Here is a 53,816-nt window from a genome sequence, read left to right as displayed (position 1 = left end):
TGCGCGGTCTGGCGCCGCGCATGCCAGCGCCCCTTGCCGGGGCGGCTCGTGCTTCAGGTGATGGTGCCCTCGTCAGTGCGCGTGTCGCCTGCACTGTCGACCCAGGTGACGCTGACCTTGTCGCCCTTGGCGGCACCCTTGAATTTGAAGGCCAGGAATGGATCCTTCGAGACCGAGGGCCCGAAGTTCGCGTCCAGCACAACCTTGTCCTTGACCTTGGCGACGAGTGTCTTGATGTAATGGGCGGGAATCACTTTGCCGGTCGCATCCTTGCGTTGCCCGGTCTCCATGTCATGTCGCATCAAGACCTTCACCTCGACCGTGTCGCCGGCAAGGCTGGCGCGAATACGCATTGGGTCTGCCATGTTCTTTCCTTTCAATAGCTTGATTGATCAGCCGCCGCAGCCGCCGAGCGTGACCTTGATTTCCTTGCTGGCGACCAGCCACTTGCCGTCCGCGCGCACCAGCGCGTGAACGTTCGAGGTCGCTCCCATCTTTACCCGCGTGGTCACGGCCGCCTCCGTGCCTGCCGGGATGTTGAAGCTGGCCGACATGGCGCTCGGATTCTTTTCAACCAGGACCGCCATGAAGTCGGTGTTCGGCACCTTGCTGGCGATCGAAACCGGCACCACGGCGCCGTTTTCGGCGATGTCCGGCCCGGTGATCGACACGTCGGAACTGACCGTGAACTTGTCGCCGCCCAGTTCCTTGACTGCCGCCTCGAGGCTCTTGGCGTCGAAGACCTTCTGGCTCCACTCGGCCGCGAACACGTCTGCCGGTTTCAGCACCCCTGCGGCAAAGGCCGCCCCCAGGATCGCGCTGATGCGCATGACATTGCGTCGCTGTTGATTCATACCATCCTCCAATTGTTGAAAACGCTTTGCCGCCAGAACGGCATGGATGCTTACTTCACCTGCGTCATGTACTTGTCGAGACGGTCCTTGCTCATGACGAAGGACTTCGACAGGGCGTCCGCACCTTTCTTCGCTTCGGCCAAATTGACTGGCTTGCCGACCTGGATCACGCCGGCCATGGCCATCATCTTGTGCGGCTCGCACACGTAGACGTAGACCCCTTCCTGGTCGAGCTGGACCGAGATTTCCTCGTCCGGCTTGCCTTTCCAGGCGGCGGCGCCCGCCGGGGTGACGACCGAAGCACTGTTGTGCGAGGCATCCACCTTGATGAACTTGACCGTATCGCCCTTGGCGACCTTCAGGAACCCCGGCTCGAAGACCATGGTGCCGTCCTTGCCGGTGTTGAGCATCTTGACCTGGTGCTCGGCGGCCATCGCCCCTGCGCAGGCGATCGACAGGATGAGTCCGCTTACGACATGTTTCATATTGCTACGTCTCCGTTAAGTATTGTTAACGGTATGGCTTGCCGCCGTACCGGTTTATTGCGGGGCCAGAATCCAGCCCACCAGGACCTTGAGATCCTCCTCCTTCACATGGGCCTGGGGAGGCATCGGGACTGCCCCCCAGGCGCCGCTGCTGCCCTGCCTGATCCTTTCGGCCAGCCGCACGGACGCGCCGGCATCGTCCTTGTACTTGGCGCGCACCGCGGCGAAGCTCGGGCCCATGACCTTGTTGTCGATGCCATGGCAAGCCAGGCAGGCGTTCGACTGCAGCAGTGCGGTCGGGACAGCGCCGGTCGGGGCCTTCGCCGGTGCTACCGATGTTGCCGGCGCCGCAGCCGTGCTGGCGGCGGCGCGGGTGGACGGCGCGGGACGGGTGGTATCGACGCCGCGGGTGGCGCCGAAACCGCGGGTCTGCAAGGCCAGGTTGCCGTGGGCATTGCGCGCCGCTTCGGGCAGGGTCGAACGGGGCGCCGGATCGACCGGGCAGTCCTTCATACATGCCACGCTGCGCACGTCGGGCTTGCCCTTGACATCCCACATCCCGTGCTTAGTCACCATGCCATTGCGGTTAGGCATGCGCGCCTGGGCCTGCGCCATCGTTTTATCGGAGAGCACGAAGTCCTCGGGAATGATCTCGCCCATGTTCAGCAGATAGGCGGTCACCGCGTAGACTTCGTCGGTGGTGAGCGACTTCGGGGCGGTCCAGGGCATGGCGCGGTTGATGTAGTCCCAGAGCGTCGAGACCGTCGCCACTTTCATCAGGGTGGTCTTCTGTGGCTGGCGGCCGTTGGCGAGCGCGGCCACCCGGCCGGTCTTGACGTCTTCCGCCGTCGTACCGCCGACCAGCGGCGTGAATACCTCGTTCGATTCGCCGAAGGTGCCATGGCAGGAGGCACACTTGCCTTCCCACACGACCTGGCCGGCCGCCACAGTGCCAGAACCTTTCGGCAGGCCCTTGAAGTCGGGCCGCACGTCGATATCCCATGCCGCCACCTCCTTGGGCGTTGCGGGACGCCCGGGCAAGGCCTGGGGACCGGCGAACACGGCGGCAGCCGCGGCAGCCAGCAGCGCACCCGCCGCGAGCTTAATAGACCTGGACATTCGACACCTCCCCCGATTGCGCCACTTGCCAGGACTGGATCGCGTTGTTGTGATAGATCGAGCGCGTGCCGCGCACTGCGCGCAGCTCGTTGATCTTTGGCTGGACGTAGCCGGTATCGTCGATTGCACGCGATTGCAGGATTGCCGGCGCGCCGTTCCATTCCCAGTCGATGTTGAAGCGAGCCAGGCATTTGCTGAGCACCGGCGTCTCCAGCCGTGCCGTGCGCCAGTTGCGTCCGCCGTCGACCGAGACGTCGACCCGCTTGACCTTGCCGCGTCCGGACCAGGCCAGGCCGGTGATGTTGTAGAAGCCAGTGTCCAGCAGGCGCTGGCCGGCCGATGGCGTGGTGATCACTGACTTGCATTCCTGGATCGACGTGTACTGGCGATAGCTGCCGTCGGGCATGGCGTCCATGTAATGGATCGCCTCGTCCTTCGTCGCATACGGCTGGTCGCCGACTTCGATACGGCGCAGCCACTTGACCCAGGAAACACCCTGGATGCCCGGCACGACCAGGCGCAGCGGGTAGCCGTTCTCGGGACGCAGCATTTCGCCATTCATGGCCCAGGCAACAATCACATCGTCGAGCGCCCTGTCGATTGGAATGGTGCGCGTCATCGACGAACCGTCCGCCCCTTCGGCCAGCACGACCTTGGCCTTGCGCTTGTCGTAGCCGCAATCCTCAAGCAGCACCGAAAGCGGCACGCCCGTGAACTCGCTGCAGCTCAGCATGCCGTGCGAATACTGCACCGACGGGACGGCCACGTTGCCCCACTCCATGGCGGTATTCGCTCCACACTCGATGAAGTGCATGCGCGACACCGAAGGCATGCGCATCAGGTCATCCATCGTATAGACCTTCGCTTGTTTGACCAGGCCGTTGATCATGAAGCGATGCTTGCCCGGGTCGATGTCGTGCCATCCCTGGTGGTGGCGTTCGAAGTGCAGGCCGGAGGGCGTGATGATGCCAAACAGGCCCTGCAAGGGAGTAAAGGCCACGGAAGCCGCCGAGACGCGGGTCAGCCCGGGAGATTCCCGGCGCTGCAGATTGGCCTCGAACTGGGACGGCATGCCGTAGGGCGCCGAGGCGACCGGCTTGCCGAGCGTGCGCGCATGCTCGGGCAGCGTCAGGATGTTCGGATCGCCCTCGCCCGCCTGGGCCAGGGCTCCACCACTTGCCATTGCAGCACTGGCTGCGAGAAAGCTGCGGCGCAGGAAGCCACGCCGCTCCTCGTTCAGGCCATGCTCATTGATGTCATTGATCAGAGAGCGCTCGACAAAATTTTCTGGCGCCTTCAGTACACGGCCGAACTTCTGAATCGGGTTACCCATCTACTCCATCCTTGCGATGAACAATAAACATAACCGCATGCGCATATGCCTATATGCGCATATGCGCATAAAATGACTGAACAGCTGCCGATTTGCCTGCCGTACGGCTCCTTAGCTACCCGTCATGAAATTCTCGATCGCTGCCTGGTCTATCTGGCGGCTTTTCTTGACCTTCTCTGCCATGTGATTGCACACGGTGCGACACAAGGCGATGGTGTTCTGGTCTTCGATTCGGTAGTACACCTGCGCGCCATCCCTGCGGCGTCCCAGGATGCGGGCACGGTACAGCATGTTCAGCTGGCGCGACACGTTCGCCTGGTTGGCCCCGAGCTGCGTCACGATCGCACCAACGGACCGCTCGCCATTGCACAGGGCGTGCAGGATCTTCAAACGTGTTGGTTCAGAGAGCAGGCTGAAGTAATTCGACACTTGCTCGAATACTTCTGCCATCTCCTCGTTGTCGAGATCAACATCCATGCCTGTGGTGCGCTTTACTTATGAGCTTATGTATTTATAAGCATATAACCATTAAGATAGATACCGTGCAAGATATTTCGATGCTGCAAAGCGGCAAACAGCGTCACATCCTTGTCTGCACCAATAAGAAAACGAGCAGGATTAGAACTCTCCATTCGCAGCGCGATCAAGCATTTTCAGCATGGTCGCACGCACCCGCGTCACTCTCGCATAGAGTTCGGGTGGCATCGGCCGCCCCAGTTTGATCAGGATGTCCATGTCCATCGCGTAGATCCAGAGCCCATCCTGCTGCTCCACAACGGCAATCCGGCATGGCAGGAAGGCCGCCATCGCCGGACTAAAATCGACGATCGACCGTGCGGTATCGGGATCGCAGTACGAATAGACTTTGAGGAACTTCTGGGCCTGTCCGGTGCGCAGCGCCAGTTCGTTAGAGAGAAACAATTCGCCAACCGGTCGGAGATTGTCTTCTGCAGCGAAGCTTATAAAGGCTTCTTCGATCTCCTGGATCGACACGCCAGGAGCGACCTTCCGTGACCAGGTGGCCGCCGCTGCGGCATCGCCGCCGGCGTCGACCCACTTGCCGAACACCGTGGCAGCTTCACGTCCGGCGCCCGGTTCGGTGCGAGCGAGGACGCCCAGGGTGTTGCAGCCCGTAATCGCAGCTGCAAGCGACATGACGACAATGATATGGCGAATGGAGGGATGCATGAGGTTGTTTCAGCCGGGAATCGTGCCAGCAGCATATTCTTCAGGCAATCCCTGCGCAAGTAAACCTTGCGTGGCTCAATCCCCGAACGCGACCTTGCTGGACATTGACACGGGCATACCAAACCATGGCCCATTATCGCCATTTACTGTGATAGTGGCTGTCGCGCCTCGATCTGTGCCGGCTTGTTCATACCTCCGGGGCACGCCTACCCACGGCAGAACCGCTACCGTTCGTCACAGCTCCCCATACGAGTGCAGCCCCGACAGGAACATATTCACGCCAATGAATGCGAAGGTGGTCACCAGAAGACCCACCACCGCCCACCATGCCGCCAAGCGGCCGCGTAGTCCGTTCATCAGGCGCAGGTGCAACCAGGCTGCGTAGTTGAGCCAGACGATCAGGGCCCAGGTTTCCTTCGGGTCCCAGGACCAGTAGCCGCCCCAGGCTTCGGCCGCCCACAGCGCACCCAGGATGGTGGCGACGGTGAAGAAGGCGAACCCGACCGAGATCGATTTATGCATCACGTCGTCCAGCACCTCCAGCGAAGGCAGGCGGTCGGCCAGGATGCCGTGCGATTTCAGCAGGTAAGCGCATCCGACCATTGCGGCCAGCGCGAAGGTGCCGTAGCCGATGAAGTTTGCAGGCACGTGGATCTTCATCCACCAGCTCTGCAGGGCCGGCACCAGCGGCTGGATCTGGGCGGCATCGCGTGACACCGTATACCAGAGGAGGAAGACGACCGCGGCGGCGATGATCAGCAGGACGAAGGCGCCCAACTGGAGCGTGGCGTAGCGCTCTTCGTAATACAGGTGGAACAGCGCGGTGATCAGCGCGAACAGGATGAAGACCTCGTACAGGTTCGACACCGGAATATGGCCGATATCCGCCCCCATCAGGTAGGACTCGAACCAGCGCACCGCCATGCCGGTGAAACCCAGCACCACGGCGGCCCAGCACAAACGCGAGCCGAGCGCACTGCTGGCATGCGAGCGCGCCAGCATCCCGATCCAGTAGAAGACGGTCGAGAACACGAACAGCACGCTCATCCAGAGGATGGCCGACTGGCTCGACAGCATGTATTTGAGAAAGAAATTCTGTTCCGCCGCTGCCAGTGAACCGTCGTAGAGCGACACGGCCCACAAGGACAGGAGCGCAGACAGCGGGAACAGCCAGCGCACCGGCTTCCAGTGCCAGCCGAGCGCGGCCAGCGTCGGCGCGGTCAGCAACAAGATCGCGCGCTCGTAGCCATCCATGAAAGCGGCATAACGGTTCAGCGCGAACAGCGCGGCGGCCAACAGGCCGGCGCCGAACATCCAGTCAACGCCCGTTAGACGCCGAAAATAGCCGGGCGCCTCCTTGTAGACGGCGCCCGGATTCGGTTGGGATGCTTCCATGCTTGTCTCCATCAATTGTTTTTATAAAAGTGCGCTTTGGGCGCAGGCCGGCAGGCTGCCCCACGTCGCGACTACAGGGCTTTTCTGCCCACCAGGCCGATGAGTGCCGAACGCCCCGCGTGTTGCGTTCCCTCGGCCAGGTTTGCCTCGTAATTCAGGAGCTCGACGATGTCCAGTGAGCCGAGTTCCGCGCGTAGTATTTCCTCGGTATAAAGGTTCTCCAGCACTCCAGGACCGCCCGTCTTGTATTCGAGTTGCCTGGGCGTATATCCCTGCAAAATCAGGATCCCGCCCGGCTTCAACGTGGCGATGATGTTTGCGAACAGTCGGGCCCGCATGCGTGGGTCGGCAAACTGAACGAAGATCGCCGCGACCACATCGTAAGATGCCGGCTCCCAGCTCCAGGCATCGCAATCGGCAATGTGAAAGTCAACCACTACCTGTGCATCGCTGGCGAGCTGCCTGGCCTTCCCGACGGCCACCGGCGAGAGATCGAACGCGTCTACGCTCAGGCCGAGGCGTGCGAGCCAGACGCTGTTCCGGCCCTCGCCGTCCGCGACCGCCAGTGCCCGCATCCCCGGCCGGAGCAGGTGCCCCTGACTGACCAGGTAGTCGTTGGGCGCCGTCCCGAAGAGAAATTCGGGTGTGCCATATCGCTGGTCCCACAGGCTTGCCGCCTTTGCCACTGTATCGTCCGCCATCGCAATCCTTGTCCTTGCGTCAGGCGCTGTGCGGCAAACCCAGGTTCTGGTTCGCCGGCACGGCGACGTCGATCCGCTTCGGCTTGGGCAGGTCAAGCTCGGCCATCAACTGGACAAACTCCTCGCGGCTGCGCTTGGCCAGCCGCGCGTTATGCTGCTTCTCCCAACCGATCGTCGATACCACCTGGCCCTTGTAGTCGTGCCCCGGCCACATCAACATGTCGTCTGGAAGCGAAAACAGCTTCTTCGTCACGCTGTCGAACAAGGCATCGGCGCTGCCGCTCTGGAAATCGGTACGGCCGCAACCGTTGATCAGGAGCGTGTCGCCGGTGAACACGTTATTGCGCCACACATAGCTCATGCTCCCTGCGGTATGGCCAGGCGTATGCAATACGAGGATCTCTTCGCCGCCGAAGCGGATCACATCGCCGTCATTCAACTGGACGTCGGCGGGCGGGATGCCGCAACCGCTCGGGACCGCGGCCTTTGCGCCGGTCAGCTCGCGCAGTTTGCCGGCGGACGTGACGTGGTCCGCATGGGCATGCGTCTCGAGGACGTAAGCCAGCTTCAGGTCGAGGCGCCGCAAGTGCTCCAGGTCGCGTTCCCAATGTTCGTCGACAGGATCGATCAGCACGGCCTCGCCGCCCGCCTGGGTTGCAAGAATGTAGGTAAAAGTCGAAGACTCGGTGTCAAACAACTGAATCGGTTTGAGATTCATGGAGGTTCTCCTTGGAATAGGATGAGCGCCGCATGGCGGCTCGGGTTATCGGTACAGTACCTTGACGATCATGCCCACTGCGACGAGCGCCGACACGGCAGCGAAGCCAATCTGCAGCTGGGGCCCGGCCAAGCGGTCCGATACGATACGGCCGCCCAGCATGCCGGCCAGTGCCCCCGCGGCGAACGGCAGTGCCACCGGCCAGCTCATCGAGCCGGCGATTGCGCTCGAGGCAACTCCGGTCACCGACACCAGTGCGATCACTGCAAGCGAGGTCGCCACGGTCGACTGCATGTCCAAGTTGGTATAACGCTGCAGCGCCGGCACCATCACGAAACCGCCACCGACACCAAGCAGGCCGGAGAGCAAGCCCGCAACCGTGCCGGAAAGCGCGAGCGAACGCGCGCAGCGCGCCGTCCAGACAAAGCGGCCCGTACTGCCGTCACGCATGCACGGCTGCTCGAGGTCGACAGGGTCCTGACGGACAGCCTGCTTAGCCGTAGCGCGCCGAAATGTTTTGAAAGCCACAAACAAGAGGACGAGTGCAAACAGTACGCTGAGCCAGCGATTGTCGATACGGTTCGCAAGCCATAAGCCGACCGGCGACAACAGCATCCCTGTCACCGAGATCAGGACCGCGGCCCGATAACGTACGATTCCGGCCTTCAAGCCGAGGATGGCACCAAGGGCCGCCGCCATGCCGACCGCCATCAGGCCGATCGGACCGGCTTGGGCAACTCCCATCTGCATGCCGAAGACGAGGAGCGGCACCGCAAGGATGCCGCCGCCGGCACCGGTCAACGCGAGGACCACGCCGACTACCAGGCCCAGTCCCAGGCTGATCAGCATGACGTCGCCCCCGCCTTGGCGCTGCGATTACGCATGCTGCTTCCCAGTGGCAGTGGGCAGGCGCTCCAGCAGTTCGAAGATCGCCATTCCGACCAGTAGTGCGCCAGTGAAAATGAGCGGTTTCTCGCCACCGCCGACCAGCGACACCAGCGCAGGCCCCGGGCAGTAGCCCGCCAGGCCCCAGCCTACCCCGAAGGTCAAACCGCCGAACACCAGCCGCCGGTCGATCTGCGTGGCGGTCGGCAAGCGCATCGCATCGCCGAGCAGCGATTTTTTGCGCCCGGCGGCAAAGTGGAATGCGATCACGCCAACTGCGATCGCGCCACCCATGACGAATGCCAGGGAAGGATCCCAGCTACCCGCCAGGTCGAGAAAATTCAAGACTTTCGCCGGGTCGGCCATGCCCGACACGAGCAGCCCGATACCAAAGATAAGCCCGACGATCAATGCCATTACGATCTGCATGAGAATTCCCTCCTTAAGCCATCAGGTGGCGTACGACATACACGGTGACGAAGCCGGCCAGCATGAAGCTCGCCGTGGCGACTAGGGAACGCGACGAACGTCGCGACAGTCCGCATACGCCGTGGCCGCTGGTGCAGCCGGCCCCATAACGCGTGCCCAGCCCGACCAGCAATCCGGCGACAACCAGGGTCCCGGTGCCGGCTTCGATGCGGGCCTCAGGCAAGGTAGCAAACATCCCGTACACCAAAGGCGCACCGATCAGTCCTGCCAGAAATGCGATACGCCAGCCGATGTCGCCGCGCAGCGGACGCAGTAAACCACCAAGCACGCCGCTGATGCCGGCAATCCGGCCGTTGAACAGTACGAACAGCGCGGCCGACAGGCCGATCAGCAAACCGCCGAACAGTGACGCCCAGGGCGTGAACTCGCTCCAGTTAATGGTCATGATTTACTCTCCTTCGTTGGTTTGCAGTACAGCCCGTACAAAACTTCCATTACAGCCATCGCTTCCCTGCTCGCTATGCTGTAATAGATCTGCTTGCCCTCGCGGCGCGTATGGACCAGCTGCTCGTCGCGCAGCACGCCAAGCTGTTGCGAGAGCGTAGGCTGGCGAATGCCGGTCAAGACTTCCAGCTCGCTGACACAAAACTCCCCTTGTGTCATCTGGCAAAGCAGCAGCAGGCGGTCAATGTTGCCCAGCGCCTTCAACAGGCCGCTAGCCTGCTCTGCAGCACGGCGCATCGACTCGATATCGATGCCATCGGCAGGACTCAGCCCCGCTTCTTCATCTTTCTTTGACATCCTGTCCACCCCTCAAAATACATTTTCATAGTATATCGCATCTCAAACTATTTTCAAGTATATTGTTACCTTTGTCGGTGACCCGCGACATCGTGCGTGCCGGGTTGGTAGTCAGACATATGCTTTGACATAGCACCTGAATCGCTGCAAGTGAATTGCTCACTTGGCATCTAATCAGGTTCCCTCATCCGCATCGCCGGGCAGCGGCGTTCCTTCTGTCGGCCTTGAGCTCGTATACGCTTTGGTCAGACGACAAACTCAACCATTTGGAGATCCCATGAAATTTAAACAGCTCAGCCCGGACCTCGCGGTCTCGCAACAAGTTCAACTCGAGGACATCCCCGCCTTGGCACAGGACGGTTTTCGTTCGATCATCTGCAACCGACCGGACGGCGAAGGACCGGACCAGCCCGCTTTCAGCGAGATCGAACAGGAAGCTGCCCGCTTCGGAATGGAAGCACGGTATCTGCCGGCGGCGCCGGATAATGTCACCGATGCCCATTCGGCCGCGTTCAAGCAATTGATGGCCGAGTTGCCAAAGCCAGTACTCGGCTATTGCCGCACCGGACGGCGCTCGACGTCGATGTGGGCCCTTTCCCGCGCGGGCGAGGAATCCCCTTCCGCGCTGCTGGAAGCTGCGTCGCAGGCAGGGTACGATCTCAGCGCGCTTGCACCGCGCCTGGAGAAGGAATAGACGGGAGCGCATGCTCAACGGGCGCGAATGGATGGTACCGCTGCGGACGTTACCAACCTGAGGCTGGGGATGGCGTGCGCTTCATCTCGGTGGACGCTCGCTTCTCAAGGAAAACTGGATACGACATGAATCGAAACCGTTTCGGCAACCGTGGCGAAGCCTGGGTAGTGATCCAGGTCTTGCTATTTGCACTCTTCCTGCTGATGCCCCAGGTTGGGCCGGCCTGGCCAACGCCGACGCTATTCGGCGTCTTGGGAGCGGTCGTCGTACTGGGCGGAATCGCTGTTCTCGGCAGTAGTGTCGTCTCGCTCGGGAAATCGCTTACGCCTTTCCCCCGGCCCCGGCCTACGGCTCAGCTCGTCACGAGCGGCGCTTACCGCCTGGTTCGGCACCCGATCTACTTCGGCCTGCTTCTAGCCGCGCTCGGGATTTCGCTGTTGACATTGAGCCCCTTGCGTATTGTATTGACCTTGCTGCTTGGGGTGTTCTTCGACTGTAAGGCGACACGCGAAGAAACGTGGCTGCTGGAGCGTTATCCCGACTACTCCGTGTATCAGAAAAAGGTCAAGAAACTGCTGCCTTACCTCTACTGAGGCCCGAATGCGGACGCATCGTATGCGTAGCACGCCGCTCAAGCTGTGGCAGCCCATATCGACCGCTGAGATGCTATGTACTGAAACATCGTTTATAGAATATCGACAGAAAGGAGTTCGAAATGAAATTGAGCGCATGTATGGCCACAGCAATCTATGTTGTCGGGCTTGGGAGTGGATGTGTAGCGACGGCGCAGTCCGAGTCGTCACCCAAGACCGCACCGGCAGGCGAGGCAAAATATGGCGATACCAGAATGCTCGAGGCAGGCGCAAAGATCTTGCAGCGCAACTCTCCTCTCAAAGGATTTGATGTGTATCTGAATGGATTCCATCCAATGAAGGACAACCCTGAAATGCAGATGGAGGCGCACCATTACTGCCACCAGGTCAACGAGGACTTTGCGCAGTGTGTGCTCTTCGATGGCAATACAAGAACCGCCAACATGAATGGGGTGGAATATATAATTTCAGAGAAGCTGTTCAATACCCTGCCCCAAGAAGAGCGAAAATACTGGCATCCGCATAACGGTGAGATCCTGTCCGGCCAGCTTGTTGCGCCAGGGCTGCCAGCCGCTGCCGAGCATGCCTTGATGAAGAAGAAGATGAACAGCTACGGCAAGACCTGGCATGTGTGGCATACCGGTCATCAGGGCAAGCCGGGCAATAAAATACCGTTGGGTGAAGCCATGCTTGCCTGGTCATTCAACCGGGATGGTGAAATCATGCCTGGCCTCGGTGAGGCGCGTGACAAGCAGTTGAAAGTCGACACGGCCAAAAAGCGTGAGCAGCGCTCTGATCTGCGCGCGCTTGCCAAGCCTCAATCTGGGGTAGACGATTTGAAAGGTAAATTCCCCCGCCCAACGAAAGATATCCCGGGTGTCGTTGACCGGAACGCTGCCGAGCAGAAGCCGGGTAGTTGACGATCATGGGTGCATGCGCACCCTCAAGAGACACGGCTGCTGGCGCATGTTGGCTTGCATTGCATACCAGGAATACAAGCTGGGGACTGCGCGGCGACGCTAGGCTCGGACCGCGCGGACGATCGCGTCCGGATCCTTCGAGCGATCGACTTCGTCAAAGTCGCCTCGCAGCGATTTCAGCGCATAGCGCTCTTCGGCGATTTCTCGCGCGGTGCGAACGCCTAGCCGGCGCAGCACGGGAAGCGGCGGACACCAGCCTTGCAGCGCGTGCTGCACCATGAAGAGGGGCACGCCGGCAGCCAGTACCAGCCAGCGTTTGTCGCTCTTGAGCGTAAGTGCGAGGCCGACAAGCGACAAGGTGGCGAAATTTGTCTGCAGGGTACGCTCGACATCCCACTCGTGTTCGAGCTCATTGAGGCGACGAGTGATCAAGGCGTTCCGGTCGTTGCGTTCGTATTCCCTGATCCGTTCCTGCGTCTCGTGCCGAATCTGATCGTTCAGTTGCGGCGAGGTATGGCCTGATACTTGGGTCGCGGTGGCAGCGAACATCATCGTCTCCTTAGTGAATTGAATGTGCCAGCGTGGTTTCTTCACCCAGCAATGCCTTCAACGCCATGCGTTCCTGTTCGATCTCTTCGGCGGTCCTCAGCCCTGCAGCGCGAAAAACCGGCAGTAGTGGATACCAGCCCTGGAGGTTGTGCAGAATGACCATGCTCGCCGCCATCGCCGACACGGCAAACCATTTACGATTGCTCAGGGTGCCCAGGGCAAGGCCTACGAGAATCATGGTCGGCGCTTCGAGCTCGATCGCCCTCTCCACATTCCACTCACGATCAAGTTCGCTCAAGCGCTGCTCTATTGCATGCTTGTCGGCCCCTTTGAGCCGGGCGATGTTTTCTCGAAACTGCTGGTCGAACCGCTGCATGGCGGCCGGTGACGTATTGCGTTCGGCTTTTTCAGTTGTTGCAGGAAACATCGGAGCCTCCATGTCAAGAATGAATACTCAACGGGTTTGTCGGCAGTTTTGCTAATTCGCCCAATATTAGTAGAACGGGACTTGATAAGGCCTGCGCGACTAATCTTAGGCCAATTTATGAAAACGGCATGTACTGTTCGCCAGTGCAAAAGTAGGAGTGATCCGCGTTAAGTTGTGTATGCCAACCAGGCCTTGGTTACCGATGAGTGCTTTCGGCAACTGTAAAACTCCGCGTCGAGCAAGCAGACGACGTCTGTCGTAGAACTCACCTTTTGTCAGCTCTCCTCTGCTCGGCTGTGAGCCCAAGGGCGAAGTGAGCAGACGCGCTCACCAATTTGCATCTCACAACCCCATATATCACCTTGAGCTCAGTTTTCGACGAGTATGCACAGGGATAGGTGGACAGCAGAACGGCAGCGTTACCTCATCCGTGTAATTCTGGACAATGATCGGGTTCCCCTGGGGAAGATCAGTGCGCCCTCCTTCCATTGCAGCGAACCGCAAATCCGTTCCAATGGCTTCGCGCGACCACGCTGTAGCGCAAACCTTCGCTGATCGAAGGGTGGATATTCGCACGAAGCTCTAGAGTGATAACACCAATTATCACCGAGAGGCTGGCACAAAAAGGGCTTGCGCCTGTTGCTTTGATTTTGCTTTTGATGCCCACTCGCCTCAGCGATTCGGGCAGCTCAGCAAGCGCATCCAGCGCTATTGAACCACCTATCAGAAATGATAGGCTGGGGCGTTCACTGAAGCGACGATCGTCAAGACAGGCTATCGATATAGTCCGCCCAAGCTTGCATCATCACCCTTCGCTCATCAATGAATTCGGCGCGATCATAGGCACGGGTCACTTTATTTTTCTCGACGTGCGCAAGCTGTCGATCGACAACCTCGTGCCGATACCCTAGCTTCTCCTTGATGGTACTCATCGCCAGCGCTCTGAATCCATGACCCGACATATCGCCCTTGTAACCCATCCGCTCTAACGCCTTTAGGAAAGCGTTATTGCTCATGGGGCGATTACGATCACGAAGATTTGGGAACAGAAATCGCCCTCCGCCCGTTAGCTTCCGCAGATCCCCCAAGAGCTGAAGAGATTGACGTGATAGTGGGACGAAATGATCTTTTTTAATTGGGTTAAGCCTACGCTTTCCCAGCTTCATACGGTACCAAGGAATGATCCATTCAGACTTTCCCTCTTCAATCTCGGTCCATGGAGTCTCTATGAGCTCGCTCGTGCGAACGAATACGAGCATGAGAAGGCGCAATCCAATACGCGTCAGCGGCTGCATACAGGCCTCATTGCTACGCAGCGCTTGAAGAAACCTTGGTAGCTCATCGCTAGAGATTGCGGGAAAATTACCGGACGGGACTGGCTGAAGCACGTCCTTCATATCGACGACAAGGTTCCGTTGGGCTACCCCAGTTTGGATGGCATAGCTGAAAATTTGGGAGCAGACTGCCTTGTTGCGTTTTGCAATCTCGTGGGCGCCCCTGGCTTCGATTTTGCGAAAGACATCGATTAGATCCCGATGCGTCACCTCGTCGATAGGCAGTCTGCCTAAGTCCGGAAAAATATCCAGTTCCAGCCTGTGAAGCACATTGTGTGCATAAGCCGGCGACCAAGCCTTCTCTTTCAGTTGATGCCACTCTGTAGCAACCTTTCGGAATGTATATTCAGTCGCCCGTACACTTTCACGCCGCATCTGCTCTCGCTGCTGTAGAGGATCGCCTCCCTCGAGCAGCACGCGCCGTGCTGCGGTTCGCTTGTTCCTCGCCTCGACCAAGCTGACCTCCGGGTAGGGACCGAAGCCAATCGTGGTTTCCTTCCCGTCCGCCTTCCGGTACCTGAAGCGCCAGAACTTCCCGCCGGAAGGGTGGATCTCAAGATAAAGCCCGTGTCCATCAAACAGCTTCACCAGCTTGGTTTGAGCCTTCGCGCGCTTGATCTGAGAGTCGCTGAGGGGTTGCGCTAGTCGTGGCATGTGACCTCCTGTCTCCTGGTTAGACATCGGGGGCACAGTCAGGTGCGGCCGGTTTAAGGGTAAAACTTGCAGGGGACTGATCGTATACCCTGACGCCTACCCCCAAAATCCTGGACGTGGCTGGACACATGAGGACGTCACAAGACAAAAAACCCCCGGGCCTCAGTATGAGTTCCGGGGGTTTTAGGCGTTTGCTAAAGCTCAGCAAACATCAATCTGGCGGAGACGGTGGGATTCGAACCCACGATACGGGTATAAGCCGTATGCTTCCTTAGCAGGGAAGTGCCTTCGGCCACTCGGCCACGTCTCCAATCAGAACCAACTTTGTCGGTCAGCGCTGAGTGCAGGCATCTTAAGGGTTGGTGCCTGTTGCGTCAAGGACGCACGCCCAAAATTTTGAAAATTGTTAAGCTTGCTCGAGGTTAAATGCCTTGTGCAGGGCGCGCACGGCCAGCTCCATGTATTTCTCGTCGATCAGCACCGAGATCTTGATCTCCGAGGTCGAGATCATCAGGATGTTGATGCCCTCTTCCGACAGGGTGCGGAACATCTGCGAGGCCACGCCCACGTGGCTGCGCATGCCCACGCCGACCGCCGACACCTTCGACACCTTGGCGTCGCCCAGGATCTTGGCCGCGCCCAGCGCCTCGCGCTGAGCTTCCAGCACGCCCATCGCCTTGACGTAGTCGTTGCGCGAGACGGTGAAGGTGAAATCGGTCTTGCCGTCCACCGACTGGTTCTGGATGATCATGTCCACTTCAACATTGGCCTCGGCGATGGGGCCGAGGATGTGGAAGGCGACGCCCGGCTTGTCCGGCACGCCCAGGACGGTGATCTTGGCTTCATCGCGATTGAAGGCGATACCGGAGATGACGGCTTGTTCCATATTGCTTTCTTCCTCAAACGAAATCAGGGTGCCGGACTTCGCTTCTTCGTCCAGCGGCATCAGGGGATCGGTCAGCGACGACAGCACGCGCGTCGGGACCTGGTAGTTGCCTGCGAATTCGACCGAACGGGTCTGCAGGACCTTGGAGCCCAGCGACGCCAGTTCGAGCATTTCCTCGAAGGTGATCTTGTTCAGGCGGCGCGCCTCGTGCACCACGCGCGGGTCGGTCGTGTAGACGCCGTCCACGTCGGTGTAGATCAGGCACTCGTCGGCCTTGAGCGCGGCGGCGATCGCCACGGCCGAGGTGTCCGAACCGCCACGCCCCAGGGTCGAGATGTTGCCATCTTCGTCCATGCCCTGGAAACCCGTGATGATCACGATCTTGCCGGCTTCGAGGTCGCCGCGCACGCGGGTGTCGTCGATCGACTGGATGCGCGCCTTGGTGAACGAGGAGTCGGTGCGGATGCCCGCCTGCCAGCCGGTGTAGGAAACCGCATCCTTGCCGATGGCCAGCAGGGCCATCGCCAGCAGGCCGACCGAGACCTGCTCGCCGGTCGAGGCAATCATGTCCAGTTCGCGCGGGTCCGGCTGCGGCATGATTTCCTTGGCCAGTCCGATCAGGCGGTTGGTTTCGCCGGACATTGCGGAAGGCACCACCACGATCTGGTGGCCGGCATCATGCCACTTGGCCACACGGGCCGCGACATTCTTGATACGGTCCGTCGAGCCCATCGACGTCCCGCCATATTTGTGGACAATTAAAGCCATATCAGGAGGGTTCCAGCTTGTTGAGAGATCAAAAGGAGATCTTTACTCTAGCATGCTGCAGCGCAGTATCACAAGACTGGCGGGGCAAAAAGCTATACGAAAAGAAAATAAAGTAATACCTTTTTCGTATAGAAACTCTTTACCCGTGCTGGGCAGGATCGGCGACCCAGCGCAGCGCGATACGGCCGCCCTGCCCTGCTCCCTCACTCAGGTAGCGGCAATCCATCCCGATGCCGGCGGCAAACAGCAGTTCCCGGTCGGACCAGACCAGCGGCGCGCGTTCGCGCTCCCAGGCCGGCACGCCGAGCGCCTGGTAGTGCTGCTTGAGGCTGCGGCTGGGGCGGTTGGCGGCCGGCTTGAGGCGCTCGCCCCCCTGGCGGAAGTCGATCGTCAGGGGCCGGCTGCGCAGCCAGGCCGGATCGAAGCCCTGCGCTGCCGGCTCGAAATGCAGCACGCCGCCGTAGGCCGGGAAGGCCAGCGCGGCCTCGCCGCGCCAACGGAAGCCTTCGCCCTCTTTCACAAGAACGCCTTCGTCGTCGGGGTCGCGCATGCCGGCCAGGTCCGGCAGCTTCGGGGTGATGAAGAGTTTGCCGCGGTGACGGCGGATGTGGCAGGCCGGATGGGTCACCTTCAGCTGCGCGTCCTCGCGCGCCGAGAACAGCTGCGACACCATTTCGCCCAGCCAGGCGCTCGAGGGCATGGCCAGGCCGCGGCTGGAAAACAGGTGGCGCAGCATGTTGTCGATGCGGTCGCGGCTGAGCTGCTGCACGCGTGCCAGGTCGATCGCGTCGCCGTCGAGGCTGGCGGCCAGGTCCTGCTGCGCCACCTCGTCGAGGATGCGCTGGGCCGACTGCACGTGGGCGGCCCCGCGCGCCAGGCGCTGCTGGTAGCCCGGGAAGCTGGCCGCCAGCGCCGGCATGACGCCGTGCCGCAGCGCGTTGCGCGCATGACGCGCGTCGCTGTTCGATTCGTCCTCGACCCAGTCGAGGCCTTCGGCACGCGCGTAGTCGTCGAGCTGGGCGCGCGCCAGCGCCAGCAGCGGGCGCGCCATCACCAGCGCCTCGTCGCCCAGCAGGCCGGGGGCGCGATTGGCCGCATCCATGCCCGACAGCCCGGCCGGGCCGGCACCGCGCAGCAGCTGCAGCAGCACGGTCTCGGCCTGGTCGTCCAGGTGGTGGGCGGTGAGCAGCAGCGGCACGCCATGCTGCACGCACATCTCGCCCAGGGCGCGATAGCGCAGTTTGCGGGCCGCGGCCTCGAGGCCGTCCTTGCCTTTCACGACCTCGACGCGGCGATGGTCGAAGGCGATGCCCAGCGCGGCGCAGGCCTGCGCGCAATGCGCCAGCCAGGCGTCGGCGTTCGGGCTCAGGCCGTGGTGGACGTGAAAGGCGTGCAGGGGAATGCCGGATTCGGCGGCCCAGGCGTGCGCGAGCCGCAGCAGGGCCATCGAATCGAGGCCGCCGCTGCAGGCAAGGGCAATCGAGCTGGGGGAATACGTTTGACGCAGGCCATGCATGGCCTGCGCAAAGACTGCCGGGACCTGCCCGGCCTTGGTGGAACTCACTCTTCGCGCGGCAGCGTTTCCTTGAACTTGCCGTAGCTCATCAGCTTCGCGTGACGGGCTTCGAGCAGGTCCTTGGTCTTCATGCCCTGGAACTGGCGCAGGGTGTCGGCCAGCGCGCGCTTGAGCAGCTGGGCCATCTGCTTCGGATCGCGGTGCGCGCCGCCCAGCGGCTCGTTGACGATCTTGTCGATCAGGCCCATGGCTTTCAGGCGGTGCGCGGTCAGGCCCAGCGCATCGGCAGCGTCGCTGGCGCGCTCGGAGGTCTTCCAGAGGATCGAGGCGCAGCCTTCCGGCGAGATCACCGAATAGGTCGAGTACTGCAGCATCAGCACGGCGTCGCCGACGGCAATGGCCAGCGCGCCGCCCGAACCGCCTTCGCCGATGATGGTGGCGATCAGCGGCACTTTCAGCTCGGCCATGACGTACAGGTTGTGGCCGATGGCTTCGGACTGGCCGCGCTCTTCGGCGTCGATGCCCGGGAAGGCGCCCGGGGTGTCCACGAAAGTGAAGATCGGCAGGCCGAATTTTTCGGCCAGCTTCATCAGGCGCATGGCCTTGCGGTAGCCTTCCGGACGCGGCATGCCGAAGTTGCGCATGGCGCGCTCCTTGGTGTCGCGGCCCTTCTGGTGGCCGATGACCATGCAGGCCTGGCCGTTGAAGCGCGCCAGGCCGCCGATGATCGACTGGTCGTCGGCGAAGCTGCGGTCGCCGTGCAGTTCGTGGAAGTCGGTGAAGATCGCGTTCACGTAGTCCATGGTATACGGACGCTGCGGGTGACGGGCGATCTGCGACACCTGCCACGGGGTCAGCTTGGCGTAGATGTCCTTGGTCAGTTGCTGGCTCTTCTTGGCCAGGCGGTCGATCTCTTCGGAGATGTCGACGGCGGAGTCGTCCTGCACGAACCGCAGCTCTTCAATCTTGGAATCCAGCTCGGCGATTGGCTGCTCAAAATTGAGGAAAGTTGTTTTAGTCATTGTACCTCCGGATTATTTCGTGGCCGCAGCGTTTCCGTTCGCGCAGCATGCACCGGGTCTCGTGGACCCCTGTTTTGGGCGTTATTTTACCGTACCCGAACCGTGTAGCGGTCAAGGCAGCGGATCGAGGCTACGCCATAAGTACCAGGTTGCCACCGTTCTCCAGGGCTCCCAGTTCGCCGCCACCTCGCGCGCATCGCTGCGAGAAACAGGTTCGCCAGAGAAATAATTCTGGCTGATTCCCTGGATCAGGCCGGGATCGTCGAGCGGCAACACGTTTGGACGGAGCAGATTAAATATCAAAAACATCTCCGCTGTCCAGCGGCTGATGCCGCGGATCTGGACCAGTTCGGCGATGACGGCCTCGTCGTCCATCTGCGACCACAGGTCGGCATGGACGCGCTTGGCCTTGAAACTGTCGGCCAGGTCGAGGATGTATTCGGTCTTGCGCTTGGACAATCCGCAGCCCGAGAGCGCGACGGCGCCGGCCTTCAGCACCTGCGAGGGCGACAGCTTCGGACAGGTCGCCAGCAGCTTGCCCCAGGCCGCGTCGGCCGCCTTGGGCGTCACCTGCTGGCCCACGATCGAGCGCGCCAGCGTGGTGAACGGGTCGGGTTGGCCGCGCAGGTGCAGGTCGCCGAACTGCGGGATGAGCTTGGCCATGATGCGGTCGCGTCCCATGAGCTCGGCCTTGGCTTCGGCCCAGTAGGCGGGAACTGTCAGCTCACCCTGCGGCTCTTCCGGCGCCGCGGACTTGTCCTTGTCGGCCGCCATTATGCGCGGCGCCAGGTCGTCGTTCCGTCCGGCTTGTCTTCCAGGATGATCCCGGCGGCAGTCAGTTCGGCGCGGATGGCGTCCGCTTCGGCAAAATTGCGGGCCTTCTTGGCCGCGGCGCGGCGCGCGATGGCATCGACGATGCCCGCATCCCCGCCCTGCTCGCCGCCTTGCAGGTAGGCTTGCGGCGCGCGCTCGAGCAGGCCCAGCACGCCGGCCAGCGCCTTCAGCTGGCGCGCGGCGTCGAGGGACTTGCTGCGATTGACCTCGCCGGCCAGGTCGAACAGCTCGGCTACGGCGAGCGGGGTGTTGAAATCGTCGTCCATGGCTTCGCGGAAGCGCAGCGCATGGGCTTCTTCCCAGTCGACCGCCGGGGCGTCGAGCCCGATGTCGACAGTGGAAAGCGCGGTGTACAGGCGGGTCAGCGCGCCCTTGGCGTCGTCGATGTGGGCATCCGAATAGTTCAGCGGGCTGCGGTAGTGGGCGCGCAGCATGAAGAAGCGGATGACTTCGGCGTCGTACTGCTTGAGCACGTCGCGGATGGTGAAGAAATTGCCCAGCGACTTGGACATCTTCTCGTTGTCCACGCGTACGAAGCCGTTGTGGATCCAGTAGTTGACCATGTTGCCGCCGAAAGCGCCTTCGGACTGCGCGATCTCGTTCTCGTGATGCGGGAACTGCAGGTCGGCGCCGCCGCCGTGGATGTCGAAGTGCTGGCCCAGGGTGGCGCAGGACATGGCCGAGCACTCGATGTGCCAGCCCGGACGGCCCTTGCCCCATTTGGAATCCCACTTGGCTTCAAGCGGCTCGCTTTCCTTGGCGGCCTTCCACAACACGAAGTCGAGCGGATCGCGCTTGCCGCTTGCGACGTCGACGCGCTCGCCGGCGCGCAGATCGTCGAGCGACTTGCCGGACAGCTTGCCGTAGCCCGCGAAGCCGCGCACCGCGTAGTTGACGTCGCCGTCCTCGCTCTTGTAGGCCAGGCCCTTGGACTCCAGCTGCTCGATGATCGACAGCATCTGCGGCACGTATTCGGTGGCGCGCGGCACCACGGTCGGCGGCAGCATGTTGAGCGCCGCGATGTCTTCGTCCATGTACCTGACGTTGCGCTCGACCAGCTGGCCGATGGTCTCGCCGTTCTCGACCGCGCGCTTGATGATCTTGTCGTCGATGTCGGTGATGTTGCGGACGTACTTGACCTCGTAGCCCGAGGCCATGAGCCAGCGATAGATGACGTCGAAGGCCATCATCATCCGCGCGTGCCCGACGTGGCAGTAGTCGTACACGGTCATGCCGCACACATACATGCCGACCTTGCCGGCTTCCATCGGGACAAATACCTGCTTGTCACGCGCGAGCGTGTTGTAAATCTTCAGTTGGCTCATGGGTGTGTTCTGGCGAGGGAGAGGATCGGGGGCAAGTACGGCGCTGCGCAAGCTAGTGCGGGCACGGCGGGAAATGCGTCGAGATCGTCTGGACCCTCTGGTGTTGTTCTTCTTTGATAGAATGGGACGTTCTGCGCAAAGTATAGCATTGTTAAAATCCCGTCTGGCCGCATATGGCTCAGCTTTATTTTTCGGGAAAAGACTTGACACCGTCTTGCGCGGCGTCCACCAGAGGAGAGCCTAGACAATGACCACTTCGTTCCGCCGCTCGCTGCTCAAGGGCATCGCCCTGGGCGCCGGCGCCCTGCTGCTGTCCGGCGCCGCCCTGGCTGCGCCGCAGGAAACGCCGACCGACGCCCCTGCCGAGGCGCCCGCCGCGCCCGTCGTGAAGGGTCCGCAGGTGGCGATCAAGACCTCGATGGGCGAGATCGTCGTCCAGCTCGACGAGGAACGGGCGCCGAAGACCGTCGCCAACTTCATGCAATACGTCAAGCAAGGCTTCTACAAGGGCACGATCTTCCACCGGGTGATCGACGGCTTCATGATCCAGGCCGGCGGCATGAACGAGAAATTCGAGGGCCGCAAGACCAACAAACCGGTCAAGAACGAATCGAACAACGGCCTGTCGAACCAGCCGTACACGATCTCGATGGCGCGCGAAGACCACCCGGATTCGGCCACCTCGCAGTTCTTCATCAACGTGGCCGACAATTCGGGCATCGACTACCCGCTCTACAAGGGCTCCGGCTATACCGTCTTCGGCAAGGTCGTGAAGGGCCAGGAAGTGGTGGACAAGATCAAGGGCGTGGTGGTCGACGACGTGCGCGGCATGCAGAACGTGCCGGTGACGCCGATCTTCATTAAGTCCGTGACCGTCCTCAAGGGCGACAAGCTAGTAAAATAGCGGATGTGCAATTCGCATTGTTAACACGCATCATTCACAATACCAAGGAAGAGGACACCAGATGACCAGCGTTCGCATGACCACCAACATGGGCAACATCACCGTCGAACTGGATGCCGACAAGGCTCCGAAGACCGTCGCCAACTTTATCGACTACGTCAACAAGGGTCATTTCAGCAACACCATCTTCCACCGCGTGATCAAGGACTTCATGATCCAGGGCGGCGGCTTCGAACCGGGCATGAAGCAGAAAGCCACCGACACGACCGTCGAGAACGAAGCCAAGAACGGCCTGAAGAACGACAAGTACACCATCGCCATGGCCCGCACCTCGGCGCCGCACTCGGCATCGGCCCAGTTCTTCATCAACACCAAGGACAACGCCTTCCTGAACTACCCGGGCCAGGACGGCTGGGGCTATGCCGTGTTCGGCAGGGTCACCGAAGGCCAGGACATCGTCGACCAGATCAACGGCGTGAAGACCACCCGCAGCGGCATGCACTCGGACGTGCCCGTCGATCCGGTCATCATCGAGAAGGTCGAAGTCATCTGATGCAGCACGTGCGCGCGGGTCGGCAGTACCCCTCGGTTTCATGACCACGCCCAAGCGCACGTTTGCGCTGTTCATCTCGGACCTGCACCTGCAGGCCGCCCATCCGCGCACGGCCGAAGCCTTCTTCGCTTTCCTGGCCGAGCGCGCGGTGCATGCCGAGCGGCTCTACCTGCTCGGCGACATTTTCGAATACTGGGCCGGCGACGACGATCTCGCCGAGCCTTTCCACCAGCAGGTCATCCAGGCGATCCGCGCCGTGAGCGCTGCCGGCACGGCCGTGTACTGGCTGGCCGGCAACCGCGATTTCCTGGTCGGGCCGGGCTTCGCCGAAGCGGCCGGCCTCAGCCTGCTGGAGGAACCCCACATCGTCACGGCCGGCGGCCGGCGCATCGCCCTGGTGCATGGCGACGCCCAGTGCACCGCCGACCTCAAGTACATGGCCTTCCGCGCCCAGGTGCGCGACCGCGCATGGCAGCAGCAGTTCCTGCAACTGCCGCTGGCGCAGCGCAAGGCCGTCATCGCCGGGCTGCGCGAAGGCAGCCGCGAGGCGCAGGCCGGCAAGTCCTACGAGATCATGGATGTGGCGCCGGCGGCCGTGCAGGCGCTGTTCGAGGCGGCCGATGCGGGCGTGATCATCCATGGGCATACGCACCGGCCGGCCGTGCATGAGACGGATGGCAAGCTGCGCTATGTGCTGCCGGACTGGGAACTGGACGTCGAGCCGCGGCGCGGCGGGTGGATCGCGCTTGGCCACGACGGGACGCTCTCGCGCCACGATTTTTCGTAGGGTGGGCGGGCGCAAGTCCGTTATGAGCAGACGCGACGGCTGATCTTGCGCCAGTTGAACGCGCGGCCGGCACACCCGACCACCCTACCGGACGGCATCGAGTAATTCCGGGTGCTTGCCCAGCAGGCGCAGCAGTTTTACCAGCGCCACCGGCGCTGACGCCTCGCCCGACTCGTAGCGCGCAAAGTCCCCCTCCCCGTCTCCGAACAACGCGTCGGCCTTCTGCCGGGTCAAGCCCAGCGCCTTGCGCATGGCCCGGATCGCCTTCAGTTCCTGCGCATCGACCTGCTTGCGGAAGGCCGCCACCAGTTCGCCGTAGTGATCGTGCTCGCCCTGGGCGAACATGACTTCCTTGCAGCCGGCGCAATGCTCGACCACGACGTCGGGGATCGTCGTGCTCTGTCCCTTGTAGGTGTACTGCATTTCCCTGATCGCGTGCGCCAGCGGCGAGATCCCGCAGTTCGGGCACTTCAGCATCGCTTCCTCCTCTGTATCTTGCCATCCGTTCGCCATCCTACCAAAGCAGGCCGCAGGGCCGCGCCCGACTATTTGTTCAATATGTATGTTTACATTTAACAAACCACTGTTATACTTCACTACAACACCACCTCAACGCAACACCAAGGAGACAAACGTGCACAACGCAGCGCCAAGACAAGGGAGGACTGGACATGACAGTCGGCTGGAATGACAACGCACCCATTTACCGCCAGCTCAAGGAGCGGGTGGTGGGCATGATGCTCGACGGTATTCTGAAAGCCGGCGACGCCCTGCCCTCGGTCCGCCAGATCGCGGCCGAATATCAACTCAACCCGATCACCGTATCGAAGGCTTACCAGGAACTGGTCGACGAGAACTTAGTGGAAAAGCGAAGGGGAATTGGCATGTACGTTACCGAAGGAGCAAGCGAGAAACTCTTGGCCACCGAACGCGAGCGTTTCATCCGCGAGGAATGGCCTGCCATGGTCGAGCGCATCCGACGCCTCGGCCTGAACGTCGAGCAGCTGCTGCAGGCCTCCGGCAAGCACGCGCCGGGAGGTTCGGCATGAACGCCGTGCTCTCCGCGCGCGGCCTGAGCAAGCGTTACGGCAAGCGCACCGCCGTCGACGGCATCGACTTCGAGGTGCCGGCCGGCCGCATCGTCGGCCTGATCGGCCCGAACGGCTCGGGCAAGACCACCACGCTCAAGGCCGCCCTCGGCCTGATTCCCTTCGACGGCCAGCTCTCGGTGCTGGGCTTCAATCCGCGCACCCAGCGCGACGACCTGATGAAGGAAACCTGCTTCATCGCCGACGTCGCCATCCTGCCGCGCTGGCTGCGGGTGAAGGATGCGGTCGACTTCGTCGAAGGCGTGCATCCGCGCTTCAACCGCGCCAAGGCCGAGCGCTACATCGCGAACACCAAGCTCAGGCCGAGCATGAAGGTCAAGGAAATGTCGAAGGGCATGATCGTCCAGCTGCACCTGGCGCTGGTGATGGCGATCGACGCCAAGCTGCTGGTGCTCGACGAGCCGACCCTCGGACTGGACATCCTTTACCGCAAGCAGTTCTACCAGAACCTGCTGGAAGACTATTTTGACGAGCAGAAGACCATCGTCATCACCACCCACCAGGTGGAAGAAGTCGAGCACATCCTGACCGACCTGATGTTCATCCGCGAAGGCAAGATCGTGCTGGCCGCCTCGATGGAAGAGATCGGCGAACGCTACACCGAAGTGATGGTCCCGGCCGACAAGGTCGGCGCCGCGAGCGCGCTGGCCCCGATCGACCAGCGCACCGTGTTCGGCAAGGCCGTGATGCTGTTCGACGGCGTGTCGCGCACCCAGCTCGCCCAGCTCGGCGAGACCCGCAATCCCAGCGTTGCCGACCTGTTCGTCGCAACCATGAAAGGAAGCTACGCATGAAAACGATGAAATGGCTGCTCCGGCGCGAATTCTGGGAGCACAAGGGGGCCTTCTTCTGGGCGCCGGTCGCGGTGGCGGCGGCGATGATCCTGCTGGTGGGCGGCGGCTTCATGTACGCGATGGCCTTCGGCGGCCACGAGACCATCCAGATCGACGGCCACAAGGTGGTCTCGATCCAGGGCATTCCGCCGGCGCTGCGCTACAAGATCGCGCACGTCGCGGCCTCCGGCTACATGGGCCTGGCCATGCCGCTGTTCCTGGTGCTGACCGTGGTGGTGTTCTTCTACTGCCTGTCGGCGCTGTACGACGACCGCCGCGACCGCAGCATCCTGTTCTGGAAGTCGCTGCCACTGTCGGACCGCGACACCGTGCTGTCGAAGGTGCTCACCGCACTGGTCGTGGCGCCCCTGGTCACGATCGCGATCGGCACCGCCACCTCGCTCATCCTGCTGGTGCTCGGCATGATCAGCGCCACCGGCAAGGGCTTCAACCTGTTCGCCCCGGTGCTGATGGAACCGAACCTGTACCTGAGCCCGCTGTACCTGGTGGCCTTCCTGCCCCTGTACATCATCTGGGCGCTGCCGACCGTCGGCTGGCTGCTGATGGTGTCGAGCTGGGCCCGTTCGAAGGTCTTCCTGTGGGCGGTCGGCACGCCGCTGATCGCGGTGCTGGTCCTGAAGTGGTTCAACTTCATCGTCGGCCACGTCTCGGATACCATCTTCGACATCGACTGGTTCGTGTCGGAAGTGGTGGCGCGCGGCCTGGGCGGCCTGGTGCCGGGGATCTGGCTGTCGCACGGCGACATCGTGGTGATCAACAAGGAGGTCGGCCTCGACCCGACCCAGCTGCTCGGCCTGTCGTATGCGACGCTGGCCAGCCCGGGCGTCTGGGTTGCCGCAGCGGTGGGCGCCGGCATGATCTACGCGGCGATGCGCCTGCGCCGCTGGCGCGATGAAGGCTGAACCGGTGCGCGCCCTCGCTGCGATCGGGCTCGGCACCCTGCTTCTCTGCGGCGGCGCCACCGCCGCCGAGGACAAGCCGGTGCGCGAACTGGAGCCGGTGCATGTCAACGCCATGCGCAATCCGGAAGTGCGCAAGTACAAGGTCATCCTGGCCGGCCTGGACGCCTTCGACAGGCACCGCCAGCTGGCGCCGGCGGCCGAACGGCTGCAGTTCCGGCTGCGGGCGCAGGCAAAGGACGAGGCGGCGCAGCCGCTGGCGATCCGGCTGGTGGGCGACGCGGGTTTCAACATGCCGCTCCCCATCGACGCCGAAGGCCGCTTCGTGGTGCCGCGCAGCGAGGCGGCCGAGGATGCGGAGAGCGAACTGGAGCTCAACCGCAAGCGCCACGCCTACCGCACCGACCCCGACATCCGCACGCCGGGCCTGCCCGCCAACCAGCGCCGCCTGGGCGACCTGCGGCTGGAGTGCAAGGTGACGGTGGCGATGGCCAAGGAAGAGATCCCGACCTTCGTGGTGTTGGCCATCAATACCATCATCCTGCGGACCGACTGGTGCAACTTCTTCGGCGACCCGGATGATTTCCGTTGGGAAGGCGTGAGCAAGAAGGCGCACTTCCCCTTCCGCAGCGAGCGGCCGCTCGCCGGCGCGGTGCTGGTCGACGGGAACCGCTCGGCAAAACTGGAAGCCAAGGGCAAGACCTTCCAGGTGCCGATCGGGAACCCGAACTGGAGCGACGACGCCGTGGTCGAACTGAGCTATGCCGACGCGCCGGACGCGCCTACTGGAACTGCTGGCGAAACGCCTCGAACTGCGCCTTGAGGTCCTCGAGCTCGCCGCGCAAGGCGGCGACTTCCTGCTCCAGCTGGCCGACGCGGCTGGCGCCGCCACCGCCCAGGCCAGCGCCGGCGGCGGGCGGCTCGTAGGCGGCCAGTTCGCCGCCCAGCAGGTGGCCGTAGCGCGCTTCCTTGGTACCCGGCGCGCGGTCCAGCCTGGCAACCAGCGGCGGGTATTTGTCGATCAGGAACTGCAGCACGGTTTCGACTTCGGGCACGCCCTTGAATTCGAACAGGCGGCCGCTGCGGGTGCGGATCTCGCCGGCGGTCTGCAGGCCGCGCAGCATCAGGATGGCAAGCACCGCCACCTTGTCCTGCTCCAGGGTCCACTTGATGCGCATGCGGTGTTCGTACTTGACCACGCGCGCGCCGGCCTGCGAAATGGCGCTGACCAGCTTCTTCTCGATCAGGCGCTGCAGGGTATCCTGCACCACCTCGTCGGTCAGCTGCATGATCGGGTCGCGGCTCGACAATTGGTTGCAGCCGTTGACGATCGCATTCACCGACATCGGGTAGTTATCGGGCGTCAGCGCCTCTTTCTCGGCCAGTACCGCGAGCACGCGGATTTCCATCGGGTCCAGCAGCGCGGCATTCGCAGGCGCCTCGGGCGCCTCGGGCGCGCCCGTCACGTCATTCGTCATTCGGTTCCTCAATCGACCAGTCGGTTCAGTTGTTCCGAATCGAGTTTATCACCCTCGGCCACCTTCGGACAGCACAGGCCTGCCTCGCGCATGGTATTGGTAAGGCGCTCGATCTGCTCGTCCTGGCGCGCCACGTGGTCGATCAGGCCGCGCAAGGCCTTCGACAGCGGGTCGTCGCCGTTGGGCGTGACGCCATAGGCGGCGAACAGCTGGGCGCTGCGCGACTGGTCTTCCTTGCGGATGATGTGGGCCGGGTTGCCGACCGCGGTGGCGCCGCCAGGCACCGGCTTGATGACCACGGCGTTCGAGCCGACCTTGGCGTATTCGCCCACGGTGAAGGCGCCCAGCACCTGGGCGCCGGCGCCGACGATCACGCCGCGCTCGAGCGTCGGGTGGCGCTTGGTGCCGGCCACCAGGGTGGTGCCGCCCAGGGTGACGCCCTGGTAGATGGTGCAGTCGTCGCCGACCACGGCGGTCTCGCCGATGACCACGCCGAAGCCGTGGTCGATGAAGACCCGGCGCCCGATGGTGGCGCCGGGGTGGATCTCGATGCCGGTGATGACGCGGGCGAGGTAGGAAATGAAGCGCCCGACCCACTTCAGCCCGAGCTGCCAGCAGGCGTGCGCCCAGCGGTGCATGATGACCGCGTGCAGGCCGGGATAGCAGGTCAGGACTTCCCAGCCGTTACGGGCGGCGGGGTCGCGCTGGATGATGCTCCGGATATCGTCGCGTAGATGAGAAAACATAATAAGGATGATCGCAAACCAGGGGGTGATGGTAGCGTATGTGCGGACGGTTTGCTTGGGGTGGTGCAGGAACGCTTGCGACAATGGCTGCGCAAACGGATCGGGGGCAATGCCACGGGCATTGCCCCCGATCTGGACGGGCTAAATCAGCCTTCGCGGGCGATCCGCTGGCGCCGCGCCTCGTACAGGCACACGCCCGACGCGACCGACACGTTCAGGCTCTCGACCGAGCCGAACATCGGGATGTTGACCAGCAGGTCGCAGGTCTCGCGGGTCAGGCGGCGCATGCCCTCGCCTTCCGAGCCCATCACCAGCGCAGTCGGGCCGGTGAAATCGGCTTCGTACAGGCCCTTGTCGGCGTCGTCCGAGGTGCCGATCAGCCAGATGCCGCGGTCCTTCAGCTCGCGCATGGTGCGCGCCAGGTTGGTCACCGTGATGTAGGGGACGGTCTCGGCCGCGCCGCTCGCCACCTTCGCCGCGGTGGCGTTCAGGCCCACCGCGCGGTCTTTCGGGACGATGACCGCGTGCGCGCCGACGCCGTCGGCCACGCGCAGGCAGGCGCCCAGGTTGTGCGGATCGGTGATGCCGTCCAGGATGAGCAGCAGCGGAGGACCTTCGATCGCATCGAGCAGCTCGTCCAGGTTGCGCGCCAGCGCCAGCTGGCTGGCGAAGGCGATCACGCCCTGGTGGCGGCGGGTGCCGGTGATCTTGTCGAGACGCGCGGCGTCGACCGGCATCACGCGCACGCCGGCCTCTTTCGCGCTGGCGATCAGGGCCTTCATGCGGGCATCATTGCGCTCGGCATCGACGAAGATCTCTTCCACCGACTGGGCCTCGTGGCGCAGCCGCGAGGTCACCGCGTGGAACCCGAATAACATTTTATTTTTCATGTATTACTGTTTCTTCCTGCTGGTTTTGGACGCAGGGGTCTTGGCCCCTGCTTTGCTTGCCGGTGCGCTCTTGGTCGCACGCGTGGTTGGGGTCTTGCCGGCGGTCTTGGCGGCGGCCTTCGGCGCGCCCTTTGCCGTGCCTGCGGCCGCGGCCTTGCCGGCGGTCTTGGCATCGGACTTGCGGGCACTGCGCGGCACGCGCGGCGGCGGCACGAAGACCACGTCCTGGTCGTCGCTTTCGTCTTCTTCGGTGCTGGTGTAGCGCGACGGCGCCAGCGGGGCCGGCTCGGCGGAGGCAGCAGCGCCCTTGGCCTTGCGCTTCTTGGGCGGCTTCGGTTCGCGCGCTTCGAGCGCGGCCTGGCGCGCGCGCTCGAGCGGCGCCGGGACGGCTTCCTGCGTCTCTGCCAGCACCAGGTCGATCTTGCGCGCTTCCAGGTCGACCTTGGCCACTTTGACATTGACCTTGCTGGTCAGCTTGTAGGTCTGGCCGCTGCGCTCGCCGCGCAGTTCGTGGCGCGCTTCGTCGTACTGGAAGTAGTCGGTGCCCAGGCCGCTGATGTGCACCAGGCCCTCGACGTAGAGCTGGTCGAGCGTGACGAAGATGCCGAACGGGGTCACGCCGGACACGGTGCCGGTGAAGTCCTCGCCCAGCTTGTCCTGCATGAAGTAGCACTTCAGCCAGTTCTCGACGTCGCGCGAGGCTTCGTCGGCGCGGCGCTCGTTGGCCGAGCAGTGCACGCCCAGCGCGTCCCAGATGGTCAGGTCCTTCTCGTTCTTCTGGGTGCCGGCGGCCTTGTCCTTGGCGGCCTGCTTGCGCGCCGAGTTCGAGATGGTGGTGTTCAGCTTGCCCAGCTCGATGCCCTTCGGCTCGTACTTCTTCCCTTGCAGGATGGCCTTGATGGCGCGGTGGGTCAGCAGGTCGGGGTAGCGGCGGATCGGGCTGGTGAAGTGGGCATAGGCCTCGTAGGCCAGGCCGAAGTGGCCGACGTTGTCCGGGCTGTAGACGGCCTGCTGCATCGAGCGCAGCAGCATGGTCTGCAGCAGTCCGGCGTCCGGGCGCTCCTTGATCTTCTGCATCACCTCGGCATAGTCGCGCGCGCTCGGCTTGTCGCCGCCGCCCAGGTTCAGGCCGACCAGTTTCAGGAAGGTGCGCAGTTGCAGCAGCTTTTCCTCGGTCGGGGTCGCGTGGATGCGGAAGGTGCCGGGGTGCTTGTGGCGGATCAGGAGGTCGGCCGCGCACACGTTGGCGGCCAGCATGCACTCTTCGATCAGGCGGTGCGCGTCGTTGCGGGTGCGCGGGATGATCTTCTCGATCTTGCCCACGGCATTGCAGACGATGTAGGTCTCGGTGGTCTCGAAGTCGATCGCGCCGCGTTCCTGGCGCGCCTTCAACAGGGCGCGGAACACTTCGTTCAGGTGCAGCAGGTGCGGCACGATGCCCGGGCGGCGCTGCGCTTCCGGACCGCCGGTGTTGCCGAGGATGTCGGCCACTTCGTTGTAGGTCAGGCGCGCGGCCGAGTGCATCACGGCCGGATAGAACTGGTAGGCCGTCACTTCGCCGTCCTGGGTCACGACCATGTCGCACACCAGGGTGCAGCGGTCGACCGCCGGGTTCAGCGAACACAGGCCGTTGGACAGCTTCTCGGGCAGCATCGGGATCACGCGGCGCGGGAAGTACACCGAGGTGCTGCGCTCGATCGCGTCCTGGTCGAGGGCGTCGTTCGGCTTGACGTAGTGGCTGACGTCGGCGATGGCGACCAGCAGGCGGTAGCCCCTGGTGCGGCCGATCTTGACCGGTTCGCAATAGACCGCGTCGTCGAAGTCGCGCGCGTCTTCGCCGTCGATCGTCACCAGCGGCATGTCGCGCAGGTCGACGCGGTTTGCCAGGTCGGCATCGACCACTTCGTTCGGCAGGCGGTTGGCCTGCTTCAGTGCGGCGGCGGAGAACACGTGCGGCACGCCGAACTTGCGCACCGCGATCTCGATTTCCATGCCCGGGTCGTCCAGCTCGCCGAGCACCTCGACGATCCGGCCGGTAGGCTGCTGGAAGCGCGAAGGCTGCTCGATCAGTTCGACGCTGACCACCTGCCCCGCCTTGGCCTTGCCCGGCCCGCCCGCCACCAGCACGTCCTGGCTGATGCGGATGTCTTCCGGCGAGACGATCCAGACGCCGCCTTCGTTCATCAGGCGGCCGATCAGGTGGGTGTTGGCGCGTTCGACCACTTCGACGATGGTCCCTTCCGGACGGCCGCGGCGATCGGTGCCGGTGACGCGTGCGCGCACGCGGTCGCCGTTGAGCACCTTGTTCATTTCCTTATCGTTCAGGAACAGGTCGTCGCCGCCCTCATCCGGAATGACGAAGCCGTAGCCGTCGCGGTGCGCGCTGACGCGGCCGGTGATGAAACCGGACTGGTCGGCCAACAGATAGGTGCCGGCGACGTCGGCGCGGATCTGGCCGTCGCGCTCCATGGCGTTGAGCCTGCGGCCGAGCACTTCCTGCGCGGCGGGCTTGACCTTCAGGGCGCGCGCCAGGTCGGCCGCGCCGAGCGGACCCTTGGCACTGCGAAAGATGGCGAGGATTTCCTCGCGGCTAGGAATGGTATGAGTAGGTTGCTTCAAATCGTTTTCTTATTTCTCTTAAGTAGGGAGCCGCCAACGCAGCGCCTGGATGATGATTGATTGACACCTTGACAGGCGTAGTGTAACGGAGAGCTGCAGGATTCGCCTAACGTATGCGGCGAAGTGTGCTCGCAGGCTCCCATGACAAATCCCCATTGCGGGGCTTTTGACTTTTGCAATCCTTCCGCTATAATCTCGGTCTCTTCAGCAACGCAGCTCGCTGCAGCAGGAGAAAAGCAGTAGCGGTCAGTGTATTCGACGCTGCGGTCAACGAAAGTTGATCTGGCGAAAAATGACAAAGCCTGCTATTGTAGCAGAGTTGGTTCAGTGCCCACGTGGCGGAATTGGTAGACGCGCATGGTTCAGGTCCATGTGCCGCGAGGTGTGGGGGTTCGAGTCCCTCCGTGGGCACCACTCTACCGGAGTAGTTTTCCGCAAGCAGTATCGTTGTAAAGTCTGTTGTAGCAGTATCAGTGCCCACGTGGCGGAATTGGTAGACGCGCATGGTTCAGGTCCATGTGCCGCGAGGTGTGGGGGTTCGAGTCCCTCCGTGGGCACCATAGAATTCCGTAGAAGTATGCAGTATCGTAGGCCCGGCGGGGTAAGTTTGGACAATGTCCGAAATTACAGACGCTGGAGCGGAAAGCAGCACAGTAGCAGCAGTAAGCGAAGTAAATATGCCCACGTGGCGGAATTGGTAGACGCGCATGGTTCAGGTCCATGTGCCGCGAGGTGTGGGGGTTCGAGTCCCTCCGTGGGCACCATCTACCGGATGTATATCCGCAAGTAGTTAGCAGTCATTGTTTTGAAGTCGTAGCAACATCAGTGCCCACGTGGCGGAATTGGTAGACGCGCATGGTTCAGGTCCATGTGCCGCGAGGTGTGGGGGTTCGAGTCCCTCCGTGGGCACCAAACTCTACTTGGACGACAGTCCCGCAAAACGCCGTAAGCTTTGAAAAAGGCTTACGGCGTTTTGCGTTTTATGCCCGCCACTTGGACAGGCGCGTCGAATCTGCCTAGACTGCGGCCATGACGCTCCTCGATTTCTTCCGCCGTCCTCCCGCGCCCCGGCGCTACGCCCGGCTCCTCATGAGGATGCTGGCACGCCACCATGCCGAGGAGCCGGTCCGCTTCGACGCCCAGGGCTTTCGCCTGCTGGTCGGCGCCGACGGCGGCCACGTGATCAACCTGCACAATCTGTACGCCGAATACTGCGCGGCCGGCCGCCAGGAACGCGTGCGCCAGCTCGCGCGCGTGCTGGCCCTGGTGCAGCGCGCCGAACTCCCCGCCGGCTTCGCCGAGGTGCGCGCCCGCCTGATGCCGGTATTGCGTGGACGCGGCATGGCCGAATACCTGCGCCTGACCGAACTGGACAAGGCTAGGCAGCCCGCGTCGGGCTTCCTGCTCCTGCCGTTCAGCAGCGACACGATCCTGACGCTGATGGTCGACGGCGAACAGTCGATGCAGTCGTTTCGCTCGGAGCAGCTGGCGCAATGGGGCGTCAGCGTGGACGAGGCGCTGGCCGCCGCCATGGACAATTTGCGCGACGCCACCGTCGACCGCGTGGTCCAGGTCGAGCGCGGGGTATTCGCAGGCGACTGGAACGACGTCTACGATTCCTCGCGCCTGCTGCTGCCCGACCTGGCGCACCGCATCGCCGGCGCCAATCCGCTGGCGATGGCGCCCGCGCGCGGCACCCTGCTGCTCGCCTCCGGCAACGACACCGACGCGGTGCGCGCGATGGTGGCGCTGGCGCAGCGCATCGCCGATACCGAGTCCCGCCCGGTGTCGGCGCTGCTGTACCGCTACCAGGACGGCCGTCCGGTCGCGCATGTGCCGGACGACGCACCCGCGCGCAGCGCCCTCGACAGCCTGGGGCGGCAGTACCTGTACGGCGACTACGCCGCGCAGAAGGAAACGCTGGACGAGCTGCACGAACGCGAGGGCAGCGACCTGTTCGTGGCCAGCTACAAGGTGATGCGCGATACGGCGAGCGGAATCGCGTACAGCATGTGCAGCTGGACGCGCGGCGTCGACGCCCTGTTGCCGCGCACCGATCGCGTGGCGCTGGTCGACCTCGACGACGAGCACATGCGGGAACTGATCGTGGTGCCCTGGGACGCCTTGCATGCGGCCTGCGGGGAGCTCATGCAGCCGGTTCCCGATGCCTGGCCGGCGCGCTACCGCGTCACCGGTTTTCCGGAACTGGCGCTGGCGCGCGCGCTCGCCCTGCCTGCACGCGGCTAGCGCGATCCGACGCCTGGTTCAGGCGGCCGCCAGGTCGTCCAGGATCGGGCAGCTCGAGCGCGCGTCGCCATGGCAGGACGCGGCCAGCGCTTCCAGCGTGCGGCGCATCGCTTCCATCTCGGCGATCTTGCGGTTCAGTTCATCGATGTGGGCGCGCGCCAGGGCGCGCACGTCGGCGCTGGCGCGCCCCTGGTCCTGCCACAGGCTGAGCAGCTTGCCGATCTGCTCGAGCGGGAAGCCGAGCGCGCGGGCACGGTGCACGAACTGCAGCACGCGCACGTCCTCCTGGCTGTACACCCGGTAGCCCGATTCGGTGCGCCTGGCCTCCTTGACCAGGCCGATCGATTCGTAGTGGCGGATCATCTTGGCCGATACCCCGGAGGCTTTCGCGGCCTCGCCAATATTGAGCAGCGCGGTGCCTTGCGGCATGGTGTTCTCCTGTTCTCGCCGTGCAAAATTCGATGGGTGCCGGTGCGCAATGCAATGCACCGGGCCCATGGTGGATTCTACCGCCAGTACCGCGGCCCCGCTGGAAGCGGCGAACGCTGCCGTTGAGCGCCGTCCAAGGGCGCCGCCGCATCCCGCGCTAGGGTTGTGACTGGTGCCGAGTCCCTTCGATGGTCCCAGGACTTGCAGCGCTCCCCCTTTTCGGAGGCTTCACCATGAAATCAGGCAAGGACAAGGCGTCGGGGCATGGCGCCGCCTGCCGCCGGAATTACAGCGCGTGCTGGCCTGCGCCGCGGAGTCGCTCGGCAGCCTGAGCGAGGGCGAGCGCAAGCGCCTGTTCGCCCCGGGTCTGCTGCCCTCGGTCGACCAGCCGGTCGATCCTGCCCAGTTATCGCTGGCCTTCGCCCAGGAGATTGCCGAGCGCGTCGGCGTGCTGGCCTTCGACGACCCCGCCTGCGCGAACACGGAACACCCGGGCCGGGTGCGCGTGCGGCCCTACATCCCGGGCGAAGAAAACTTCGATCCGCTGGTGCGGATCTGCCGCGTCAACGGCCTGCGCACCGGCCAGTACATACCGGCGCTGTCCCCGGGCGAGTACCTGCCTTCCGAACTGCAGCAGCGTTGCCGCGTGATCCTGGAAGGCGGCGTACCGACCCAGGTGTGCGACACGCAGACCACCGACTGCCCCGGCAATACCGCGGCGGGGGCCTGCCAGCGCGTGCTGCAGGTCGAGGCCGGCCAGGGCCTGCTGCTGGAGGGCGTGAACTTCTCCAGCGTCGATGCCACCGTCAGGATCTTCGCCAGGGAGACACCGGGCACGGTGCTGCGCGAAGTCCCGGCCCAGGTCTGCGGCGACGACGACACCCCGCTCACCGAGCGGATCGGCGACCAGGACCGGCTGATCCTCGATTGCCGCGTGCACGACCGGCTCAGCTTCGCGCTGCCGGCCGACCTGCCGGCCGGCGTCTACGGCTTCCAGGTGGCGGTGCCCAACCTCAGCCCCTACCCCGGCCACGGGCCGGTGCTGCTGTCGAACGTCGAGTTCGCCGAGATCGCCACGCCGTCGACTGCGCGCTTCGAGATCCGCAGCGAGACCCTGTACGCACGCGCGGAAACCTCGCCTGCCTCGCTCGGCTCGGACGAAGTCGGCATCCGCATCCTGGCGCTGCCGCTGTTCCCCGACCTGAGCTCGGGCGCCGCGCAGCTGCCCAACGGCGGCCAGCCGATCCGCTTCGGCGACGTCGACAGCGGCGAGACACGCGCCATGGACCACCTGCTGTTCTCGCACCAGCAGCCGATCCTGGGCGCGGCGCTGTCGATCCGGGGTTTCGAGATCGATGGCGAGGAGGCCTTCGAAAAGCAGATCGAGGACACCCTGGATGCCTTCATCGCGATCCTGAAGGACCAGCTGGCCTTCGTGATGGACCACCTCAAGGAAGCCGGCAGCATCGCGGCCAAGCTGACCAGCTATGGCCTGAAGGGCCTGATTGCCGCCGCCATCGCCGCCGCGGTACTGGTGGCGATCGACGTGTTCGTCGCGCTGTGGGCGCCGGCCGACCCGATCATCGAGGACATGATCGGGCCGGGCGTCGAAGACCTGGCCGAGCTGACCAACGTGGACTTTCCGCTGCCCGCGGCGAGCGAATACCGCACGCCGCAAGGCATCCGGGTCAAGGTCACGCCGCTCGACAAGATCGCCGGCCGCTACCGCGAGCGGCGCGAGTACATCAGCGACGACGAGGACAGCAGCTACGAGATCGTGCTGCGCTACACCCGGGTGGTCTAGCCGCCCTGCGCCGCGCCGGGGACGAAAGACGAATCAATGCTTGACTTGTTCCGTGATGTCGCTAAGCTCGACAGGCCATGAAACAGTTCACGCTCCTCCTCGCGGCCGGCCTGGCGGTCCAGGCCGCCATTGCCGGCCCGGCCCCGTATTTCCAGTGGCGCAGCAAGCTCAACGGCGCCCTGGCCTGCTCGCAGACGCCGCTCGGACCCGGCTGGGAAAAATTCGCCGGCCCATACCGGGACGCGCATTGCGAAAAACTCATTGTTGCTAAATAATGGGCTAGCAAGGCTCATCCGATCTATTCCAATACTGAGGAGACACCGATGTTTACGAGTCCGGAGCAGTTCGCCAATGCAACCAAGACCCTGTTCGACCTGCAGATGCAGACTTTCAATACCCTGGCCGACAAGACGGTGAAGGGCGTCGAGCAGGTAATGGCCTTGAACATGAATGCAGCGAAGAGCTCGATGGAAGGCTCGATTGCCGCCGGCCAGCAGTTCGCCAGCGCGAGCGACCCCAAGGCCGCGATCGCGGCCCTGCATGCGCGCATGCAGCCGGGCGCGGCCGGCGCCGCGGAATACCGCGAGCAGCTCAGGGCCATCATCGACGAGATGCACCAGGAATTCCGCCAGGCCGCCGACACCCACGTGGCCGAAGCCAAGAGCACCCTGTCGGCCCTCATCTACGACGTAACCCAGAACGTCAAGCCGGGTTCGGAGAACGCCGTCGAGATCATCAAGACCGCGATCGACAATGCCTTCAAGGGCTACGAGCAGGTCACCCAGGCCACCCGCCAGGCGGTGCAGACCGTCGAGGCACAGATCGCCAAGGCCAGCTCGATGGTCCAGCCGGGCATGCAAAAGCCGGCCGAATAAGCCTTCGCCCATCGGCCGGCCTCATGAAAGAAAATTTCACCATAGCCACTTGAGTGAAATTTTCTTTCAACCTCCTTCCTGTTCGACCCCCAGCAAGTCTTCCAGCCGCGCCAGCGCGGCATCGTCCTTGATGACCGAACGCAGCCATGCGTGCAGCGGCTGCTCGCCCCAGCGCGCGGCCTTGTCGGCCAGGTAGGCCACCGGGCTGTGCGGCTCGGTGCGGCGGAAGAACTCGGCCACCGCGCGCAGCTGGCCCAGGGCCTGTTCGCGGCTGTGCAGCGGCCCCTCGGACATCGTCGCCAGCATCCGCGGCGCGGTGCCGGCAGCGACCACGACCGGCATCGATGCGGCCGCACCTGTCCCCTGCGCCGGCTGCGCGGATGGCGCCACGGCCGGCGTCGCCATGTCGGAGAAATCGCGCAGCGCCGCGCGGCCGGCGCCGAAGCTGGGCCCGTCCGCGCCCAGCCGGTCGTCGACCACGCGTTCCAGCTCCGCCAGCGCGGCCAGGCAGTCGTGCGCGGCCTCGGCCAGCGCCTGGCGCGCCGCCGGCGTGGCTTTCAGGCGTGCCGCTTCCAGTTCGGCCACCGCGTCGGGAGCGCGGCCGCGAGCCGTCTCCCAGGCCATCATGCACACGCCCTCGGCCAGCGGCACTTCCTTGACCAGGGGGCCGATGCGGGCGGCGATCCAGGCCAGGTTGCCGATGCGGCGCTCATGGCCGTCCTCGTCGGGCAAGGGATGCACGTGGTCCCAGTAGCGCTCGCACAGCGCCGCCAGCAGGCGCAGGCTGGCGGCCAGGCCGGCCAGCCTGTCCTGTTTGGCGCTGGCCTCGGCCAGCCAAACGGCCAGCTGCAGGTCCTTGCTGCGGGTCTCGATCAGCTCCGCGCAGCGTTTCGCCACGAACTTCCAGTCGGCCTCCTTCAGCGTGGTGACCCAGGCCCCCTGCTCGATCGAGGGGTCGTCGGCCTGGCGCGCGCGGTTGATGGCGTCGAACTCGGGCGAGAACGCCAGGTCCTCGCCGCAGGGCCGGTCCGCGCTGACCGGGGCCAGCAAGGTATCGAGATTGAGCATGGTGCGTCCTTATTCGATCGCGTACTTGAACTTGCCCGCCCTGGTCGCGCCCACCTTGACCCGGGTGATGGCGCCGCCCTCGGCCATCCGCGCCAGCACGCTGTCCGCGATCTCGGGCAGCAGGGTGCCGTTGAGGATGTTGTCGACGTTGCGCGCGCCGGAATCGACCTCGGTGCAGCGGCTGAGCACCGCCGACACCAGCGCATCGTCGTACTCGAAGCGGGCGCGGTGGTTGTCCATCACGCGCGCCTTGATCCGGTCCAGCTTGAGGCGGATGATGTTGGTCAGCACCTCGTCGCGGATCGGGTAGAAGGGCACCACGCTCAGGCGGCCCAGGAAGGCCGGCTTGAAATGCTTCATCAGTTGCGGACGGATCAGCTCCGCCAGCTGCTCGGGCGCCGGGACTTCGTTCAGCGGCTTGTTCAGGCAGGCCTGCATCATCTGGCTCGAGCCCACGTTCGAGGTCAGGATGATGATGGTGTTGCGGAAGTCGATCTGGCGCCCTTCGGCATCGTCGAGCACGCCCTTGTCGAAGACCTGGAAGAACAGCTCGAGCACGTCGGCATGCGCCTTTTCCACTTCGTCGAGCAGCACCACACTGTAGGGATTGCGGCGCACCGCCTCGGTCAGGACCCCGCCCTCGCCATAGCCCACGTAGCCCGGCGGCGAGCCTTTCAGGCCGGAGACGCTGTGCGCTTCCTGGTATTCGCTCATGTTGATGGTGACCAGCTTGCGCTCGCCGCCGTACAGGATGTCGGCCAGGGCCAGCGCGGTCTCGGTCTTGCCCACGCCCGAGGTGCCGACGAACAGGAACACGCCCTTCGGCTTGTTCGGGTCGTCCAGGTTGGCGCGCGCCGTGCGCACCCGCTGGGCCACCGCCTGGCTGGCGTGCGACTGTCCCAGGATACGTTCGTCCAGCAGCGACTGCAGCCTGATCACGGTATGCAGTTCGTCCTTCACCATGCGGCCCAGCGGGATGCCGGTCCAGCTGGCCACGATCTCGGCCACCGTGTGGCCGTCCACCTGCACCGGCACCAGCGGCGCTTCGCCTTGCAGGGCGCGCAGGCGGTCGAGGCGGGTACGCAATTCCCCGGCATCCTGGGCGCGGCCCTCCTCCAGCGCAGTGCGCATCTCGCCGATCTCGGCCGCGATCTTTTGTTCCTCGTCCCAGCGCCGCTGCAGGCCGATGCGCTCGTCGTCGAGGGCGCCGCGGCGCTGGCGCAACGCGAGCAGCTGCTCCTCGTGGCCGGCGCCGGCGTTGGCTTCGCGCTGCAGCGCCGCCATCTGGGCGTCGATCCGCTCGATGTGGCGGCTGCAGTCTTCCAGCGCGGCCGGTGTCGCGCTTTGCCCCAGCGCCACCTTGGCGCAGGCTGTGTCCAACACGCTGATCGCCTTGTCCGGCAGCTGGCGCCCGCTGATGTAGCGGTGCGAGAGGCGCACCGCCTCGGTCACCGCGTCGTCGAAGATGCGCACGTTGAAATGGCTTTCCATCAGCGGCGCCATGGCGCGCAGCATGGCGCAGGCGGTGGCTTCGTCCGGTTCCTCGACCTTGATCACCTGGAAGCGGCGCGCCAGCGCGGCGTCCTTCTCGAAATACTTCTTGTACTCGCCCCAGGTGGTCGCCGCGATGGTGCGCAGCTCGCCGCGCGCCAGCGCGGGCTTCAGGAGGTTGGCCGCGTCGTTCTGGCCGGCCGTGCCGCCGGCGCCGATCATGGTGTGGGCCTCGTCGATGAACAGGATGATCGCGTGCGGGCTTTTCTTGACCTCGTCGATCACGTTCTTCAGGCGGTTCTCGAACTCGCCCTTGACGCTGGCGCCGGCCTGCAGCAGGCCCATGTCGAGCGTGTGGATCTCCACGCCTTTCAGCACGTCCGGCACGTCGCCCTGCGCGATGCGCAGCGCCAGGCCCTCGACCACCGCGGTCTTGCCCACGCCGGCCTCGCCGGTCAGGATCGGGTTATTCTGGCGCCGCCGCATCAGGATGTCGATGGCCTGGCGGATCTCGGGGTCGCGCCCGATCACCGGGTCGACCCGGCCGTCGCGCGCGCGTTGGGTCAGGCAGGTGGTGTACTGGTCGAGGGCGGGCGTGGCGCGCGCCGGGCCGGCCGCGATTTCGTCGGCGGCGTCGCCCGCGCCTTCGGCTTCCTGGACCGCCACCGGCAGCGCTTCCTGCGAGCCGCGGGCGAGCTTTTGCAGGTCGTGCTTCAGGCGGTCGACCGGGAACTTGCGGAACAGCTTTGATGCGCGCTGCGCCAGTTGCGCCAGCGACGGCTCGGTGAGCAGCGCCAGCAGCAGGTGCGCGCTGCGGATCTGGTTCGCCTGGCCGTTGGCGGGCGTGGCCAGCGAGGCGATCAGCCAGGCATGCTCGAACAGCACCGGCAGGTGGCGCGAGAACACCGGGGTGCGCGCGCTGCCGGTGGCGAAGCGCGCAATCTCGTTGCGCAAGTCGGTCTCCAGGCCTGTCAGGCTGATGTCGCATGCCTGCGCGATCACGCACAGGTCGCTGCCCGGCTGCTCGATCAGGCCCAGGAACAGGTGCTCGATCTCGACCTCGTACTGCCCCAGTCCGACGCAGATCGACGCCGCCCGCGTGGCGGCGGCCCGGGTGGTGTCGTTCAGCTTGCCGATCAGGGTCTTGAGATTGATGTCCATCGTGTCGCGTCCTTGTAGAAGAGGGCCGGCCGCGGCGGCTAGCCGCGCGGCCGGACGTTGCGCTTGACGGCGTAGTGCAGCGACGAAGGCTGCAGCACCGCATTGAAGTTCACCGGCTCGCTGCTGTCCGGCAGGCTGAGGCGGGCGTGGATGACGAACTTGAGGCGGTTGACGCTGCCCGGCGCCGCCTCGATGGCGGCGCTCACCTCGCGCAGGCGCGGTTCGTGGGCCTCGATGGCGTCCTGGATGCTGGCGCAGACGACGGCGCGATCGAGACTGCTGGTCAGGCAGTAGCCGGCGAAGTCGAGCAGGCCGTAGCGCAGCAGCGAGCCGCGCGCCTCCGGATAGCCGTTCAGGATCGCGGGGTCGAAGGCCAGGCGGGTGTTGAGCAGCGCTTCGAGGTCGCGCGCCACGCTGTCCTTGAGCTGTTCGCTCGTCAGCGGGGCGCCGGCGCCGGCCTCCGGACGCTCGTCCATGAGGCGGTCCAGCAGGCCGGGCTTGTAGCCCTTCATGCGTCCTCCAGGGTTCGGAAAAACGGCGCGGCGCCGCGTGTCAGGCCGCGTGCGCCGCGCACAGGCAGGGCGCGCCGGCCACCTGGGCCGAGGCGCCCCTGTCCAGGCTCAGACGACCTTGTTGGCCGCCAGGTCCCAGCCGCCCGAGGTGTTGCCCCCCGAGCCGCCGCCGATCTTCTGCTGGGTGTACTTCCACTTGATCTTCGAGAATTTCAGGCCGACCTTCTCCTGGATGATGCTGCCCTCCTTCACGCTCGGCTCGACGCCGCCGATCAGCACGTTTTCCAGCTCGATCTCGAAGTACTTGATGCGCTCGCCCTGGCCGTCGGCGCGCATGAATTCCAGCTTGGCCTTCGGGATCGTCTTGCCGGCCGAGCAGGTCTGCAGCAGGATCGGCGAGGCCAGGTCGGCCAGCTTCATGAGGGTGATCTCCTCATGCTCGCAGCGCTCGGCGGTGTGGCCGCCGCCGGTCGAGGCAGTGGCCGAACGCGGTTGCTTCACGCCCCATTCCACGGCCAGGCACTCGATCCAGTCCTTGTGCTTGTCGTCCATCGATTCGCCTTTGATCCCGTCGATCTGCAGGTACACGTCAATTGCCATGTTCTACTCCATTCACGTTGAAAAAATAATGCTTAGCCATTGGTCGATTGGGGCAACTCCGCGACCAGTCGGAGCGAAACGGACAGCTCGTCGAGCTGGAAGTGGGGGCGCAGGAAGGACACCGCGCGGTAGACGCCGGGACGGCCGGGCACCTCGGACACCTGCACGCTGGCTTCGCGCAGCGGGAACTGGGCTTTCTGGTCCTGGCTGGCGTTGTCGTCGAGGAGCACATATTGGGTTAGCCAGCGATTGAGGTAATCCTCTACATTCGAGGCGGCGGCGAAGCTGCCGATCTTGTCCCGCATCATCGCCTTCATGTAGTGCGCGATGCGGGAGACCGCGAAGATGTACTGCAGCTGCGAGGACAGCACGGCGTTGGCATTGGCCGCCTCGTTGTTGTACTTCTTGGCCTTCTGCGCCGACTGGGCCCCGAAGAAGGCCGCGTACGAGGTGTTCTTGCAGTGGACCAGGGAGATGAAGCCCAGCTCCGACAGCTCCTTCTCGCGGCGGTCGGTGATGGCCAGCTCGGTCGGGCACTTGAGCGCCACCTCGCCCTCGTCGGTCTTGAAGGTGTGGGCCGGCAGGTTCTCCACCAGGCCGCCGCCCTCGACGCCGCGGATCGCCGCGCACCAGCCGTAGTCCTCGAAGGCCTTGGTCAGCTTGGAAGCGAAGGCATACGCGGCGTTGCACCACAGGTACTTCTGGTGGTCGCTGCCGTCCACATCCTCGACGTAGTTGAAGCCTTCGGTGCTCATGCCGTCCATCGGGTTGTACGGCAGGCGCCCCAGGAAGCGCGGCAGGGTCAGGCCGACGTAGCGCGCGTCCTCGGATTCGCGGAAGGCCTTCCACTTGGCGTATTCGACGGTGTCGAACACCTTGGCCAGGTCGCGCGGCTTGCCCAGGTCGCCAAAGCTGTCGATGCCGAACAGCTCCGGCCCGGCCGAGGTGATGAAGGGGGCGTGGCTGGCCGCGGCCACGTGCGACATCTGCTCGAGGAAGTAGATGTCCTCGGGCTGGCGCGAGATCTCGAAGTCGCCGATCAGGGTGCCGTAGGGGGCGCCGCCGAAACTGCCGAATTCTTCTTCGTAGACCTTCTTGAACATGCTGCTCTGGTCGAACTCCAGCGCCGACTGGAAGTCCTTCACCAGCTCGCGCTTGCTGGCGTTGAGCATGCGGATCTGCAGGTTGGCGGAGGTAGCGCTGTTCTTCACCAGGTAGTGCAGGCCGGTCCAGCTGCGCTCCAGCTTCTGGAATTCGGGCGCGTGCATCACCGCCGACAGCTGCTGGGAGATCATGCGGTCCAGCTCCGCCAGGCGCGCATCGATCATGGCCGACAGGTTGTTCGACATGACCATGGTGCCCTGCATCACCTGGGTCACCAGTTCCGAGATGATGTCGCGCGCGCGTTCGTGCTCGCTGCTGGATTTCGCCACCCGGCTCTGCTCGACGATCTGGTCGAGCAGGGACACATCCAGCTCCACTGCCGGCGCCGCCTTTGCGGTATCGAGGACTGCCGCCATGTCATGCCTCCCCTTCAGGTCGCTGTTGCTCATCCGTCTGTTTCTTCAGGCCGGCCAGTTTTTCGGTATTGCCCAGCACCTCGCTGAGGATGTCCTCGAGCTTGTCGTTTCCGGCCAGCTTGTTGCGCAGGTCGGCCAGCTTGGTGCGCGCGTCCAGCAGGCCGTTCAGCGGCGCCACCTGGCGCACCACCGACTCGGGCCGGAAGTCGTCCATCTCCTTGAACTGCAGCTGCACCGCGAACTGCCCGCCCTCCGGCGACAGATGGTTGTCGACCCGGAAGTTCACGCTCGGGGCCACCGCGCCCAGCACCTCGTCGAAATTGCCGGCGTCGACGTTCACGAACTTCTTGTCCTTCAGGCGCTTCTTCTCCTGCGCGGGGTCGTTGCCGAAGTCGCCCACCACGCCGACGACGAAGGGCAGCTCCTTGTTTTCGATGGCGTCGCCGATCTCGACGTCGTAAGTCATCTGCACGCGCGGCGCGCGCACCTTCTGCAAGCGCTTCTGCACGCTTTCATTCTTGGCCATGTCGACTCCAGGTTGCGGGGGATGGAACAGCCGGCGGCGCCGGCCGCGCGGATTATTTGAGGCCGGCGAACGGATCCTTGTCGTTGCTCGCCGCCTTGGTCGAGGCAGCCGGGGCGTTGGACGCGGCGCTGGCCTGACGCGGTTTCGGCGGCGTCACCTTGGCTGGTTCGGGTTTTCCGAACAGGTTCGGTTCGCCCAGGCTGGTGCGCAGCAACTTGGCCAGGTCCTGCGCCTCGCTCTTCACGTCGCCGTTCAGGTTGTTCTTGCGGGTCAGGTCGGACAGCGACTTGCTGGCCACGCGCAGGCCGCTGACGGCGACGATGCTGTGCGCCACCGCGTCGTCCGGGTCGCGCTCCAGCGCCTCCTGCGCATTCGTGATCGCTTCGCCATACACGCCGGCGTTGAAGCGGATCTGCGCCATCTTGACCCACGGCCGCTTGTCGACCGGGTGCGCCTGGCTCGCGGCCCTGAGCATGGCGTAGGCTTTTTCTTCCTGTTTGGCCGCGATCGCGGCGTCGGCCTCGGTAAAGACCTGTTCCCCCACGGCGGCAGCCGACTTGCCCGCCCCGGCTTGTGGGCCGCTGGCGCACCCGGCCAGGGCGACGACTCCCACGATCAACGGCATCAAGCGTTTGTACATCATGCTGGCTCTCCACGACAGTTAAACCAGCCACCATTATTCGCATCGCCGTTATCGTGCAATTGCGTACTGTCAACCAAAACAGATTTCGCTTTCTTTCATTCGTTCCTGCCTTGCGCTTGCGCGTGATCACAGCAGGCCTGCGCCAGTCCGGTTCAATCCATGGTTGACCGTGCAAACAATGAGCAAAGGAAATGGTGATGAGAACAGGTGCATTGCTGGTGACGGGGATTGCGGCCTGCGTGCTGGCCGGCTGCGGCAGCAACGGGATCGCGGCGGCGGCGCTCGAAGCGAGCGGGCTGCGCAAGCCCCCCGAACTACCCGATGCACAGAAGCCGCCGCGTACCGTGGCGCTGCGCCTGCACGCCTCACCCAAGCTCAACCTCGACCGGCGCGGCCAGCCGATCGCCCTCGCCGTGCGCCTGTACAAGCTGCGCCGCACCGAGGCCTTCCAGCAGGCGCCCTACGCCGCCTTCCTCGATCCCCAGGCCGAGCGCGAGAGCCTGGGCGGCGACCTGGTCGAGGTACGCGAGATCATGCTGGTGCCGGGCCAGCGCTACGAGGTGCGCGAACAAGTCAGCCGCGAGGCCGTGCACCTGGCCGTGGTCGCCCTGTTCCAGCGTCCGGCCGAGGGACGCTGGCGTACCGCGGTGGCGTCCGCCGATGCCGAGCGCGAGGGTTTGACGATCGGCCTGCATGCCTGCGCCCTCACCGTGGGCGGCAATAGTCAGGCTGCAAAGCTTTCTTCTGTGCGCTGTCAATGAAGCCGGCGGTGTTTCCGCCAAGCTAGGAATTTCTGGAGCCGGAGGCGAGTCGATGAGCATGCCAGCGAAGCTACTGTGGGGCGAGGGACTTTTCCTGCGGCCCCAGCATTTCCAGCAGCAGGACCGTTACCACGAGGCGCGCCTGAACCAGACGGCCTGCGCGCTGCACCCTTACGCCTGGGGCGTGCGCAAGCTGGTGGTCGACTACGACGCGCTGCGCCACGACGTGCTGCGGGTCGAGGAGCTGTCCGTGCTGTTTCCCGACGGCGAGGTCTACCGCGCCCCGGACGGCGACCCGCTGCCGCTGCAGGTGCGCCTGGGCGAGCTGCCCGCCGGCGTGCAGACGGTGACCTTTCATGCGGCCCTGCCGGCGCTCAAGGCCTGGGGCGACAACCATGCGCAGGAAGCGGACACGCCGCCCGACGCGCGCTACACCAGCCACGAGCGCGAGACCCAGGACCTGTACACGCGCGCGGCCGAGGCGCCGATCACCTACCTGCGCAAGTCGCTGCGCCTGGTCGCCGACACCGAGCCGCTCGAGGCCTACGACAGCTTCCCGCTGCTGCGGCTGCGCCGGGTGCCGACCGGCGGCTTCGAGGCCGATCCCGCTTTTGTCCCGCCCAGCCTGTCGATCGACGCCGCGCCCGGCCTGCACCTGAACCTGGCGCGCCTGATGGAAAAGCTGCTGGCCAAGGTCAACGCCCTGTACGGCCACATGCGCGAACCGAGCAAGAACGTGATCGAGATCCGCGGCGGCGACGTCTCGGCCTTCTGGCTGCTGCACACGGCCAGCACCGGCTACGCCGCACTGTCCCACTACCTGGGCCACCGCGACCTGCATCCGGAGCGCCTGTTCGGCGAGATGCTGGCGCTGGCGGGCGGCCTGATGACCTACTCGCGCAGCTATCGGCTGGAAGACCTGCCGGCCTACGTGCACGCGGACCCCGGGCCGCAGTTCGCGCGCCTGGACGGCATCATCCGCGACCTGCTCGACACCGTGATCTCGTCGCGCTATTTCACGATCGCCCTGAAACGCGAGCGGCCCTCGTACTACCTGGGCGCGCTCGATTCGGGGCGGATCAACCTGCAGACCACGCTCTACCTGGCGGTAGCGGCCGACATGCCGGCGCTGCAGCTGGTGGACGTGGTGCCGCTGCAGTTCAAGGTGGGCGCGCCGGAAGACGTCGACAAGTTCGTGCTGTCGGCCCTGCCCGGCGTCAAGCTGGTGCACGCGCCACAGGTGCCGGCGGCGGTGCCGGTGCGGCCCGATACCTATTACTTCATCCTGGAGAACCGTGGCATGCTGTACGAAACGATGCTGAAATCGCAAGCGATCTCGATCTACGTCCCGGACGGGCATGTCCCGAACGGGATCCGCGACCTGCGCCTCGAACTGATCGCGGTGGCGGCATGAGCGCCTTCGTCGAACGGCGCGTGGCGCCACAAGCCGGCTTGACGGCCGAGCGTCCGCCGCAGCGCCTGGTGGACATCATGTACGAAGGCTTCTACGCCCTGTTCCTGCTGAAGAATGGCTGCGGCCCGCAGGACAAGGGCGCCTTCTCCGACAACATGACCGGCTTCCTGGCCGATGTCGACCGCAACGCCAAGGCGCTCGGCATCTCGGCCGAGGACGTGACCGCGGCCAAGTACGCGTTCTGCTCGGCGGTGGACGAGATCATCCTGCGCTCGACCTACGAGGTGCGCGAAGCCTGGGAAACCAGGCCCCTGCAGCTGCGCGTGTTCGGCGACCAGCTGGCCGGCGAGCACTTCTTCCACCGGCTCGAGGACCTGCGCGCCAAGGGCCAGGTGCATGTGGAGGCGCTCGAAGTCTTCCATATGTGCCTGCTGCTCGGCTTCCAGGGCCGCTACGCCCTCGACGGGCGCGACAAGCTGGACTACCTGGTGGCGCGCCTGGGCGACGAGATCGCGCGCATGCGCGGCCGCACCCGCGGCTTCGCCCCCCATGCCGAGCGCCCGGACCAGGTGATCAACCGGCTGCACAGCGACCTGTCGCTGTGGGTGATGGGAGCGGTGTTCATGGTGGCGGGGCTGGGGGCCTACCTGGGCTTCCGGACCGCGCTGTCGAACCAGGCCGGGACGCAGATGGCCGCTTACAACGACCTGGTGAAGCTGCCGCCGAAGGCGGCGCATGTGACGATTACCTTGCCTTGAAAAGATCGCAGCGGTAGTACGCTACCAAGCTGGATCCCGGCCTGCGCCGGGATCCAGTTTCAGACGGAAACCTACTGGATCACCTTGAACTCGATCCGCCGGTTCCTCGCCTTGCCCTCCGGCGTGCGGTTGTCCGCCACCGGCCGGTCCGGCCCCTCGCCCGACACCGCGATCGTCTCCGCCGCGATGCCCTTGCCGACGATATAGGCCTTGACCGCCTCCGCGCGCGCCTGGCTGAGCGACAGGTTGCCGGCGCGCGAGCCGGCGTTGTCGGTGTGGCCGATCACCTCGACCTTCACGCCCTTGAGCTTCTGCATCGCCGCGCTCATCTGGTCCAGCACCTGCATGCCGGCGTCGGTCAGCGTCGCCTTGCCCGACTCGAACTCGATGATGCGGTCGGCCAGCGCCGCGTCCAGCACACCCTGCTGCGACACCGCCACCCGCAAGCCGTTGTTGACGGTATAGCTCGGATTCAGGCTGGCCGCGATGTTGCCGGCGATTTTCTGGCGCTGCTCCTCGTTGGCGACGTCGCCGCGCAGACTGACATTGCTGCCCTCGACCTTCAGCTGGCCGCCCTTGATGAGCTTCAGGTCGGGGTTGATCAGCCGCGCGACGTAGTCGTTCCAGTTGGCCGGCGCCGCCACGGTGCCGACCGTCAGCTGGTCGACCACGCGCGAGGCCCCGTAGACGATGCGCAGGCGGTCGAGCAGCGCGGCGCGGGTGGCTTCGTCGGCCACGGTGCCGCTGACGACGACCGGCGCCTCCTGCTGGGCATGGGCGGCGCCGGCAAGCAGGGCAACAAGCAGGAAAGCAGATGGTTTCACGTCGCGGCTCCGATGAAGGTCTTCATGAACATGTCGCGCGCCAGACCGAGCGGCAGGTCGGCCTGCGCCAGGTAGCTCGCCAGCGAGCGCACGTCGGTATCGATGTAGAGCTGTTCGTCGATCCAGCCGGTGTCGCCCAGGCGCACCTGCTGCTCGGCGCCGACCAGCGGGTCGACCAGCGCCTGCAGGGTCTCGGCCAGGGCCGCGCAGAACCCCACCACCAGCACCGGCCGGCCTTCCTGGCGGGTGATGAAGATGGCCAGGTCGAAGCTGGCGCGGCGCAGGAAAGGCGCGATCAGCTGCAGCCAGAAGGCGGCCACCGCGTAGCGCGCGACGGCGTCGTCCGGCAGCGGCAGCACCAGGCTCTTGTGCAGTTCGGCCGGCTGGCTGTGCATCACCGGCTGCAGCAGCAGGCCCAGGGCCAGCACCATGCGCGCGAACTGGCGCTCCTGCAGCAAGGTGCCGAGCGAACCGACGGTGCCGTTGGCCAGCAGGTGCGACAGGGTCGGCTCGGCCTCGCCCAGCGGCACCGTGGTCTCGGCGATGGCCTGCAGGTGCAGGGCGGGATCGGCGGCGCACAGCACCTTCGGACAGAGCGTCTCGAGAAAGCGCCACAGCGGCGCAAAGGCCAGCGGGCAGCGCGTCACGAAGGCCGCCGGGTCCGGCACCGCATGGGTGCGCGCCGCCAGGAAGGGAAAGCGCCGGCCGGACTGGTCGTGGCTGGCCAGCAGGTGGCCGGCGATGGCGTGCCGGCGCGCCGGCCCCACCAGGGCAAAGCTGACCGGGGGCATGGCGTCGTAGTTGATGCGCCAGCGCGCGTCGGCGGGCAGCAGGGTCATCACCTGGGCCAGCCAGCGGTCCAGCATCGCGATGGCGGCCGGGTCGTCGGACAGCTTGACGAAGTCCGCGCGTGCCGGGATCTTGCCGAAATAGCCGATCCGTTCCGAAGCCGGGCCGCGCATCATTGCGCTCCCGACGCGGCGGCCAGCGCCGGCTGGTTCGGCGCCTCCTCGGGCAGCCGGCCGACGATGGTGGTCGGCAGCTTCAGGCCGCGGAAGCCCTGGCCCTGCTCGCCGCTGCCGTTGGCGGCCGCGCTGCTGACGATCTTCAGGTCGACCGTCACCGCCACGTTGCCCGCGCTCCAACGCAGCTCGAACACGCCGCCGTCCTTCCTCTTCTTCTGGGCCGCGTCGATCATCCGTTTCAGGCCGGTCTGCCCGGGCTCGTTGAACAGCTCGACGCTGCGGCCGTCGAAGGTGACGGCGCTGATGCGCACGCCAGCCATGCCCTGCGGCCCCGGGTGCACCATATTGGTCCAGGCCGGCGCCGTATTCTTGTAGCGCAGCTGCTGGCCGTCGATGTCGAGGGTGTACTCGAGCGTACCCGGCGCCGCCTGCGGCAAGATCTGGAACACGGTCTGCGGGCCGCTGCCGGAGGCCACGCCGTTGGCCGACAGCGGCGCGATCCAGCCCGGGAAGCCGGCCACCACCTGCGGCGCCAGGGTGATGCCGATGTCGCCCCAGGTGCGCGGCGCCAGCACGCCGCCGCGGTTGACCACCAGCGGCCCCATCGCCGTGTTGACGAACTTGGCGACCTGGCCTTCGGGCCCGAAGATCTGGCCGATCTCGCCGGGCGTGGCTTCCACGCTGGAGCCGGCGGCGAACGGGTACTTGGTCGCCAGCGTGCGCTGGAAGGGCTCGACCACCTGCAGCTGCCAGGTCTTGTTGATCTCGGCTTCGGAAGGCAGCACGACCATGGCGAAGGTCTGCATCAGCGGGCGCACCAGCAGCGGACGCAGCGCCGCCTTCTGGGTGTCGCTCATCCCGGTCAGCATCTGCTCGTCGACGTAGCGCAGCGCGTCGGCCAGCTCGGAACCGTTGCCTTCCAGGGTCTGCTGCATGAACTGCTTGGCGCCGGGGCCCGGATCGCCCTGGTTCTTCAGGGCGTTCAGGCGGGTACGCAGCTTCGACAGGGCGTCGAGATAGCCGCTCATCAGGGAGGCGTCCTTCTCCTTGACCCCGACCAGGCGCGCCACCCCGGCGAACTCGCGGCCGATCGGCCCGGCCCCCTGCCCGCCCAGCAGCGCGGCCGGGTCGACCGTGTTGGCCAGGGTGCGCGCATCGGACGGCGCGCGGCGCAGGATCACTTCCTTGAACCAGTCGGCGAAGCCGCGCTCGGTTTTCGACAGGCCGGCCCCAAGCGCGCCCGGGTTGTCCCACACGGTCTCGTCGTAGATCGTGCGCAGCAGCTTGGCGATCGGCGAGGTCTGCGGGTCGCCGAGGCGGTTCATCGCCTGCACGCTGCCGTCAAAGCCCTTGAGGTCGGCGATCGCCACGCCCTGCACGAACTTGAGCCATTCGCGCGCATACTCGGCCTTGTACAACTCGATCAGGGCCTTCTGGATCTGTTCCGGGCTGCCTTCCAGGGTCAGGTCGTCCTTCGAGACCGTCTTGAGCACCCAGTCGGCGCTTTGCGCCTCGCTGCTGGACGCGTCGCGGATGGCGCCGAGCACATACTTGTTCCAGGCCTCGCGCGTGAAGGCGCCGCTGACCGCATGGCTGCCGGCCACCAGATTGTGGTCCTGCTCGCCGACGATGCGCGCCACCGTCACCGCCGGGAAGCGGGTCGCGGCACGGGTCTTGATGTCGTTGTAGACCCGCTCGCGCGCCGGGGTGCCGCGCACCACGCGGCGCAGGTGCTCGCGGGTGCTGTCGAGCAGGCTCAGTTTCAGCGTCATCTGCGGCCAGGCCGGGTCGTTCACCTGCGAAAGGTGGAAGGTCAGCAGGCGCTCGGCGCTGCGGATCATCTGCTCGCGCGGCATGTTGCCGCGGTTGGCTTCCAGCCAGGTGCGCCAGTAGCGGGTCAGCTGGTCGTTCAGGTGGCCCGGCTCGGCGTGGCTCTTGTCGCCCAACATGAGGTAGGTCTTGAGGGCGTTGTAGGCATCGGCCACGCTGGTGGCGGAGACGCTCTGGTACTGCCCGCTTCCCGGCTGCGCCGGCGCGCCTGCGGGTGACCCTTGCGCCGATACCAGGTGGGCGCTGGCCGCATCGGGCGTCGCAGGGGTCAGCTGGGAGGCGTTGGCGTTGACTTCGGCCAGCATTGCTTCCAGCGCCGCCGTTACCGGCTCCACCATCACGGCGCGCACCCCGGCAAAGTATTCGTCACGCAGCTTGCGCTCCAGCGCCTCGCCCTGGTACAGGCCGAAGCCCAGCGCCCACGGCGTGTCCTTGCGGTACTTCTCGAGCTGTTCGATGCGGTCCTGCAGGACGTCGAGCGCTTCCAGGCGCGACTGCAGGTCGGTGCGGCCGGCCTGCAGCCTGGCCACCTTGTCGAGGTCGGACTGGACGTTGGCCACCAGCTGGCGGTTGCCCATGTAGGACCAGCTCCAGCCGCCCAGCGCGGCGCCCAGCAGGATGGTGGCGCCGAAGAAGGCGGCCACCTTCCAGCGCGCCGCCGAAGGATTGGTGTAGCGCCGGACCAGGTCCTTGTCGGCGAAGATCACCTTGCGGAACAGGTCGAGCAAGAAGTAGCCGGACTGCTCGGCGACTTCGCCGCCCTTCTGCTCGCGCAGCGCCAGGTCGAAGCGGCTGGCCACGCGCTTGCTCGACAGGTCCTGCACACTGCCTTCCTGCAGCGCGCTGGTGAAGTAGAAGCCGCGGAAGACCGGCTTGAACTGGTAGGTGTTCTCTTCGAACAGGGTCGAGAGGAAGGCGCGCAGCGGGGTCTTGATGGCCGCGAACTCGAGCGGGAAGGTGAATACGCCGGGGCGCATCTGCGTGCTGCGGTTGGCGCCAATGTTCGCCAAGCTCATCTCCTTGAGGCCGTCGTACAGCTCGTCGAAGTGCTGGTCGAAGAAGCCCAGCACGTCCTGCGGCGCGCTGCGCCGGTTGTAGCGCAGCGTGGCGCCCCAGATGCGGTCGCGCTCGGCACGCTCGGTCTCGGCGAAGAAGTCGGTGAAGCCGGCCACCAGGTCGGCTTTGGTAAACACCACGTAGACCGGCGCGTGCACGCCCAGGCGCTCGGTCAGTTCCTGCACGCGGGTGCGCAGGCTCTTGGCCAGTTCGTGCGAGGCGCTGGTGGGCCCGGCCACCAGTTCGGCCACGCTGACGGCGATCAGGATGCCGTTGATGGGCGCCTTGTTGCGGTGCTTCTTGAGCAGGTCGAGGAAGCTGAACCACTCGGCGCGGTCGGTGTCCTGGACCTGGTCCTGCACCGAGTAGCGGCCGGCGGTGTCGAGCAGGATGCCGTCGGTGGTGAAGAACCAGTCGCAGTTGCGGGTGCCGCCCACGCCCTGCAGCGCCTTGTTGCCGGGGATCGGGAAGCTCAGCCCGGAGCGGGCGATGGCGCTGCTCTTGCCGGCCGCCGGGTTCCCGATGATCATGTACCAGGGCAGCTCGTAGAGCGCCGCGGCGCCGCGCGTCAGGCCCAGCTTGGAGGTCTTGATGGTGGCGATCGCCTCGAGCATGTTCTTGCGCAGCACCGCCATGTCGCCGGCGCCGCCGGGGCCGCCCTGTGCGAGCGCGTCTTCGCCGGGGATGATGGCCTCGCCCAGCTGCCGGGCCGCGCGCCCGCGGATGTGGCGCCGGATCGCCCACCAGATGCCCCAGCAGGCGAGTAGTCCGAGCCCTGCGATCGGGGCCCAGATGGGATCGATGCCGACCAGGTCGGCGCCGATAAGGAGGCAAGCCGCTAGCGCGGCGATGCCGATCGCGACCAGCACTCGGATGTCGGTCAGGAACTGCCAGATTCGTGCCATGGCGGGAGCAGGATGGTGGGTTGTAGGAATGTTCTATAGGAAATGCTCGCACGGCACTGCGGGACTACACTTGCGACGCCTCAAGGCTTGCCCGGCCGGCCATTCGCTATCCTTCTTCAGCGTTGCATGACGCCCCGCAGACGCAGCTCGGTGTGGCC

At 64.7% G+C, this 53,816-nt stretch carries 56 protein-coding genes and 5 tRNA genes (1 of these 61 running past the window's edge); 21 read left to right on the top strand and 40 right to left on the bottom strand.

Annotation, left to right across the window (positions count from 1 at the left end):
- Positions 1-53: 53 nt before the first annotated feature.
- From soxZ to AB3347_RS02270, 14 genes are all read right to left on the bottom strand, one after another.
- On the bottom strand, positions 54-365 hold the full coding sequence (gene soxZ / locus AB3347_RS02335; protein ID WP_369090150.1) for a thiosulfate oxidation carrier complex protein SoxZ: 312 nt from the start codon (positions 363-365) through the stop codon (positions 54-56).
- 27 nt (positions 366-392) lie between these two features.
- Positions 393-854: a thiosulfate oxidation carrier protein SoxY gene (soxY, locus tag AB3347_RS02330; protein WP_369090149.1), complete on the bottom strand. Its 462-nt coding sequence runs from the start codon at positions 852-854 to the stop codon at positions 393-395.
- A 50-nt stretch (positions 855-904) separates the two neighbouring features.
- On the bottom strand, positions 905-1,339 hold the full coding sequence (locus tag AB3347_RS02325; RefSeq protein ID WP_369090148.1) for a pseudoazurin: 435 nt from the start codon (positions 1,337-1,339) through the stop codon (positions 905-907).
- 54 nt (positions 1,340-1,393) lie between these two features.
- Positions 1,394-2,458 (bottom strand): c-type cytochrome, encoded by a 1,065-nt coding sequence (locus AB3347_RS02320; protein ID WP_369090147.1) that lies wholly within the window; start codon positions 2,456-2,458, stop codon positions 1,394-1,396.
- On the bottom strand, positions 2,442-3,791 hold the full coding sequence (gene soxC / locus AB3347_RS02315) for a sulfite dehydrogenase (protein ID WP_369090146.1): 1,350 nt from the start codon (positions 3,789-3,791) through the stop codon (positions 2,442-2,444). The genes AB3347_RS02320 and soxC overlap by 17 nt, the downstream gene beginning before the upstream one ends.
- A 111-nt stretch (positions 3,792-3,902) precedes the next feature.
- Positions 3,903-4,268, bottom strand: coding sequence for an ArsR/SmtB family transcription factor (locus AB3347_RS02310; protein WP_369090145.1), 366 nt, complete (start codon positions 4,266-4,268; stop codon positions 3,903-3,905).
- A 141-nt stretch (positions 4,269-4,409) separates the two neighbouring features.
- Positions 4,410-4,979 carry a DUF302 domain-containing protein gene (locus tag AB3347_RS02305; RefSeq protein WP_369090144.1) on the bottom strand — a complete coding sequence of 190 codons (570 nt, stop codon included), beginning with the start codon at positions 4,977-4,979 and terminating at the stop codon, positions 4,410-4,412.
- Between the two features lie 234 nt (positions 4,980-5,213).
- The gene (gene ccsB, locus AB3347_RS02300) at positions 5,214-6,374 is read right to left on the bottom strand and encodes a c-type cytochrome biogenesis protein CcsB (protein ID WP_369090143.1); all 1,161 of its coding nucleotides are present in this window, start codon (positions 6,372-6,374) and stop codon (positions 5,214-5,216) included.
- A gap of 71 nt (positions 6,375-6,445) precedes the next feature.
- Positions 6,446-7,075, bottom strand: coding sequence for a class I SAM-dependent methyltransferase (locus AB3347_RS02295; RefSeq protein ID WP_369090142.1), 630 nt, complete (start codon positions 7,073-7,075; stop codon positions 6,446-6,448).
- Between the two features lie 19 nt (positions 7,076-7,094).
- Positions 7,095-7,793 (bottom strand): MBL fold metallo-hydrolase, encoded by a 699-nt coding sequence (locus tag AB3347_RS02290; protein WP_369090141.1) that lies wholly within the window; start codon positions 7,791-7,793, stop codon positions 7,095-7,097.
- Positions 7,794-7,838: 45 nt separating this feature from the next.
- Complete coding sequence (locus AB3347_RS02285) at positions 7,839-8,642, bottom strand: sulfite exporter TauE/SafE family protein (RefSeq protein WP_369090140.1); 804 nt, start codon at positions 8,640-8,642, stop codon at positions 7,839-7,841.
- Between the two features lie 27 nt (positions 8,643-8,669).
- The gene (locus AB3347_RS02280) at positions 8,670-9,107 is read right to left on the bottom strand and encodes a DUF6691 family protein (RefSeq protein ID WP_369090139.1); all 438 of its coding nucleotides are present in this window, start codon (positions 9,105-9,107) and stop codon (positions 8,670-8,672) included.
- A 13-nt stretch (positions 9,108-9,120) separates the two neighbouring features.
- The gene (locus AB3347_RS02275) at positions 9,121-9,552 is read right to left on the bottom strand and encodes a YeeE/YedE family protein (RefSeq protein ID WP_369090138.1); all 432 of its coding nucleotides are present in this window, start codon (positions 9,550-9,552) and stop codon (positions 9,121-9,123) included.
- A complete protein-coding gene (locus AB3347_RS02270; protein ID WP_369090137.1) occupies positions 9,549-9,908 on the bottom strand; it encodes an ArsR/SmtB family transcription factor in 360 nt (119 codons plus the stop codon). The genes AB3347_RS02275 and AB3347_RS02270 overlap by 4 nt, the downstream gene beginning before the upstream one ends.
- A gap of 277 nt (positions 9,909-10,185) precedes the next feature.
- On the opposite strand from AB3347_RS02270, the gene AB3347_RS02265 reads away from it, so the two are divergent.
- From AB3347_RS02265 to AB3347_RS02255, 3 genes are all read left to right on the top strand, one after another.
- Entirely contained in the window at positions 10,186-10,602 is a 417-nt protein-coding gene (locus AB3347_RS02265) for a TIGR01244 family sulfur transferase (protein WP_369090136.1), read from the top strand.
- A gap of 125 nt (positions 10,603-10,727) precedes the next feature.
- Entirely contained in the window at positions 10,728-11,195 is a 468-nt protein-coding gene (locus AB3347_RS02260) for an isoprenylcysteine carboxylmethyltransferase family protein (protein WP_369090135.1), read from the top strand.
- Positions 11,196-11,317: 122 nt separating this feature from the next.
- Positions 11,318-12,115 (top strand): OBAP family protein, encoded by a 798-nt coding sequence (locus tag AB3347_RS02255; protein WP_369090134.1) that lies wholly within the window; start codon positions 11,318-11,320, stop codon positions 12,113-12,115.
- A 99-nt stretch (positions 12,116-12,214) separates the two neighbouring features.
- Here the strand turns inward: AB3347_RS02255 and AB3347_RS02250 are convergent, their stop codons facing one another.
- The 9 genes from AB3347_RS02250 to cysS all read right to left on the bottom strand — a co-directional run bounded on the left by AB3347_RS02250 (position 12,215) and on the right by cysS (position 21,430).
- Positions 12,215-12,664, bottom strand: coding sequence for a hypothetical protein (locus tag AB3347_RS02250; RefSeq protein WP_369090133.1), 450 nt, complete (start codon positions 12,662-12,664; stop codon positions 12,215-12,217).
- A 10-nt stretch (positions 12,665-12,674) separates the two neighbouring features.
- Entirely contained in the window at positions 12,675-13,091 is a 417-nt protein-coding gene (locus AB3347_RS02245; protein ID WP_369090132.1) for a hypothetical protein, read from the bottom strand.
- Positions 13,092-13,855: 764 nt separating this feature from the next.
- Positions 13,856-15,079, bottom strand: a complete 1,224-nt coding sequence (locus AB3347_RS02240) for a tyrosine-type recombinase/integrase (RefSeq protein ID WP_369090131.1) — start codon at positions 15,077-15,079, stop codon at positions 13,856-13,858.
- A gap of 217 nt (positions 15,080-15,296) precedes the next feature.
- Positions 15,297-15,389: transfer RNA gene (locus tag AB3347_RS02235), tRNA-Ser, on the bottom strand.
- Positions 15,390-15,485: 96 nt separating this feature from the next.
- Positions 15,486-16,733, bottom strand: coding sequence for an aspartate kinase (locus tag AB3347_RS02230; protein ID WP_369090130.1), 1,248 nt, complete (start codon positions 16,731-16,733; stop codon positions 15,486-15,488).
- A gap of 139 nt (positions 16,734-16,872) precedes the next feature.
- The gene (gene tilS, locus AB3347_RS02225; RefSeq protein ID WP_369090516.1) at positions 16,873-18,249 is read right to left on the bottom strand and encodes a tRNA lysidine(34) synthetase TilS; all 1,377 of its coding nucleotides are present in this window, start codon (positions 18,247-18,249) and stop codon (positions 16,873-16,875) included.
- 44 nt (positions 18,250-18,293) lie between these two features.
- Positions 18,294-19,271, bottom strand: coding sequence for an acetyl-CoA carboxylase carboxyltransferase subunit alpha (locus AB3347_RS02220; protein ID WP_369090129.1), 978 nt, complete (start codon positions 19,269-19,271; stop codon positions 18,294-18,296).
- A gap of 111 nt (positions 19,272-19,382) precedes the next feature.
- Positions 19,383-20,045, bottom strand: coding sequence for a DNA-3-methyladenine glycosylase (locus AB3347_RS02215; protein WP_369090128.1), 663 nt, complete (start codon positions 20,043-20,045; stop codon positions 19,383-19,385).
- Positions 20,045-21,430: a cysteine--tRNA ligase gene (cysS, locus tag AB3347_RS02210; RefSeq protein WP_369090127.1), complete on the bottom strand. Its 1,386-nt coding sequence runs from the start codon at positions 21,428-21,430 to the stop codon at positions 20,045-20,047. The genes AB3347_RS02215 and cysS overlap by 1 nt, the downstream gene beginning before the upstream one ends.
- A 247-nt stretch (positions 21,431-21,677) precedes the next feature.
- Here cysS and AB3347_RS02205 point away from each other — a divergent pair, with 247 nt between their 5' ends.
- From AB3347_RS02205 to AB3347_RS02195, 3 genes are all read left to right on the top strand, one after another.
- Entirely contained in the window at positions 21,678-22,334 is a 657-nt protein-coding gene (locus tag AB3347_RS02205) for a peptidylprolyl isomerase (protein WP_369090126.1), read from the top strand.
- 61 nt (positions 22,335-22,395) lie between these two features.
- Positions 22,396-22,887, top strand: a complete 492-nt coding sequence (locus AB3347_RS02200; RefSeq protein WP_369090125.1) for a peptidylprolyl isomerase — start codon at positions 22,396-22,398, stop codon at positions 22,885-22,887.
- 40 nt (positions 22,888-22,927) lie between these two features.
- Positions 22,928-23,674, top strand: a complete 747-nt coding sequence (locus AB3347_RS02195; RefSeq protein ID WP_369090124.1) for a UDP-2,3-diacylglucosamine diphosphatase — start codon at positions 22,928-22,930, stop codon at positions 23,672-23,674.
- A gap of 84 nt (positions 23,675-23,758) precedes the next feature.
- Here AB3347_RS02195 and AB3347_RS02190 read toward each other — a convergent pair whose 3' ends face one another.
- The gene (locus AB3347_RS02190) at positions 23,759-24,151 is read right to left on the bottom strand and encodes a type II TA system antitoxin MqsA family protein (RefSeq protein WP_369090123.1); all 393 of its coding nucleotides are present in this window, start codon (positions 24,149-24,151) and stop codon (positions 23,759-23,761) included.
- A gap of 194 nt (positions 24,152-24,345) precedes the next feature.
- Here AB3347_RS02190 and AB3347_RS02185 point away from each other — a divergent pair, with 194 nt between their 5' ends.
- From AB3347_RS02185 to AB3347_RS02170, 4 genes are read left to right on the top strand one after another with little or no spacing between them, the layout of a single operon-like run.
- A complete protein-coding gene (locus AB3347_RS02185; RefSeq protein ID WP_369090122.1) occupies positions 24,346-24,723 on the top strand; it encodes a GntR family transcriptional regulator in 378 nt (125 codons plus the stop codon).
- Positions 24,720-25,577, top strand: coding sequence for an ABC transporter ATP-binding protein (locus AB3347_RS02180; protein WP_369090121.1), 858 nt, complete (start codon positions 24,720-24,722; stop codon positions 25,575-25,577). The genes AB3347_RS02185 and AB3347_RS02180 overlap by 4 nt, the downstream gene beginning before the upstream one ends.
- Positions 25,574-26,539 carry a hypothetical protein gene (locus AB3347_RS02175; protein WP_369090120.1) on the top strand — a complete coding sequence of 322 codons (966 nt, stop codon included), beginning with the start codon at positions 25,574-25,576 and terminating at the stop codon, positions 26,537-26,539. The genes AB3347_RS02180 and AB3347_RS02175 overlap by 4 nt, the downstream gene beginning before the upstream one ends.
- The gene (locus tag AB3347_RS02170) at positions 26,529-27,359 is read left to right on the top strand and encodes a hypothetical protein (protein ID WP_369090119.1); all 831 of its coding nucleotides are present in this window, start codon (positions 26,529-26,531) and stop codon (positions 27,357-27,359) included. The genes AB3347_RS02175 and AB3347_RS02170 overlap by 11 nt, the downstream gene beginning before the upstream one ends.
- On the opposite strand, the gene AB3347_RS02165 is transcribed toward AB3347_RS02170, so the two are convergent.
- The 4 genes from AB3347_RS02165 to rnr form a co-directional block, all read right to left on the bottom strand.
- On the bottom strand, positions 27,319-28,014 hold the full coding sequence (locus AB3347_RS02165; RefSeq protein WP_369090118.1) for a YceH family protein: 696 nt from the start codon (positions 28,012-28,014) through the stop codon (positions 27,319-27,321). The genes AB3347_RS02170 and AB3347_RS02165 overlap by 41 nt on opposite strands.
- A gap of 8 nt (positions 28,015-28,022) precedes the next feature.
- A complete protein-coding gene (gene cysE / locus AB3347_RS02160) occupies positions 28,023-28,760 on the bottom strand; it encodes a serine O-acetyltransferase (RefSeq protein WP_369090117.1) in 738 nt (245 codons plus the stop codon).
- A gap of 146 nt (positions 28,761-28,906) precedes the next feature.
- Positions 28,907-29,650: a 23S rRNA (guanosine(2251)-2'-O)-methyltransferase RlmB gene (gene rlmB / locus AB3347_RS02155; RefSeq protein ID WP_027865063.1), complete on the bottom strand. Its 744-nt coding sequence runs from the start codon at positions 29,648-29,650 to the stop codon at positions 28,907-28,909.
- Between the two features lie 3 nt (positions 29,651-29,653).
- Entirely contained in the window at positions 29,654-32,269 is a 2,616-nt protein-coding gene (gene rnr / locus AB3347_RS02150) for a ribonuclease R (protein WP_369090116.1), read from the bottom strand.
- A 329-nt stretch (positions 32,270-32,598) separates the two neighbouring features.
- On the opposite strand from rnr, the gene AB3347_RS02145 reads away from it, so the two are divergent.
- The 5 genes from AB3347_RS02145 (at position 32,599) to AB3347_RS02125 (ending at position 34,516) form a co-directional block, all read left to right on the top strand.
- Positions 32,599-32,683: transfer RNA gene (locus AB3347_RS02145), tRNA-Leu, on the top strand.
- 61 nt (positions 32,684-32,744) lie between these two features.
- Positions 32,745-32,829, top strand: a tRNA-Leu gene (locus AB3347_RS02140).
- Positions 32,830-32,948: 119 nt separating this feature from the next.
- Positions 32,949-33,033: transfer RNA gene (locus AB3347_RS02135), tRNA-Leu, on the top strand.
- 63 nt (positions 33,034-33,096) lie between these two features.
- Positions 33,097-33,181, top strand: a tRNA-Leu gene (locus AB3347_RS02130).
- Positions 33,182-33,298: 117 nt separating this feature from the next.
- Positions 33,299-34,516, top strand: a complete 1,218-nt coding sequence (locus tag AB3347_RS02125) for a hypothetical protein (RefSeq protein WP_369090115.1) — start codon at positions 33,299-33,301, stop codon at positions 34,514-34,516.
- Positions 34,517-34,534: 18 nt separating this feature from the next.
- Here AB3347_RS02125 and cueR read toward each other — a convergent pair whose 3' ends face one another.
- Positions 34,535-34,945, bottom strand: coding sequence for a Cu(I)-responsive transcriptional regulator (cueR, locus tag AB3347_RS02120; protein WP_369090114.1), 411 nt, complete (start codon positions 34,943-34,945; stop codon positions 34,535-34,537).
- A 295-nt stretch (positions 34,946-35,240) separates the two neighbouring features.
- Between cueR and AB3347_RS02115 the strand changes: the two genes are divergently transcribed.
- The 3 genes from AB3347_RS02115 to phaP all read left to right on the top strand — a co-directional run bounded on the left by AB3347_RS02115 (position 35,241) and on the right by phaP (position 37,624).
- A complete protein-coding gene (locus AB3347_RS02115) occupies positions 35,241-36,749 on the top strand; it encodes a hypothetical protein (RefSeq protein ID WP_369090113.1) in 1,509 nt (502 codons plus the stop codon).
- Between the two features lie 77 nt (positions 36,750-36,826).
- On the top strand, positions 36,827-37,024 hold the full coding sequence (locus AB3347_RS02110; RefSeq protein WP_369090112.1) for a hypothetical protein: 198 nt from the start codon (positions 36,827-36,829) through the stop codon (positions 37,022-37,024).
- A gap of 48 nt (positions 37,025-37,072) precedes the next feature.
- Positions 37,073-37,624, top strand: a complete 552-nt coding sequence (gene phaP / locus AB3347_RS02105) for a TIGR01841 family phasin (RefSeq protein WP_369090111.1) — start codon at positions 37,073-37,075, stop codon at positions 37,622-37,624.
- Positions 37,625-37,690: 66 nt separating this feature from the next.
- Here phaP and tssA read toward each other — a convergent pair whose 3' ends face one another.
- From tssA to AB3347_RS02070, 7 genes are all read right to left on the bottom strand, one after another.
- Entirely contained in the window at positions 37,691-38,692 is a 1,002-nt protein-coding gene (gene tssA / locus AB3347_RS02100; protein ID WP_369090110.1) for a type VI secretion system protein TssA, read from the bottom strand.
- 9 nt (positions 38,693-38,701) lie between these two features.
- Positions 38,702-41,344 carry a type VI secretion system ATPase TssH gene (tssH, locus tag AB3347_RS02095; protein WP_369090109.1) on the bottom strand — a complete coding sequence of 881 codons (2,643 nt, stop codon included), beginning with the start codon at positions 41,342-41,344 and terminating at the stop codon, positions 38,702-38,704.
- A gap of 38 nt (positions 41,345-41,382) precedes the next feature.
- Positions 41,383-41,856 carry a type VI secretion system baseplate subunit TssE gene (gene tssE, locus AB3347_RS02090; RefSeq protein ID WP_369090108.1) on the bottom strand — a complete coding sequence of 158 codons (474 nt, stop codon included), beginning with the start codon at positions 41,854-41,856 and terminating at the stop codon, positions 41,383-41,385.
- A 108-nt stretch (positions 41,857-41,964) separates the two neighbouring features.
- Positions 41,965-42,456, bottom strand: a complete 492-nt coding sequence (locus tag AB3347_RS02085) for an Hcp family type VI secretion system effector (protein ID WP_369090107.1) — start codon at positions 42,454-42,456, stop codon at positions 41,965-41,967.
- Positions 42,457-42,488: 32 nt separating this feature from the next.
- Positions 42,489-43,976: a type VI secretion system contractile sheath large subunit gene (gene tssC, locus AB3347_RS02080; RefSeq protein WP_369090106.1), complete on the bottom strand. Its 1,488-nt coding sequence runs from the start codon at positions 43,974-43,976 to the stop codon at positions 42,489-42,491.
- A 1-nt stretch (position 43,977) separates the two neighbouring features.
- Positions 43,978-44,502 carry a type VI secretion system contractile sheath small subunit gene (gene tssB, locus AB3347_RS02075; RefSeq protein WP_369090105.1) on the bottom strand — a complete coding sequence of 175 codons (525 nt, stop codon included), beginning with the start codon at positions 44,500-44,502 and terminating at the stop codon, positions 43,978-43,980.
- A 52-nt stretch (positions 44,503-44,554) separates the two neighbouring features.
- Positions 44,555-45,145 (bottom strand): tetratricopeptide repeat protein, encoded by a 591-nt coding sequence (locus tag AB3347_RS02070; protein WP_369090104.1) that lies wholly within the window; start codon positions 45,143-45,145, stop codon positions 44,555-44,557.
- A 197-nt stretch (positions 45,146-45,342) separates the two neighbouring features.
- On the opposite strand from AB3347_RS02070, the gene tssJ reads away from it, so the two are divergent.
- The 3 genes from tssJ to icmH are packed head-to-tail and all read left to right on the top strand — an operon-like array spanning position 45,343 to position 48,078.
- On the top strand, positions 45,343-45,906 hold the full coding sequence (tssJ, locus tag AB3347_RS02065) for a type VI secretion system lipoprotein TssJ (RefSeq protein WP_369090103.1): 564 nt from the start codon (positions 45,343-45,345) through the stop codon (positions 45,904-45,906).
- Between the two features lie 52 nt (positions 45,907-45,958).
- Positions 45,959-47,320 (top strand): type VI secretion system baseplate subunit TssK, encoded by a 1,362-nt coding sequence (gene tssK / locus AB3347_RS02060; RefSeq protein WP_369090102.1) that lies wholly within the window; start codon positions 45,959-45,961, stop codon positions 47,318-47,320.
- Positions 47,317-48,078 (top strand): type IVB secretion system protein IcmH/DotU, encoded by a 762-nt coding sequence (icmH, locus tag AB3347_RS02055; RefSeq protein ID WP_369090101.1) that lies wholly within the window; start codon positions 47,317-47,319, stop codon positions 48,076-48,078. The genes tssK and icmH overlap by 4 nt, the downstream gene beginning before the upstream one ends.
- A 71-nt stretch (positions 48,079-48,149) precedes the next feature.
- On the opposite strand, the gene AB3347_RS02050 is transcribed toward icmH, so the two are convergent.
- From AB3347_RS02050 to AB3347_RS02035, 4 genes are all read right to left on the bottom strand, one after another.
- On the bottom strand, positions 48,150-48,884 hold the full coding sequence (locus AB3347_RS02050) for an OmpA family protein (RefSeq protein WP_369090515.1): 735 nt from the start codon (positions 48,882-48,884) through the stop codon (positions 48,150-48,152).
- Between the two features lie 14 nt (positions 48,885-48,898).
- Positions 48,899-49,867, bottom strand: coding sequence for a type VI secretion system-associated protein TagF (gene tagF / locus AB3347_RS02045; RefSeq protein WP_369090100.1), 969 nt, complete (start codon positions 49,865-49,867; stop codon positions 48,899-48,901).
- Positions 49,864-53,658: a type VI secretion system membrane subunit TssM gene (tssM, locus tag AB3347_RS02040; RefSeq protein ID WP_369090099.1), complete on the bottom strand. Its 3,795-nt coding sequence runs from the start codon at positions 53,656-53,658 to the stop codon at positions 49,864-49,866. Before tssM ends, tagF begins: the two co-directional genes overlap by 4 nt.
- Positions 53,659-53,774: 116 nt before the next feature.
- Positions 53,775-53,816: the end of a M15 family metallopeptidase gene (locus tag AB3347_RS02035; protein WP_369090098.1), read on the bottom strand. It continues 801 nt past the right edge of the window; 42 of the gene's 843 nt are visible here — the last part of the coding sequence; its start codon lies beyond the right edge, outside the window — the gene reads right to left on this strand; the stop codon is at positions 53,775-53,777.

This window comes from Massilia sp. X63, assembly GCF_041023745.1.
Lineage (GTDB): Bacteria > Pseudomonadota > Gammaproteobacteria > Burkholderiales > Burkholderiaceae_D > Telluria.
The sequence above is the reverse complement of the archived record's forward strand: the minus strand, read 5'-3'. Positions and strand labels throughout refer to the sequence as shown.

Excerpts from the sequence above, each read along its gene's own strand:
- soxZ (WP_369090150.1), bottom strand. The coding sequence starts at position 365 with ATGGCAGACCCAATGCGTATTCGCGCCAGCCTTGCCGGCGACACGGTC.
- soxY (WP_369090149.1), bottom strand. The coding sequence starts at position 854 with ATGAATCAACAGCGACGCAATGTCATGCGCATCAGCGCGATCCTGGGG.
- AB3347_RS02325 (WP_369090148.1), bottom strand. The coding sequence starts at position 1,339 with ATGAAACATGTCGTAAGCGGACTCATCCTGTCGATCGCCTGCGCAGGG.
- AB3347_RS02320 (WP_369090147.1), bottom strand. The coding sequence starts at position 2,458 with ATGTCCAGGTCTATTAAGCTCGCGGCGGGTGCGCTGCTGGCTGCCGCG.
- soxC (WP_369090146.1), bottom strand. The coding sequence starts at position 3,791 with ATGGGTAACCCGATTCAGAAGTTCGGCCGTGTACTGAAGGCGCCAGAA.
- AB3347_RS02310 (WP_369090145.1), bottom strand. The coding sequence starts at position 4,268 with ATGGATGTTGATCTCGACAACGAGGAGATGGCAGAAGTATTCGAGCAA.
- AB3347_RS02305 (WP_369090144.1), bottom strand. The coding sequence starts at position 4,979 with ATGCATCCCTCCATTCGCCATATCATTGTCGTCATGTCGCTTGCAGCT.
- ccsB (WP_369090143.1), bottom strand. The coding sequence starts at position 6,374 with ATGGAAGCATCCCAACCGAATCCGGGCGCCGTCTACAAGGAGGCGCCC.
- AB3347_RS02295 (WP_369090142.1), bottom strand. The coding sequence starts at position 7,075 with ATGGCGGACGATACAGTGGCAAAGGCGGCAAGCCTGTGGGACCAGCGA.
- AB3347_RS02290 (WP_369090141.1), bottom strand. The coding sequence starts at position 7,793 with ATGAATCTCAAACCGATTCAGTTGTTTGACACCGAGTCTTCGACTTTT.
- AB3347_RS02285 (WP_369090140.1), bottom strand. The coding sequence starts at position 8,642 with ATGCTGATCAGCCTGGGACTGGGCCTGGTAGTCGGCGTGGTCCTCGCG.
- AB3347_RS02280 (WP_369090139.1), bottom strand. The coding sequence starts at position 9,107 with ATGCAGATCGTAATGGCATTGATCGTCGGGCTTATCTTTGGTATCGGG.
- AB3347_RS02275 (WP_369090138.1), bottom strand. The coding sequence starts at position 9,552 with ATGACCATTAACTGGAGCGAGTTCACGCCCTGGGCGTCACTGTTCGGC.
- AB3347_RS02270 (WP_369090137.1), bottom strand. The coding sequence starts at position 9,908 with ATGTCAAAGAAAGATGAAGAAGCGGGGCTGAGTCCTGCCGATGGCATC.
- AB3347_RS02265 (WP_369090136.1), top strand. The coding sequence starts at position 10,186 with ATGAAATTTAAACAGCTCAGCCCGGACCTCGCGGTCTCGCAACAAGTT.
- AB3347_RS02260 (WP_369090135.1), top strand. The coding sequence starts at position 10,728 with ATGAATCGAAACCGTTTCGGCAACCGTGGCGAAGCCTGGGTAGTGATC.
- AB3347_RS02255 (WP_369090134.1), top strand. The coding sequence starts at position 11,318 with ATGAAATTGAGCGCATGTATGGCCACAGCAATCTATGTTGTCGGGCTT.
- AB3347_RS02250 (WP_369090133.1), bottom strand. The coding sequence starts at position 12,664 with ATGTTCGCTGCCACCGCGACCCAAGTATCAGGCCATACCTCGCCGCAA.
- AB3347_RS02245 (WP_369090132.1), bottom strand. The coding sequence starts at position 13,091 with ATGTTTCCTGCAACAACTGAAAAAGCCGAACGCAATACGTCACCGGCC.
- AB3347_RS02240 (WP_369090131.1), bottom strand. The coding sequence starts at position 15,079 with ATGCCACGACTAGCGCAACCCCTCAGCGACTCTCAGATCAAGCGCGCG.
- AB3347_RS02230 (WP_369090130.1), bottom strand. The coding sequence starts at position 16,733 with ATGGCTTTAATTGTCCACAAATATGGCGGGACGTCGATGGGCTCGACG.
- tilS (WP_369090516.1), bottom strand. The coding sequence starts at position 18,249 with ATGCATGGCCTGCGTCAAACGTATTCCCCCAGCTCGATTGCCCTTGCC.
- AB3347_RS02220 (WP_369090129.1), bottom strand. The coding sequence starts at position 19,271 with ATGACTAAAACAACTTTCCTCAATTTTGAGCAGCCAATCGCCGAGCTG.
- AB3347_RS02215 (WP_369090128.1), bottom strand. The coding sequence starts at position 20,045 with ATGGCGGCCGACAAGGACAAGTCCGCGGCGCCGGAAGAGCCGCAGGGT.
- cysS (WP_369090127.1), bottom strand. The coding sequence starts at position 21,430 with ATGAGCCAACTGAAGATTTACAACACGCTCGCGCGTGACAAGCAGGTA.
- AB3347_RS02205 (WP_369090126.1), top strand. The coding sequence starts at position 21,678 with ATGACCACTTCGTTCCGCCGCTCGCTGCTCAAGGGCATCGCCCTGGGC.
- AB3347_RS02200 (WP_369090125.1), top strand. The coding sequence starts at position 22,396 with ATGACCAGCGTTCGCATGACCACCAACATGGGCAACATCACCGTCGAA.
- AB3347_RS02195 (WP_369090124.1), top strand. The coding sequence starts at position 22,928 with ATGACCACGCCCAAGCGCACGTTTGCGCTGTTCATCTCGGACCTGCAC.
- AB3347_RS02190 (WP_369090123.1), bottom strand. The coding sequence starts at position 24,151 with ATGCTGAAGTGCCCGAACTGCGGGATCTCGCCGCTGGCGCACGCGATC.
- AB3347_RS02185 (WP_369090122.1), top strand. The coding sequence starts at position 24,346 with ATGACAGTCGGCTGGAATGACAACGCACCCATTTACCGCCAGCTCAAG.
- AB3347_RS02180 (WP_369090121.1), top strand. The coding sequence starts at position 24,720 with ATGAACGCCGTGCTCTCCGCGCGCGGCCTGAGCAAGCGTTACGGCAAG.
- AB3347_RS02175 (WP_369090120.1), top strand. The coding sequence starts at position 25,574 with ATGAAAACGATGAAATGGCTGCTCCGGCGCGAATTCTGGGAGCACAAG.
- AB3347_RS02170 (WP_369090119.1), top strand. The coding sequence starts at position 26,529 with ATGAAGGCTGAACCGGTGCGCGCCCTCGCTGCGATCGGGCTCGGCACC.
- AB3347_RS02165 (WP_369090118.1), bottom strand. The coding sequence starts at position 28,014 with ATGACGAATGACGTGACGGGCGCGCCCGAGGCGCCCGAGGCGCCTGCG.
- cysE (WP_369090117.1), bottom strand. The coding sequence starts at position 28,760 with ATGTTTTCTCATCTACGCGACGATATCCGGAGCATCATCCAGCGCGAC.
- rlmB (WP_027865063.1), bottom strand. The coding sequence starts at position 29,650 with ATGAAAAATAAAATGTTATTCGGGTTCCACGCGGTGACCTCGCGGCTG.
- AB3347_RS02125 (WP_369090115.1), top strand. The coding sequence starts at position 33,299 with ATGACGCTCCTCGATTTCTTCCGCCGTCCTCCCGCGCCCCGGCGCTAC.
- cueR (WP_369090114.1), bottom strand. The coding sequence starts at position 34,945 with ATGCCGCAAGGCACCGCGCTGCTCAATATTGGCGAGGCCGCGAAAGCC.
- AB3347_RS02110 (WP_369090112.1), top strand. The coding sequence starts at position 36,827 with ATGAAACAGTTCACGCTCCTCCTCGCGGCCGGCCTGGCGGTCCAGGCC.
- phaP (WP_369090111.1), top strand. The coding sequence starts at position 37,073 with ATGTTTACGAGTCCGGAGCAGTTCGCCAATGCAACCAAGACCCTGTTC.
- tssA (WP_369090110.1), bottom strand. The coding sequence starts at position 38,692 with ATGCTCAATCTCGATACCTTGCTGGCCCCGGTCAGCGCGGACCGGCCC.
- tssH (WP_369090109.1), bottom strand. The coding sequence starts at position 41,344 with ATGGACATCAATCTCAAGACCCTGATCGGCAAGCTGAACGACACCACC.
- tssE (WP_369090108.1), bottom strand. The coding sequence starts at position 41,856 with ATGAAGGGCTACAAGCCCGGCCTGCTGGACCGCCTCATGGACGAGCGT.
- AB3347_RS02085 (WP_369090107.1), bottom strand. The coding sequence starts at position 42,456 with ATGGCAATTGACGTGTACCTGCAGATCGACGGGATCAAAGGCGAATCG.
- tssC (WP_369090106.1), bottom strand. The coding sequence starts at position 43,976 with ATGGCGGCAGTCCTCGATACCGCAAAGGCGGCGCCGGCAGTGGAGCTG.
- tssB (WP_369090105.1), bottom strand. The coding sequence starts at position 44,502 with ATGGCCAAGAATGAAAGCGTGCAGAAGCGCTTGCAGAAGGTGCGCGCG.
- AB3347_RS02070 (WP_369090104.1), bottom strand. The coding sequence starts at position 45,145 with ATGATGTACAAACGCTTGATGCCGTTGATCGTGGGAGTCGTCGCCCTG.
- tssJ (WP_369090103.1), top strand. The coding sequence starts at position 45,343 with ATGAGAACAGGTGCATTGCTGGTGACGGGGATTGCGGCCTGCGTGCTG.
- tssK (WP_369090102.1), top strand. The coding sequence starts at position 45,959 with ATGAGCATGCCAGCGAAGCTACTGTGGGGCGAGGGACTTTTCCTGCGG.
- icmH (WP_369090101.1), top strand. The coding sequence starts at position 47,317 with ATGAGCGCCTTCGTCGAACGGCGCGTGGCGCCACAAGCCGGCTTGACG.
- tagF (WP_369090100.1), bottom strand. The coding sequence starts at position 49,867 with ATGATGCGCGGCCCGGCTTCGGAACGGATCGGCTATTTCGGCAAGATC.
- tssM (WP_369090099.1), bottom strand. The coding sequence starts at position 53,658 with ATGGCACGAATCTGGCAGTTCCTGACCGACATCCGAGTGCTGGTCGCG.